The organism is Paenarthrobacter sp. NPDC092416, assembly GCF_044755025.1.
In the GTDB taxonomy this organism is placed as follows: domain Bacteria; phylum Actinomycetota; class Actinomycetes; order Actinomycetales; family Micrococcaceae; genus Arthrobacter.
Window position 1 is genome coordinate 1 of record NZ_JBIVQG010000018.1, and the last position, 57,671, is coordinate 57,671.

45 protein-coding genes and 4 pseudogenes (1 of these 49 running past the window's edge) are annotated in these 57,671 nt (G+C 60.7%); 17 read left to right on the forward strand and 32 right to left on the reverse strand.

Translation table 11 applies throughout. The features are described from left to right. The 4 genes and pseudogenes from ACIQC5_RS21945 to ACIQC5_RS21960 all read left to right on the forward strand — a co-directional run. Nucleotides 1-96, forward strand: a pseudogene (locus tag ACIQC5_RS21945) (carbohydrate ABC transporter permease); the annotation flags it as partial. 127 nt (nucleotides 97-223) lie between these two features. Beyond that, nucleotides 224-1,531, forward strand: a complete 1,308-nt coding sequence (locus tag ACIQC5_RS21950) for an MFS transporter (protein WP_400287214.1) — start codon at nucleotides 224-226, stop codon at nucleotides 1,529-1,531. Continuing rightward, on the forward strand, nucleotides 1,528-3,816 hold the full coding sequence (locus tag ACIQC5_RS21955) for a beta-glucosidase (protein ID WP_400287215.1): 2,289 nt from the start codon (nucleotides 1,528-1,530) through the stop codon (nucleotides 3,814-3,816). Before ACIQC5_RS21950 ends, ACIQC5_RS21955 begins: the two co-directional genes overlap by 4 nt. Before the next feature lie 42 nt (nucleotides 3,817-3,858). Next, entirely contained in the window at nucleotides 3,859-4,461 is a 603-nt protein-coding gene (locus tag ACIQC5_RS21960; RefSeq protein ID WP_400287216.1) for a TetR/AcrR family transcriptional regulator, read from the forward strand. A gap of 200 nt (nucleotides 4,462-4,661) precedes the next feature. Here ACIQC5_RS21960 and ACIQC5_RS21965 read toward each other — a convergent pair whose 3' ends face one another. From ACIQC5_RS21965 to ACIQC5_RS21980, 4 genes are all read right to left on the reverse strand, one after another. Then, nucleotides 4,662-5,942: an MFS transporter gene (locus ACIQC5_RS21965; RefSeq protein WP_400287217.1), complete on the reverse strand. Its 1,281-nt coding sequence runs from the start codon at nucleotides 5,940-5,942 to the stop codon at nucleotides 4,662-4,664. A gap of 50 nt (nucleotides 5,943-5,992) precedes the next feature. Continuing rightward, a complete protein-coding gene (locus ACIQC5_RS21970; RefSeq protein WP_400287218.1) occupies nucleotides 5,993-6,409 on the reverse strand; it encodes a nuclear transport factor 2 family protein in 417 nt (138 codons plus the stop codon). Beyond that, nucleotides 6,406-8,034, reverse strand: coding sequence for a bifunctional 3-(3-hydroxy-phenyl)propionate/3-hydroxycinnamic acid hydroxylase (locus ACIQC5_RS21975; RefSeq protein ID WP_400287219.1), 1,629 nt, complete (start codon nucleotides 8,032-8,034; stop codon nucleotides 6,406-6,408). The genes ACIQC5_RS21970 and ACIQC5_RS21975 overlap by 4 nt, the downstream gene beginning before the upstream one ends. 155 nt (nucleotides 8,035-8,189) lie before the next feature. After that, nucleotides 8,190-8,993 carry an IclR family transcriptional regulator C-terminal domain-containing protein gene (locus ACIQC5_RS21980; protein ID WP_400287220.1) on the reverse strand — a complete coding sequence of 268 codons (804 nt, stop codon included), beginning with the start codon at nucleotides 8,991-8,993 and terminating at the stop codon, nucleotides 8,190-8,192. Between the two features lie 127 nt (nucleotides 8,994-9,120). On the opposite strand from ACIQC5_RS21980, the gene ACIQC5_RS21985 reads away from it, so the two are divergent. The 5 genes from ACIQC5_RS21985 to ACIQC5_RS22005 all read left to right on the forward strand — a co-directional run bounded on the left by ACIQC5_RS21985 (nucleotide 9,121) and on the right by ACIQC5_RS22005 (nucleotide 12,881). Next, complete coding sequence (locus ACIQC5_RS21985) at nucleotides 9,121-10,335, forward strand: CaiB/BaiF CoA transferase family protein (RefSeq protein WP_400287221.1); 1,215 nt, start codon at nucleotides 9,121-9,123, stop codon at nucleotides 10,333-10,335. After that, nucleotides 10,332-11,162 (forward strand): citryl-CoA lyase, encoded by an 831-nt coding sequence (locus tag ACIQC5_RS21990; protein WP_400287222.1) that lies wholly within the window; start codon nucleotides 10,332-10,334, stop codon nucleotides 11,160-11,162. The genes ACIQC5_RS21985 and ACIQC5_RS21990 overlap by 4 nt, the downstream gene beginning before the upstream one ends. 77 nt (nucleotides 11,163-11,239) lie before the next feature. Then, nucleotides 11,240-12,181 carry a hypothetical protein gene (locus ACIQC5_RS21995; protein WP_400287223.1) on the forward strand — a complete coding sequence of 314 codons (942 nt, stop codon included), beginning with the start codon at nucleotides 11,240-11,242 and terminating at the stop codon, nucleotides 12,179-12,181. Continuing rightward, the gene (locus ACIQC5_RS22000; protein WP_326336226.1) at nucleotides 12,178-12,543 is read left to right on the forward strand and encodes a hypothetical protein; all 366 of its coding nucleotides are present in this window, start codon (nucleotides 12,178-12,180) and stop codon (nucleotides 12,541-12,543) included. The genes ACIQC5_RS21995 and ACIQC5_RS22000 overlap by 4 nt, the downstream gene beginning before the upstream one ends. 173 nt (nucleotides 12,544-12,716) lie before the next feature. After that, nucleotides 12,717-12,881 (forward strand): hypothetical protein, encoded by a 165-nt coding sequence (locus tag ACIQC5_RS22005; protein ID WP_400287224.1) that lies wholly within the window; start codon nucleotides 12,717-12,719, stop codon nucleotides 12,879-12,881. 204 nt (nucleotides 12,882-13,085) lie between these two features. Here the strand turns inward: ACIQC5_RS22005 and ACIQC5_RS22010 are convergent. From ACIQC5_RS22010 to ACIQC5_RS22075, 14 genes and pseudogenes are all read right to left on the reverse strand, one after another. Then, nucleotides 13,086-13,337 (reverse strand): annotated as a pseudogene (locus tag ACIQC5_RS22010) (3-oxoadipyl-CoA thiolase); the annotation flags it as partial. Nucleotides 13,338-14,333: 996 nt separating this feature from the next. After that, nucleotides 14,334-15,836, reverse strand: a complete 1,503-nt coding sequence (locus ACIQC5_RS22015; protein ID WP_400287225.1) for a carboxylesterase/lipase family protein — start codon at nucleotides 15,834-15,836, stop codon at nucleotides 14,334-14,336. A 136-nt stretch (nucleotides 15,837-15,972) separates the two neighbouring features. Then, nucleotides 15,973-16,995: an ABC transporter permease gene (locus ACIQC5_RS22020; RefSeq protein WP_400287226.1), complete on the reverse strand. Its 1,023-nt coding sequence runs from the start codon at nucleotides 16,993-16,995 to the stop codon at nucleotides 15,973-15,975. Then, the gene (locus ACIQC5_RS22025) at nucleotides 16,992-17,969 is read right to left on the reverse strand and encodes an ABC transporter permease (RefSeq protein ID WP_400287227.1); all 978 of its coding nucleotides are present in this window, start codon (nucleotides 17,967-17,969) and stop codon (nucleotides 16,992-16,994) included. The genes ACIQC5_RS22020 and ACIQC5_RS22025 overlap by 4 nt, the downstream gene beginning before the upstream one ends. After that, entirely contained in the window at nucleotides 17,966-19,525 is a 1,560-nt protein-coding gene (locus ACIQC5_RS22030) for a sugar ABC transporter ATP-binding protein (protein WP_400287228.1), read from the reverse strand. The genes ACIQC5_RS22025 and ACIQC5_RS22030 overlap by 4 nt, the downstream gene beginning before the upstream one ends. Before the next feature lie 38 nt (nucleotides 19,526-19,563). After that, nucleotides 19,564-20,799 carry a substrate-binding domain-containing protein gene (locus ACIQC5_RS22035; protein ID WP_400287229.1) on the reverse strand — a complete coding sequence of 412 codons (1,236 nt, stop codon included), beginning with the start codon at nucleotides 20,797-20,799 and terminating at the stop codon, nucleotides 19,564-19,566. A gap of 415 nt (nucleotides 20,800-21,214) precedes the next feature. Beyond that, on the reverse strand, nucleotides 21,215-22,930 hold the full coding sequence (locus tag ACIQC5_RS22040) for a CocE/NonD family hydrolase (protein ID WP_400287230.1): 1,716 nt from the start codon (nucleotides 22,928-22,930) through the stop codon (nucleotides 21,215-21,217). Continuing rightward, the gene (locus ACIQC5_RS22045) at nucleotides 22,927-23,802 is read right to left on the reverse strand and encodes an EthD domain-containing protein (RefSeq protein ID WP_400287231.1); all 876 of its coding nucleotides are present in this window, start codon (nucleotides 23,800-23,802) and stop codon (nucleotides 22,927-22,929) included. Before ACIQC5_RS22045 ends, ACIQC5_RS22040 begins: the two co-directional genes overlap by 4 nt. Before the next feature lie 187 nt (nucleotides 23,803-23,989). Next, nucleotides 23,990-24,937: a LysR family transcriptional regulator gene (locus tag ACIQC5_RS22050; RefSeq protein WP_400287232.1), complete on the reverse strand. Its 948-nt coding sequence runs from the start codon at nucleotides 24,935-24,937 to the stop codon at nucleotides 23,990-23,992. A 1,635-nt stretch (nucleotides 24,938-26,572) separates the two neighbouring features. Beyond that, entirely contained in the window at nucleotides 26,573-28,186 is a 1,614-nt protein-coding gene (locus tag ACIQC5_RS22055; protein WP_400287233.1) for a bifunctional 3-(3-hydroxy-phenyl)propionate/3-hydroxycinnamic acid hydroxylase, read from the reverse strand. A gap of 385 nt (nucleotides 28,187-28,571) precedes the next feature. Next, on the reverse strand, nucleotides 28,572-29,336 hold the full coding sequence (locus ACIQC5_RS22060) for an IclR family transcriptional regulator (protein WP_400287234.1): 765 nt from the start codon (nucleotides 29,334-29,336) through the stop codon (nucleotides 28,572-28,574). Between the two features lie 28 nt (nucleotides 29,337-29,364). Further along, on the reverse strand, nucleotides 29,365-29,766 hold the full coding sequence (locus ACIQC5_RS22065; RefSeq protein WP_400287235.1) for a nuclear transport factor 2 family protein: 402 nt from the start codon (nucleotides 29,764-29,766) through the stop codon (nucleotides 29,365-29,367). Next, entirely contained in the window at nucleotides 29,763-31,022 is a 1,260-nt protein-coding gene (locus tag ACIQC5_RS22070; RefSeq protein ID WP_400287236.1) for a DUF3500 domain-containing protein, read from the reverse strand. Before ACIQC5_RS22070 ends, ACIQC5_RS22065 begins: the two co-directional genes overlap by 4 nt. Nucleotides 31,023-31,053: 31 nt before the next feature. Continuing rightward, nucleotides 31,054-31,803 carry a FadR/GntR family transcriptional regulator gene (locus tag ACIQC5_RS22075; RefSeq protein WP_400287237.1) on the reverse strand — a complete coding sequence of 250 codons (750 nt, stop codon included), beginning with the start codon at nucleotides 31,801-31,803 and terminating at the stop codon, nucleotides 31,054-31,056. A gap of 78 nt (nucleotides 31,804-31,881) precedes the next feature. On the opposite strand from ACIQC5_RS22075, the gene ACIQC5_RS22080 reads away from it, so the two are divergent. From ACIQC5_RS22080 to ACIQC5_RS22090, 3 genes and pseudogenes are all read left to right on the forward strand, one after another. After that, entirely contained in the window at nucleotides 31,882-32,760 is an 879-nt protein-coding gene (locus tag ACIQC5_RS22080) for a fumarylacetoacetate hydrolase family protein (RefSeq protein ID WP_400287238.1), read from the forward strand. A 72-nt stretch (nucleotides 32,761-32,832) separates the two neighbouring features. Next, nucleotides 32,833-33,944, forward strand: a pseudogene (locus ACIQC5_RS22085) (CaiB/BaiF CoA transferase family protein); the annotation flags it as partial. 1 nt (nucleotide 33,945) lies between these two features. Continuing rightward, a complete protein-coding gene (locus tag ACIQC5_RS22090; RefSeq protein WP_400287239.1) occupies nucleotides 33,946-35,460 on the forward strand; it encodes a carboxyl transferase domain-containing protein in 1,515 nt (504 codons plus the stop codon). A gap of 272 nt (nucleotides 35,461-35,732) precedes the next feature. On the opposite strand, the gene ACIQC5_RS22095 is transcribed toward ACIQC5_RS22090, so the two are convergent. Continuing rightward, nucleotides 35,733-36,764: a DUF4192 domain-containing protein gene (locus ACIQC5_RS22095; protein ID WP_400287240.1), complete on the reverse strand. Its 1,032-nt coding sequence runs from the start codon at nucleotides 36,762-36,764 to the stop codon at nucleotides 35,733-35,735. 987 nt (nucleotides 36,765-37,751) lie between these two features. Here ACIQC5_RS22095 and ACIQC5_RS22100 point away from each other — a divergent pair. Continuing rightward, entirely contained in the window at nucleotides 37,752-38,528 is a 777-nt protein-coding gene (locus ACIQC5_RS22100) for an ANTAR domain-containing protein (RefSeq protein ID WP_400287241.1), read from the forward strand. Between the two features lie 283 nt (nucleotides 38,529-38,811). Here ACIQC5_RS22100 and ACIQC5_RS22105 read toward each other — a convergent pair whose 3' ends face one another. After that, a complete protein-coding gene (locus ACIQC5_RS22105; RefSeq protein WP_400287242.1) occupies nucleotides 38,812-39,531 on the reverse strand; it encodes a transposase family protein in 720 nt (239 codons plus the stop codon). A gap of 685 nt (nucleotides 39,532-40,216) precedes the next feature. Here ACIQC5_RS22105 and ACIQC5_RS22110 point away from each other — a divergent pair. Both ACIQC5_RS22110 and ACIQC5_RS22115 read left to right on the forward strand, forming a co-directional pair. Then, a complete protein-coding gene (locus tag ACIQC5_RS22110) occupies nucleotides 40,217-40,594 on the forward strand; it encodes an STAS/SEC14 domain-containing protein (RefSeq protein WP_400287243.1) in 378 nt (125 codons plus the stop codon). A 252-nt stretch (nucleotides 40,595-40,846) separates the two neighbouring features. Next, nucleotides 40,847-42,010, forward strand: a complete 1,164-nt coding sequence (locus tag ACIQC5_RS22115) for a hypothetical protein (RefSeq protein ID WP_400287244.1) — start codon at nucleotides 40,847-40,849, stop codon at nucleotides 42,008-42,010. 1,680 nt (nucleotides 42,011-43,690) lie between these two features. Here ACIQC5_RS22115 and ACIQC5_RS22120 read toward each other — a convergent pair. The 7 genes from ACIQC5_RS22120 to ACIQC5_RS22150 all read right to left on the reverse strand — a co-directional run bounded on the left by ACIQC5_RS22120 (nucleotide 43,691) and on the right by ACIQC5_RS22150 (nucleotide 51,379). Continuing rightward, on the reverse strand, nucleotides 43,691-44,350 hold the full coding sequence (locus tag ACIQC5_RS22120; RefSeq protein WP_400287245.1) for a hypothetical protein: 660 nt from the start codon (nucleotides 44,348-44,350) through the stop codon (nucleotides 43,691-43,693). Nucleotides 44,351-45,506: 1,156 nt separating this feature from the next. Further along, a complete protein-coding gene (locus tag ACIQC5_RS22125) occupies nucleotides 45,507-45,674 on the reverse strand; it encodes a hypothetical protein (RefSeq protein WP_400287246.1) in 168 nt (55 codons plus the stop codon). 8 nt (nucleotides 45,675-45,682) lie between these two features. Then, complete coding sequence (aspA, locus tag ACIQC5_RS22130; RefSeq protein ID WP_400287247.1) at nucleotides 45,683-47,137, reverse strand: aspartate ammonia-lyase; 1,455 nt, start codon at nucleotides 47,135-47,137, stop codon at nucleotides 45,683-45,685. Nucleotides 47,138-47,276: 139 nt separating this feature from the next. After that, nucleotides 47,277-48,527, reverse strand: coding sequence for a lyase family protein (locus ACIQC5_RS22135; RefSeq protein ID WP_400287248.1), 1,251 nt, complete (start codon nucleotides 48,525-48,527; stop codon nucleotides 47,277-47,279). Between the two features lie 178 nt (nucleotides 48,528-48,705). Then, complete coding sequence (locus ACIQC5_RS22140) at nucleotides 48,706-49,470, reverse strand: amino acid ABC transporter ATP-binding protein (protein WP_400287249.1); 765 nt, start codon at nucleotides 49,468-49,470, stop codon at nucleotides 48,706-48,708. Further along, complete coding sequence (locus ACIQC5_RS22145; protein WP_400287250.1) at nucleotides 49,467-50,423, reverse strand: amino acid ABC transporter permease; 957 nt, start codon at nucleotides 50,421-50,423, stop codon at nucleotides 49,467-49,469. Before ACIQC5_RS22145 ends, ACIQC5_RS22140 begins: the two co-directional genes overlap by 4 nt. 14 nt (nucleotides 50,424-50,437) lie before the next feature. Continuing rightward, nucleotides 50,438-51,379 carry an ABC transporter substrate-binding protein gene (locus ACIQC5_RS22150; protein WP_400287251.1) on the reverse strand — a complete coding sequence of 314 codons (942 nt, stop codon included), beginning with the start codon at nucleotides 51,377-51,379 and terminating at the stop codon, nucleotides 50,438-50,440. A 71-nt stretch (nucleotides 51,380-51,450) separates the two neighbouring features. Here ACIQC5_RS22150 and ACIQC5_RS22155 point away from each other — a divergent pair, with 71 nt between their 5' ends. Continuing rightward, a complete protein-coding gene (locus ACIQC5_RS22155) occupies nucleotides 51,451-52,353 on the forward strand; it encodes a MurR/RpiR family transcriptional regulator (RefSeq protein WP_400287252.1) in 903 nt (300 codons plus the stop codon). A 282-nt stretch (nucleotides 52,354-52,635) separates the two neighbouring features. Here the strand turns inward: ACIQC5_RS22155 and ACIQC5_RS22160 are convergent, their stop codons facing one another. The 4 genes from ACIQC5_RS22160 to ACIQC5_RS22175 form a co-directional block, all read right to left on the reverse strand. After that, entirely contained in the window at nucleotides 52,636-52,989 is a 354-nt protein-coding gene (locus ACIQC5_RS22160; RefSeq protein ID WP_400287253.1) for a DUF6036 family nucleotidyltransferase, read from the reverse strand. A 96-nt stretch (nucleotides 52,990-53,085) separates the two neighbouring features. Further along, complete coding sequence (locus ACIQC5_RS22165; protein WP_400287254.1) at nucleotides 53,086-53,706, reverse strand: helix-turn-helix transcriptional regulator; 621 nt, start codon at nucleotides 53,704-53,706, stop codon at nucleotides 53,086-53,088. Between the two features lie 785 nt (nucleotides 53,707-54,491). Continuing rightward, entirely contained in the window at nucleotides 54,492-54,944 is a 453-nt protein-coding gene (locus ACIQC5_RS22170) for a hypothetical protein (protein WP_400287255.1), read from the reverse strand. A 240-nt stretch (nucleotides 54,945-55,184) separates the two neighbouring features. Next, the gene (locus tag ACIQC5_RS22175; RefSeq protein ID WP_400287256.1) at nucleotides 55,185-55,577 is read right to left on the reverse strand and encodes an ABC transporter substrate-binding protein; all 393 of its coding nucleotides are present in this window, start codon (nucleotides 55,575-55,577) and stop codon (nucleotides 55,185-55,187) included. A 192-nt stretch (nucleotides 55,578-55,769) separates the two neighbouring features. On the opposite strand from ACIQC5_RS22175, the pseudogene ACIQC5_RS22180 reads away from it, so the two are divergent. Next, nucleotides 55,770-56,772: pseudogene (locus ACIQC5_RS22180) on the forward strand (IS481 family transposase). Between the two features lie 113 nt (nucleotides 56,773-56,885). Here ACIQC5_RS22180 and ACIQC5_RS22185 read toward each other — a convergent pair. Continuing rightward, on the reverse strand, nucleotides 56,886-57,671 hold the final stretch of the coding sequence (locus ACIQC5_RS22185; RefSeq protein ID WP_400287257.1) for a glycoside hydrolase family 3 C-terminal domain-containing protein. 1,464 nt of this gene lie beyond the right edge of the window; 786 of the gene's 2,250 nt are visible here — the last part of the coding sequence; the start codon falls outside the window, past its right edge; the stop codon is at nucleotides 56,886-56,888.

Here is a 57,671-nt window from a genome sequence, read left to right on the forward strand (position 1 = left end):
GCCGTCATCATGATGCTCCCACCCATCATCGTCTTCGCCGCCCTCAACAAATACTTCAGCGTCGGCGGCATCGGCGGATCCCTCGCAGGCCGCTAGTACACAACGGAAAGTCCACCGGTACGAGCGCCGTTTTCTCTTTTGAGGGGGCGGTGCACGTCCGCGCAAACACTCAGGGGAAGCTTCCATGCACGTGCCTCCCGGGCATATTTACAACGGAGTAGTAATGATCCACACGCAAACAAGGACAGATCTTCAATCATCCGAAGAGGGTGCACCTGAAAGAAACATCAGGCTTACCGGCCAACAGGTTGGAAAGTGGTTCATCGCCAAATACATCGCGGCGCTGATTGGTATCTACCTGGCTTTGGTCACTCCAGCCTCCGTGACCATCGCCCTGCGGGTCGGGCAAATCGATCCCGAGGGCAAAGCGGGGTCCTTTGCCCTGGTTTCCGCAGTCGGTGCGGGTGCCGCGTTGATATCCAACCCCATCTTCGGAGCCTTGAGTGATCGTTCGACATCACGCTGGGGACAGCGCCGCCCGTTCCTCATCGTGGGGTTCGCCTGCGGTGCGCTGGCGCTCCTGGCGATCGGCTTCGCCCCCTCCATTCTGTGGGTTGCTGTCGGTTGGGCCGCTGCGCAGTGCGCGTTCAATGCAGCACTGGCGGCCATCATGTCTGTTCTCCCGGAGCGGGTTCCGGTAGCCCTGCGCGGCCGGGTTTCCGGGTTCATGGGCATGACCGGACAGATGGGAGTTGTGGGCGGAACCTTCCTCATCCAATTGGTCGGTACGTCCGGCGCCTCCATGTTCATCTGGCCCACTGTTGTGGGTGCCCTCATGGTCCTTCCCTTCGCACTTACCCTTCGCGAGGTCCCGAAAGCCCGGGTAGAGCGCGTCAAGGAAACAGCGCGCACGGTGCTTAGTTCCTTCTGGATCAACCCTCTGAAACACCCCGACTTTGGTTTTGCTTGGTTCGGCCGGTTTTTTGCCTGGATTGCCCTCTACCTGCTGACTACCTATAAGACGTATTTCCTCATCGACCACTTGGGGTACACCACAGCCACAGTTGCCCCAGTACTGACGCTTGCCATGTTCGTGCTTGCCCTGGCCATCGCGGTCTCGAGTATCGGCGGCGGCTGGCTGTCTGACCGTATTGGTCGCAGGAAACCTTTTGTCATTGCAGCGTCCCTGTTGTTCGTGATCGCTATGGTGATCGTCGCGATGTCTACCACCGTGGAGATGTTCCTGATCGGAATGGTCATTGCCGGGTTGGGCAATGGCCTCTATCTCGGTGTCGATTTGGCGCTTATTGCGGAGGTCCTCCCGGACAGCGGAACCGCAGCGGGCAAGGGGATGGGAGTATTCAATCTCTCCAGCACCATCCCCCAAACTGTTGCCCCGGTACTGGCGCCTGCGCTGCTGCTCATCAACGCTGACGGTACAAGTGGCAACTACACATCCCTCTACCTCATAGCCGCGGGACTCGCATTTGCAGGGGCAGTTCTCATCCAATTTATTCGAGGAACCCGATGACCGACGTAATCCCTCAAACAGCCATGGCCCGCAGCGACCCGTCATCAGCGGGCGTCTCCCACGCTCTAGCCGCAGCCCTGACCACGGGCGCGAACTACTGGACCACCCAGGAAGTCCCGGACATCGGACTGCGCTCTCTGCGGTTTGCGGACGGTCCGCACGGCCTGCGCGTCCAGGACGACGAGAACCCCGATCATCTCGGGCTGGAACGAAGTGCCCCCGCCACATGTTTTCCACCGGCCGTTACCCTAGCCTCATCTTGGGACCCCGCACTGGTTGAGACCATCGGCGCGGCCCTGGGACACGAGGCGAGAGTCGCCGGCGTTGATGTGGTCCTCGGTCCCGGACTGAATATCAAGCGCAGCCCATTGTGCGGCAGGAACTTTGAGTACTACTCCGAAGACCCGCTCCTGGCCGGCGGCCTTGCAGCTGCCGCAGTGCGGGGCCTCCAAAGCCAGAACGTGGCTGCCTGCTTGAAGCACTTCGCCGTAAACAACCAGGAAACCGACCGTCTTCGGATCAGTGCTGAGGTGGATGAACGTACACTTCGCGAGATTTACCTCAGGGCATTCCAAGTCGCCCTGCGTGAGTCCCAACCCTGGTCAATGATGAGCTCGTACAACCGCATCAACGGGGTTTATGCCTCGGAGAATCGCTGGCTGCTCACGGACCTGCTGCGCGGAGAGTGGGGCTATGACGGGGTTGTGGTGTCCGACTGGGGCGCCGTGCACGATCCTGTTGCCGCCGTCAACGCCGGGTTGGAGCTCCGCATGCCGGGCAGACCGGAAGACACACGTGTCAGCGGCGCTCTGAAGAACGGCCGGATCCCGCCGGTCGTGCTTGAGCGAAGTGCGGAACGGCTCCTTCGCCTCGCCGCCCGGACCACGCAAGACAGCCCAGCCCTGGCACTTGACCACGATGCGCATCACGAGCTTGTACGGCATGCTGCTGCTGAGTCCGCTGTCTTGCTGACCAACGACGGAGCACTGCCGTTGGACGTGTCAATGCCGCGGCGGGTGGCGATCATCGGCGAACTCGCCCGTACGCCTAGATATCAGGGTGCCGGCAGTTCGCGGGTGAACGCTTCGCGCGTGGTGTCGGCACTCGACGCGCTGACGGGCCGATTGGAGTCCGGCGGCTGGGTGGTCGATTTCGTGCCTGGATATCACGTGGATGCCGGCGCTGAATCAGCCGAATTGGTCGAGGAGGCTGTTAACGCGGCCCGCGGCGCCGATGTGGTTCTATTGTTCCTTGGGTTGCCCGGCGCCTACGAATCCGAGGGCGTTGATCGTTCGTCGATCGATCTCCCGGAAGATCAGCTGGAACTTCTCCGCAACCTTGGCCCGGTGGACGTTCCCAAGATTGCCAGCCTCAGCAACGGCGCAGTGATCACCACGGCGGCCTGGCGCTCGTCAGTCAATGCGATCGTGGAATTTTGGCTGACCGGTCAAGCTCACGGGGACAGCATTGCGGATGTCCTCTTGGGAGATGCCGAGCCCGGTGGACGTCTGGCCGAGACCATTCCGGTGCGCCTTGAAGACACTGCGTCCTTCCTTTCCTTCCCGGGGGAGGCGGGGAGAGTTGTCTATGGCGAGGGGATTCACGTGGGCTATCGCTATCACGATGCGAGGGACACCGTCGTGGATTATCCGTTTGGGCATGGACTTTCCTACACCACGTTCAGTTATTCAGACCTTGCTGTCAGTGTCCGCCCGCTCGAAGATGCCATCGCCTTTGAGGTGGAGGTGCTGGTCACCAACACTGGTATCCGTTCCGGCTCCGAGGTAGTACAGGTTTATGTGACGGATCATTCCTGTGGTGTGCAGACTCCGCCTCGCGAGCTGAGGGGCTGGAGGAAAATCAAGCTCGACGGCGGCGCTTCCGACGTCGTTCGGATCCCCGTCCGCAGGGCCGATTTGGAGCACTGGCACAGTGGCGTAGGAGGCTGGGCCTACGAGGGCGGACTGGCTACGGTTCACATCGGTTCATCGTCAAGGGACCTCAAATTGGCCGCGGACGTTGCCGTGCCGGGCAAAGCGATTGTGGTTCCGCTCAATCAGTGGTCCACGTTTGGGGACTTCATGGATCACGCCGTCATCGGGCCGCAGCTCAGGGCATTGGCCGAGAGCCGCGGCGGCTTCCGAGGCAGGATCGGTGACCTTCTTGGCGAGGAAGCAGGCCGTGCCAACGTTCTGGCTATGCCCCTTGCGACCATCGTTGAGTTCCCGGGCATCCCTCTGGAACCAGGGGATCTCCAGGATTTCATCAGCCGGCAGAACCAGTAGTTCCGCCTGCGGTATCGAATCAAGGAAAGGGATCCATCATAAGTGGCGTGGGATACAGAACGAACAAAAACCCAATTGCTGGACGCCGCCGTTTCGGAGTTCAGCGCCAAGGGACTGGCCGGGGCCCGCATGGATCACATCGCAAAGGCAGCCGGCGTCAGCAAGGAGCGCATCTACCAATACTTTGGCAACAAGGATGCGCTCTACGGTGCGGTGATAACGGCTGAATTGAACCGATTCTTCATGGGCCTCAGTATCGAGGGCAGCGGCGTAGCGGCAGTGGGCGAGTTCGCGGGTCGCCTGTTTGACTTCCATGCAGCGGAGCCCAGCACAGCCAGGCTTTTGTTCTGGGTAGGCCTGGAAGAGGGGGTGCCGGCAGTTCGCGAAGCCATTTGCAGGGAACAAACACCCCGACTCATCAGGGAGATGCGCCGGGCGCTCCCGGGTATTCGTGATCATGACGCCACTGACTTGCTTGTCACCATCCTGACTCTGTGCTGTGCGGGGGTTGTCTTGTCGCAGGTGGATCTATTGATGGCCGGGGCAGGGTCTGGACGTACTGACCGTCGCAGGAAAGCCATCGTGCTGGTCGCCACGCTTGCAGCGGAAGATCTGGCCACGAAAATGGCTGGGCAGCATGAATAAGGCGGGCTCGACGGTCGCCCGTGACGGGTGGGCACTGGTTGTTGGGTTGTCCGGAGTGGCCGGGCGCCAGGTCGAGGACCTCACGTACATCCGGTTCCGAGTGGGAGCCGGGCAATATGGACAGATATGTCAATTAAGCCTTGAGGCTCCATATGTCATGTCATGTTGTGACTGACTGCAGGTTCCCGCCGCCAGGGTAACTAGAGTATGGCTGCTTCAGCTTCCGTAGTCAGCAGATCGCCACGTTGCTTGTATTTGCGACTGGTGATGTACAGGCCGATGCATAGGACGAGGCACAGGGCTGCGGAGACTGCGTAGAGTCCAAAGACTGCGGTCGGCCCGCTGGCGGCGAAGATGGTGCCGCCGAGAGCTGGGCCGAGGAAGGACCCGATGAAGGCCATGGCGTTGGTCAGGCCGAGGATGGTTCCGCGGGAGTGTGCTGCCACGGATCCTGATGCGGTGGCGTTGATGAGGTTCTGGGTGGAGTGGCCGCCGATGCCCATGAGGGCGACGAAAAGCAGAGCCATGGGAAGTGATCTCGGTCCGGCCAGAACGCCGATGAGCCCGGTCAGGGTCAGTGTCGCGCAGATGATGGTGACCCTGGCGGATCCGAACCGGTCTGCTGCGCCGGCGGCGATGAATGAGCCGAAAACTGCTGCACCGGTGAGGGAGAAGACGAAGAGCAGGGCCGTAGTGAGGTCGAAACCGAGTCCCTTCATTGCTTCGGCGAGCCAGACGTTCAAGCCTAGCCAGGTAACCATGTTGGTTACGGCGCTCAGTGCGACGAAAAGAACCAGGATTGAGCCGCCGCTTTCGAACAGCGCGGTGAATTTCTGGGACGGGGTCAGGTGGGCTGCGTGGACTTCTTCGGGTTCGCTGATCCGGCAGGAGAGGATGACGACGAGAACGATCAGGGTCATTGCGGCACCGGCGAGGAACATTGGGCGCCATCCCCAGACGGGCATGGCAAACATGCCAAGGAGTGCGGCGAGTGTTCCGCCGAGGGGCACTCCGGCCATCGTGACCGTGATGACCAGGCTGGCCCTGCCGTGAGGGGCGTGGTTGCGGGCCAGCGTCATGGCGGTAGTGATGGCTCCGCCGACGCCGATGCCGGTGATGAACCGGGCGAGTCCGAGGAGTTCGGGGTTGGGGGCCATGGATGCCATTACGGCGCCGATGGCGAAAACGGCGGCGGCGGCGGCCATGACTTTGTGGCGGCCGAAGCGGTCAGCGAGGCTGGTTCCGAGCAGCACTCCGGTCAGTGCGCCGAGATAGACGATGCCGCCGACTGTGCCGGTGGTCTGTTCGTCGATGCCAAGGCCTGGATCCTGGAGCAAGAGGGGGACGACGGCCCCGAAGACGATGAGGTTGTAGCCTTCCATGACCGTGACGAGCATGCAGAGGACGACGACGGCGGTGTTGGAAAGGTATGGCCGGGCGGAGCGGCCGGTTTGGGGCTGCCCGGTTGCTGGAGTTGTCATGGTGGGGTCCTTGAATAGGAAGGGGCGGCACGTCGTTGTGCCTTGGAGGGTTAGCGTGTGATCACCCGGTGCTCCGACCAAATAAGTGCGGCTGCAACGGGGGTGAAGCTGCCGGCGTAGTGACCGAGCGCTTCACAGACGGGAGCCGTGGGATCTGCCACGGACCATCGTTGGTAGATGGCGTTGTATTCGATGCCGTTCGTACCCGGCTCGATCGTCAGGTTGCTGACCAGGTGGCGGGTGCGCGACGGGTTTGGAAACACAGTGGCGAAGAACGCGGCGATCTCGCGGCGTCCCTGCAGTGGGGGGTTGTTTTTGAAGTGCAGTTCGGCGTTGGCGAGCAGCGTTGCGGCTGTTTCCGGGTCCTGGTTGTCTATGGCCCGGGTGTAGCGGGCCAGGCATTCTTCGATGGTGTAGCGGATCTCCGGCAGCGCCGGGGCGCTGCCGGAAGCAAGGGGTGTGGTCACAGTGCGGCAGCGCTGAGATGGGAAGTCTTCATGGCCTCGATGGGTGCGCCCAGATCCGAGAGGAAGTCGCGGACCAGCGTCTGAAGACCATCAACCCCGGCGACGCCGTAGATGTAGAAGTCGGGGCGGACGAGCACGGCATCGGCGCCGAGGGCATCGAACCACTGGCCGTAGGCTCCGGTAGCGTCCACTGCTGTCGTATCCGAGGGCTCCTGGCCAAACTCGATGATCTGGAATCCGAGGCCGGTCAGTCCGCTGGCGGCATCTGAAGGCAGGTGGGCGCGGACGTCGGCGTTTTTGAGCAGCAGTGTTCCGGAGGGAACGAAGACGTCATCGAAGAGCGCCTGTCCGGCCCCGGCCTGGACGGGGGCCTGGATAGAGAGCGTGCCACCGCCGGCGTCGGCACGGTGCAGGCCTTCACCGAGTTTGGGCAGCGGGCGGGGAGGAATCGAGGCGCCGTCGGCGATGTCCTTTGCCATCGCTGCGTCCCGCGTGGCAACGGCGCCGGGATCGGTCAGGCAGATGACTTCTCCGAGCTGCATGGAACGGTCGATGAAGTGGCGGACATGTTCGGAGCGTTCGGGGCCGTAGCTGTCCAGCAGCGAATCGGGTGCGAGGTCCCGCAGGATCAGGTCGAGCTTCCAGTCGAGGTTGGCTACATCGCGCAGGCCCGAGCACATACCTTGCCCGGCGAAGGGTGGCATCAGGTGGGCGGAGTCTCCGGCCAGGAGAAGGCGGCCGCGGCGCCACTGGTCGCACCAGCGTGCCTGGAAGGTGTAGACGGTGTGGCGTTCCATTTTGGCGGTCTCGGGGGTGACGCCCCAAGGCTTCAGGAGTTCCCAGGCCCGGCTTTCGGTGTTCAGTTCGTCCTTGGTCTCGTGTTCGAGGCGCATGAATTCAAAGCGTCGGCGCCCGGGGCCGCCCGGGACGACGGTGGTGGGCCGGTCGGGGTCGCAGAATTGGGACGCGGGAGGGCTGATCTGCAGCGGAGTCACGGGGATGAGGTCCACGACGAGCCAGTCGTGGAAGTATCCAAGGTCGGTCATCGGTGTGCCGATCCAGTCCCTGACCTTGCTGTTGGCGCCGTCGGCGCCGATGACGTACCGCGCGTTGAGTTCGCGGCGTTCGTCGGCGGCGTTGCGGATCTGCAGCAGGACCCCGTCTTCAGTTTCGGTGTGGGTGATGGCTTCCCATCCGCGCAGGATGGTCGCCGAGGGGAGAGAGATGACCTTGGCGTCGAGGAAGTTTTCCATTCCTGGCTGGTAGAAAAAGTTGCTGACATTCCAGCCGGAGGGACCGGCTCCGCGCCAGTCCAGGTGCAGGAGTGTCTCGTGGTTGGCGTTGCGCCATTCGTAGAAGTCGTCGTAGGGCTCTACAATCTCGGCCATGATGTTCGGCCCGGCTCCCACAGACTGGAAGATGCGGCCGATTTCATCGTCGAAGTGTACGGCCCGGGGGAGCGGGTAGACCTTTTCCTGTCGTTCGATCACGGCCACGCGGTGACCGCGGCGGCCCAGTTGCAGGGCGAGCAGTCGCCCGACCGGTCCGTAGCCGACGATGACTACGTCGAAGTCCCCGTCGTGGGCTGCTGTAGTTTGGGCGTCCCTGCCCGGTGAATGGCTCATGATTGTTTGCTCTCTGTTTCCTTTGCTGTTCCCTGGAGGAAAAGCTAGCTGTCCGCCCAGCGGACACTTGTACGTTGTTCTGAGTCGATGGTGACAGAAGGCGAAGAGGCGTGTCAAGAGTCACGCGGTGAGGGCTGAGTATATTGGGTCGGGCCTTAGGGCTTCAGGGACTTTACCGGCCGGGACTGCCAGCGCGCCCAGTCCTTCCCGACGGCCGCGGCCGCATCCTGCAGCAAGGGCAGGTACTCGGAGGTCAGCTTTTGCAGGCTCGTTTCCTGGGCCTGGACGGTAATGTTCATCGACGCGCGAACCGCATTTTCTCCGTCGCGAACTCCCACGGAGATGGAGCGGACACCCGGGGCCAGTTCCTCGTCCGCCAGCGCCCACCCCTGACGGCGGACGTCTGCAAGAATCTGTACGATGCGTTTCTCATCCAGCTGGCTTGGTGCCGGCACGCTTGACCGGGAAGGCTGAGACAGGACCCGCAGGGCGTCCTGAGGGGCGAGGGCGGCCAGGAGGATTTTCCCCTGGGAGGTCAGCATCGCCGGGAACCTTGTCCCGACGTCAACCCTGAGTGCGATCAGTTTGGGCACGGCGACCCGGGCGACATAAATGATGTCGGAGCCATCGAGCTGAGCCATGGAGGAGGACTCGCCGGTCTTCCCCACGAGATCTTCCAGATGGGGCCGGGCCATGTCCCAGAGCCCGAGCGCCCCGATGTAGGCCATTCCGAGCTCCAAGACCTTGGGCGTCAGAGTGAAGACGCCATTGGTTGCTCTGACATAGCCGAGCTCTTCCAAGGTGAGAAGGATTCTTCTGGCCGTGGGGCGTGCCAGGTCCGCGGCCTGTGCCACCTGGCTCAGGCTCATGTGCGGCTGTTCCGGTGAAAAGCAGCGCAGGACATCCAGGCCGCGCGCCAATGCCTCTATGAAGTCTGGACCCGTTCCCCGTTGCGCCATCGCGCGCCTCCTTTTGCTTTTGGTGAGCCTTGACACATCCTTGCCAAAAGCTCATTCTATAAATATCTCACATCTTCGGACGGTTGTCCGCTAGGCGGACAATGAGTTGAAGCCGAAAGGAACCACTATGATCAGCCACTCCCATCCGGAGGCCGCCAAGGCCCGGACGGCCCGCCCCCTTGACGGGATCGTCATCGCCGACTTTTCCCGTGTGCTGGCCGGGCCGTATGCCACCATGCTCCTGGCTGACATGGGCGCCGAAGTCATCAAAGTCGAAAGCCCAGGCGGGGATGACACGCGCTCGTGGGTGCCCCCGGTCCGCCCCGACGGAGTGTCGACCTACTACTCGGCCATCAACCGCAACAAAAAGTCCGTCGTGCTGAACCTGAAGGACAAGGACGACCTCGCCGCGGCCAAGGAGCTCGCCGCCCGCGCCGACGTCGTCATCGAAAATTTCAAGCCCGGCGGACTGAAGCGGTTCGGACTGGACTACCGCTCGGTCAGGGAACGCAACGAGGCCGTCATTTACTGCTCCATCAGCGGATTCGGCACGGCCGAAGGCGCCGACCTTCCCGGTTATGACCTGATCGTCCAGGCTATGTCCGGGCTCATGAGCCTCACCGGTGACCCCAATGGTGAACCCTACCGCGCCGGCATCAGCGTCTTCGACGTCATGGCAGGGCTGCATTCGACCATCGGCATCCTCGCCGCCCTGCACCACCGCGACCGCACCGGCGAGGGGCAAAATATAGAGACGAGCCTCATGGCCTCGGCCATGAGCGGGCTCGTCAATCAAACCGCCGCCTATGTTGCCGGCGGCGTCACGCCCTTCAGGATGGGCAACGCCCACCCGAGCCTGTTCCCCTACGAAGCATTGCCGACCAAGGACGATGACCTGATCATCACCGCCGGGAACAACGCCCAATTCCGTAAGCTCTGCGCCGTACTGGACGTGCCCGAACTCGCCGACGATGAACGGTTCGCTGACAACGGCGACCGTACCCGGCTCCGCGAAGAACTCCGCCCCCTGCTGGTGGAACGGCTGAAGACCCGGACCGCCGAAGAATGGTTCGGGAAGCTGAACAAAGCCGGCGTTCCCAACGGACCCATCAACACCATCAAACAAGGCGTTGAATACGCCCAGAAACTCGGGCTGCAGCCCGTCGTCCAGGTCGGCACCGGCGCCAAAACCGTCCCGGGCGTGCGCAACCCCATTACGTTCTCTGCCACCCCGGCACGGTACGATCTGGCACCGCCGGAGCTGGGTGAACACACCGACGAAATCCGTGCCTGGCTTGCCGCCGCCTCCGTCCCGACCGCCTCAACCCCTGGAGAATCATGATTCCCACCCTCGAGCAGGAAAAGCTGCAATTCCCGACTTCACTGGGAACATCCACCGCCACAGAAATCCGCCTTTTGGGCCAGGACCTCGCCGCGGACCTGATGGGCAAAGTCAGCTTCGGCGAACTCTCCTTCTGGCTCGTCGCCATGCGCCGCCCTACCACCGGCGAGTTGCGTGTCTTTGAATCCGTGCTGGTCGCACTGGCCGACCACGGTTTCACGCCCACAGCCATCGCCGCCCGGCTCACCTACCTCAGCGCCCCCGATTCCCTCCAGGGAGCCATGGCCGCCGGCCTGCTCGGCGGCGGCTCCAGGTTCCTAGGCGTCACCGAAGACTGCGGCCAGTTCCTCGCCACGACCCTCGCAGCCCACAAGGGGAACCTCCCGGACACCGATGCGGGATGGGATGACCTCGCACTGGGTGCCATCACCGCCCAGCGGGCTGTCGGCAAATTCGTCCCCGGACTGGGCCACCCGAACCACAAGGACGGCGACCCCCGGACGCCGGTGCTGATCAGCATCGCCGAGGAGGAAGGCCTGCGCGGGCCACACCTGCGCCTGTTCGAAGCCATCGGCCGGATGAGCGAAAAGGCCCTTGGACGCAAATTGCCGCTCAACGGCGCTGGCGTTTGCGGTGCCGCCCTGGCCGACCTCGGCCTGCCACCCGAACTGCTCCGAGGTTTCGCCCTCCTCGCCCGCGCCGCCGGGTTGCTCGGGCAGATAGCCGAGGAACGGCGCAACCCCACAGCTAACGAGATCTACATGGCAGTGGACCGGAACGCCGTCTACGTCGACCCGCAGTCACCCGCAGTCATGGAAGACAACTAAAACCAACAAGGCCCGCACGGCCCGCAGCCGAACCCGGCGGCTCCCGGAGCACGCCGGCCGAAATCAAAGGAGATGCAATGGCTGAACTGACAGCCGTACTGGCCAGCACCCACCACCCTTTCTACCTCAAGGCCACCACCGCGCCCCCGGAAGAACGGATGCCGCAGGCTGACGAGTGGAAACGCAAAGTCGAGGCCTACCGGGAAACGCTCACCGCAGCGGAACCGGACATCCTGGTCATGGTCGGCGCCGACCATTTCCACCAGTTCTTCCTGGACAACTACCCGACGTTCATGATCGGCAAACAGGAAAAATACGACGCCACCTTCTACAACGAGGAGCGCGAATTCGGCATCCCGAAGTACGTCCTGGACGGGGATGTCGACTTCTCCAATTTCATGCACCAGGGCCTGATGGACCACGGCTTCGACTTCTCGTTCAGCCACGAACTGAAAATCGACCACTCCATCATCTGCCCGATCATCACCGTCCGCCCGGACGCTGACCTGCCGGTGATACCCATCTACACCAATATCTTCGCCCCGCCGCTGCCCTCCCCCAAACGGTTCTGGGACCTCGGGCGCGCCATCCGCCAGGTGATCGATGAATACCCGACGGAGAAGAAGGTCGCAGCCATCGGAACAGGGCACCTGTCTCTGGAACTCGGTGGACCCCGACAGTTCGGCGAGCACGGGCCAGACCCAGAATTTGACCGTCAGGCCATCGAATGGCTCTCCACCGGCAATATTGAGGCCATCTTGGAGAACGTGACCCATGAATCCATGTCCGGCTCCGGCAACGCCACACACGGATTCATGGACCTGATCCTGATGATGGGCATCGCCGGACCCGAAAACGCCGACTACGTGGACCAGCTGGATCTGTACCACACTAGGGAAATGTTCATGACCTGGTACCCGAACAAGAACGAAAAGCAGGCCGCCGCAGCCGAGCAGTCCGCCGCCGTGTCCGGTGGCACCGCCGGTCCTGTCACTGCCAAAGAAGGTGTCACAGCGTGAGCAAGTACTACGTCAACAAGTTCCTGTACACCGTGGACCGGGACCCCAGCTGGGTCGCCCGATACAAGGAAGACGCCGCCACCGCCCTTGCCGACTGGGAGAAAGAGGTCGGCATTTGGCTCAATGACGTCGAGAAAACGTCATGGGTGTCCTTCACCGACCAGGAACGCCAGGCACTGATTAACTACGACTACGTCTGGCTGTTCGAAAACGGTGCGCACTTCTTCCTTTCGCTGACACTCTTTATCGCTGTCTTTGAAGAGGACTACACCAAAGAGCACGGTCCCCTGTCTTTCCAGAAGGAATTCGCCAGGAAACTGGACCACTGGCTGGGCAAGGACTACCCGTCCGTGGCCCTCTAAGGAACGGGCGGATGCCGCCCCGGACCGTCTCTGTCATCAAGGGAATGGGTGTGCCGCTCCGGCGGACCAAAGTCGACACCGACCAGCATTCCGGCGGTCTATTTGATATGGATCACTCGGACAGGCTTTGAAGATGGGCCCTTCGCCGCCTGGCGAAGGGCCCGAAGTAAGACGTGACGATGCGAGCCTGGCGCGTCATTGACCGTTACTGCAGCCTTATCCTGCGCTTCAACCCGCCCTCCGGCCGTACGCGCCAGTTCGACGGAGGTCCGCGTTCCAACTACTACTTCGATGAGGCGGTAACCGGGTTGAAGAAGTCCGGTCCAGGAAGTTTGTGAACGGCCCGGAAGCGAAGGGCCAGCAAAATCTGCTCACCCCGGGGCTGTGCGAAAGAAATGGCATTCCCACTGAACGAATTGCAGAAGGGCGCCTGCCAGCGGGATGTTAGCGCCCAAAGGGACCGTTTGATCCCCGCATTTCAGGAATCCATCTCCGCCTGCAAGGGCTCAGCAGCGCTCGCTAACCTGACGTAGGGTGAATCGCTAGACACGCTCCAGGAGCATCGCTGTGCCCTGGCCTACACCGACGCACAAAGTGGCAAGGCCGATGCGCGCGTCTTCGCGCTCCATTCTGCCCAGCAATGTAATGTCAATCCTGGAACCGCGGGAACCCGGCGGGTCGCCCAACGCGATAGCTACGTCGTCGTTGTTATCAGTCTCGGGATCGATGCCTAGTCGCGGTATGCAAGCAAAAGATTATGGGGCAAACTCCTCATTAAGTTCCACCGCTCCGATTGGCCGACTCTCAAGACGACGAGATGCCAAGTCACTGGATTACATGGACGGATTGACAGTCGCGCACATATCGTTTAGCTCGTCTTCATCCAGTTGATGAGGCCGTCGCTCGTCTTGGACTCAATGATTCCCTCGTAAGTCCGAGCGTTGTCTCCATGGTGTAACAGGACGTCGCCTCAAGCGTTTCTCTCCCTCGCGAAGAGGCGCTTCGTCTGCGGGGTCGCGCTGCTGCGGCTCTAACACCGAACCTTCTTTTCGCTGCTGGTATGCGCAGTGCATCGGCATACGGAATGGGACGGCATTTCTTAGGTATTTCGTGCTGCTTACGACAAGGTTATGTCACGATGAGGCAACATCGACGATGAACTGAGGGGCGACGATGTTAGCAATGAGTTGATCCCGGGCAATCAGTAGGCGGCCCCTGGAGCTCCCGGGCGGGGAGGTGTCCAGGTCCATGCAGGTTTGCCGGTGCCTCGATTCAGGGTCTTGGAGTTCCAAGGCTGCTGAGCTAAGTCCTGGCTGTAGGCCGCTTGATACCGTGTGCGACCAGAGAGTCTACGATGACGTGTCCTGCAGACTTCAGCGCGGCTCTTTGGGTGCAGTGGCCGCTGGTGATGACACTGCCACGCCTGTCATGACTGGATAGTCCGTGAGTTGAGGTTGCCGGCTGCAGCCTGCGCAGGGTAACCGGCCAGCTCAATCTCGCTAGCGAGCGCATATTCTGTCTTGCAGGAGAGCTTCATTGTTTCTTTTCCTTGTCTTTTTTGGCGTTGAGTAACCTTGCAGGGCTGCCCGACGCGGAAGGCCGGCTCCCGGATTTCGGTCAGGATGGATTCAGTCCCCTAGCGGGCTGGCCACGCATCAGGAGACGTCGGCACAGTCAGGCCGGTTCGGCCTGGACACTCACCCGGTGACGCTCGCCGCGACGGCAGTAGTGCAGGCTGGGGCGTCCAATCAACGAATCTCAGGTGACGTTTAGCGGAGGGAGGGCCGGATTCACCGGCCCAGATCTTGGTATTGCAATGGCTGGAGGGCGCCGCAATTGTCCGTCAGGGTCAGTTCAAGTCGTTCGGCTTCGGGGTAGCGCGACACAGGATTCTCGCCGCCCCATATCTGTACCGTCTGCTCTGGGCCCCATTGTGGCCATCCCGGGTTTCCGGTTGCGGCGAAGCGGGTCCACGCAGTGCGCATCCTGACGCCGGATTCGATAACGGAGGCAGTTGGTTCCGGGATCAGCGCTCCTAATCCGGTGTCAAGGGTATCGAAGGTCAAGGGCAGGTCGATGGCGTGCGGTGAGCCAATGCCCCCAACCGGGTCGATGCACAGTTCGTAGACGAAAACGTGTCCCCCGGCATCAGTGGCGGCGATTGCAGCCTCCATTGTTGGGGCAAGGAACAGGTAGTCGGTGATGACTTTTTCGTATACCTCCCCGGGTTCTGCCTGCGGCATGATGGCGCGGTAGCTGTCGGCGTCTCCGTTGGGTGCGAAGATGTGCAGAGCGGTATCCGCTTCATCGCTTGAGATGTTAAACCGCTTCTGTTGGGCGGTGAAGATACGGTATTCATCGCGGGTGTGACCTGTGATCAGCGGGATATCACGGGCGGCGCCACCACGAAGCGCCGTCCAGGGGTCCTCGGGCAAGGTGTCCCCATCCACGATCGGCCCAAAGGGCGAGGGAGAGTGGGCAAGAGGTCCCCAATGGTCTGCGCGTTCTCCCATAGTGCTCATAACAAGCCGCGTTGCGTCTGCCAGCGCTTGAGGACTCAACTTCTTTAGGAAGCTCGAATCTGCTGTTCCTTCTATGCCAGCTGCGGTGGCAATGGCCTGGGTGACCGAGTGCGCGAGCGGTTGGGTGAGGAACATGCGCGGAATACTTTGGGCGATGGCACGGTGGAACAGGCCGCGGGCGCATGGCATGGCGAGCATGGCCAGGACACAGCCGGCTCCTGAGGATTCTCCGAAGATCGTGACTTTTTGCGGATCACCGCCGAAGCCGGCAATGTTGTCCCGCACCCATTCCAAGGCCGCGATCTGGTCGAGAATCCCGCGGTTTGAGACGGTGTCCTCGATCTGTCCGAAGCCGTCCACGCCCATCCGGTAGTTCACGGTGACCAGGACGACGCCTTCACGGACCAGTGACGTTCCGTTGTAGGCCTTTTCTGATCCTGCACCTGCGAGGTAAGCTCCGCCGTGGAGCCACACCATGACCGGCAACGGTTCTGGCGTTGGAGTTGGGGCCCACACGTTTAGGGTCAGACAGTCTGGTGCGGGATCAGTCGACGGCGCGATATCCGAGCCTGGCAGCTGCAAACCTTGGGGTGCCGGGGGCCCGTAGGAGCAGGCATCACGAACAGTGTTCCATGGGGTACGTGGCTGGGGCGGTGCAAAGCGGTGCTGGCCCCAAGGTGGCGCGGCGTAGGGGATGCCAAGCCAACTGCGGACGCCGTTATTTTCACGGCCTTGGACTGGACCTAGTTGAGTTGGAACTGGGTTGAGCATGGCATCTCTTTCATGATTTCGTTGACTTGGATAAGGGCCTGCGAAGCGGCGACAAGGTCTGACTACTGGGGTTCGTGCCTACCTCGTGGTGTCGGCACTGGGAGAAAGAGTTGTGGTTGGCATCAAGGCTTGCCGACTAAACCCTGTCACGGAGGGCCCGGTCCCTGCTGTACCCAGCGGCTACGACGAGAATCAGGATCCCGTAGATAATCGTCTGATCTGAACTGGAAAACCCCACCCCAATGAGAATGGTCGATAGTACCGTTAGAAGCAACGCGCCGATGAAGGTATGCCAATAGTCTCCCCGGGCGCCAAAGGCAGTGCCTCCGACTATTACTGCCGTCAGGCTCTGGAACAGGTAGGGGTCACCCATTGTGAGATCCGCGCTTCCGCTGAAGCCTGCAAGGAGGGCGCCTACGACGGCGGCAGAAAGGGCGCTGAGGGAGAATGCTGACACCCAGATTCTGCGGGTGGGGACAAGGGCTAATTCTGCTGCTCGGATACTCGATCCTGTCGCGTAAAGAGATTTCCCGAACTTTGTGTGCCGCAGAATAAACCCGACGCCTACTGCAAGTAGGCACCAGAGCACCACAGCAGGGGGTATTTTGAGACCAAAGGTTGTGCCGACGGGGGATACGAAATTTGAAAGAAAGGCGGGTGCGGAGCCTGGCTGCTTTCCGCCGATCCAAATAAGGGTCGCCCCGGTCACTACTGTTCCAACTCCCAGAGTGACAATTAGTGGTTGGACGCGATATTTGTGGGAAATATAGCCACTGATTCCGCCGACCACAAGCGATACGATAACTATGAATGCCGCAATGGCGAGGAAGGGCCAGTCATAGGTACCGTATAGTTCGGATGTTAACATTGCGCTCAGCACAATGAACGCTGGCACTGAAAGGTCAAGGCCCCCCAAAAGAACGACAAGAGTTTGTCCCAGTGCTGCAAGTCCAAGAAAACTTGCGATTATCAACATGGAGTAGACGCTGTTCAAGCGGGTAAACCCGGGTATGAGCGAAGCACCCAGGATTATCAGCGTCGCGAGCATAACGAGTTGCAGCATCGGCACGCGGCCGTTGCCCCGGGTAAGAATGTCACGGATCCTTCCGGATTTCGCCCGTGAAGTGTCCGTTGATACGGCGTTGGTGGGGGAGCTCATGCCACTTTTCCTTTGGTCTTGTTGGCCGTTGAGGTCCGGACTGTCACGATGATGGCTCCAATGAGCAGTGCTCCGTATGTTAGGTTCAGCCAGGGCGTTGGCACGCGCATGGCGGAGAGCAGTATCTGAAACAGGAAAATGGCCGCTGCCGCCGCGAGGGAACCTCCCATGCCGCCCCGGCCGCCGGTCATGGAAGTCCCGCCCAGCACGACGGCGGTGATTGCGATCAGCGTGTACTGCATGCCCACGGTACTGTCGCCCGAGCGTAGGATTCCCGTCAGCGCTATGCCTCCGATTCCCGCGAAGAGCCCACCTGTCGCGTATGCAACGACCCGCACGGCCGTGACATTTACGCCAGAGGTGAAGGCTGCGGTGTCGCTTCCTCCCACCGAGTAGAGGTTTGTCATCCAGGCCGTTTTGCCCAAGAGCGCCCAAAGCGCAAGAGGAGCAAGAATGAGGACCGCCGCGACGGGGACAGGGCCCCAGGAGCTGCTGACGGCGTCTGTCCAGTTGTCACCGGCCTGCATGGGAGAAGGGGCGAGCCGAATATTGATACCGATGAGGATCAACATGGCACAAAGGGTAGCGATGATGGGCTGATACCTGAGCACTGCGACCAGGACACCGTTAAGCGCCCCTATGCCAAGGCCGAGAACCAGCGCGGCAGTAACTCCCATAACTGGTCCGTCCAGCAATTGGCTTGGCAGGAGTAGAGTAACGATGACTATGTTGACTAGCGACATGACTGGGCCCACGGATATGTCTATGCCGCCGCCGCCTCCGAGTATCGCAGGTGTTGACGCCATGGCAGCCAATGCAAAGGGTGCGAATGCGGCAATGGTCTGCGGCATGTACTGGGGCGAGAAGGCAGCGGGATTGACGATGAGATTAGCTGCAAGCAGAGCTATTGTCAGCATCGCGGCAATGGCGTAGGGGCGTTGCCATAACCTCGATATTTTATTGGTCCTTGTCACTGGGAATCCTCATGTCCGAAGAAACTCGAAACCAGTTTCTCTCTGGTGGTCATCGTCCGATCAAGCTCTACGAAGACGTTATTTTCTCTGAAAACCAAAGTGCGATCTGCAATTTCCAGGATTTCATCCACTTCTGTGGAAAGAACAATGAATGACACTCCTTGCTGAGTCATTCGCCTCATGAGCGCGTAAATATCTCGTTTTGCACCGAGGTCAACTCCTCTGGTCGGGTCGTTGAGGAGAACTACGTCCGGCTGCGCAGCCAGCCATCGGGCAAGGACAACCTTTTGCTGGTTGCCTCCGCTGAGTGTTGTTATGGGGTCTCGGTCGCTGCTCATTTTGATCTTCAGCGTCTCTTTGAAGGCTTTCAATCGTGTTAAGGACCGAGACGGCTTCACTACACCAAACTGCACGTCCTGCGACAGTGTTGCTATAGAGAAGTTGTCTCCAATGGATTGATTGGGAAAGATACCCTCCGTCCGGCGGTCGCGAGGAACGTAAACAATGGAAGCCCTCACGGCATCTGCGGGCGAAGTGATCTTTTGGGCCTGATTCTTGGTGTAAGCGACGACGGCGCCGGCCACAGGTTCCAAGGCCCATAGGGCCCTGAGGAAGTGGTCCTGGCCGTGGCCTTCGAGCCCCGCCAGGGCGACGACCTCGCCCTTCCTCAAATGGAAATTGATGCCTTTTGACTCTGCCGACAGTTTGAGTTCCTGCGTCTCCAGCTGGACTTTGTCATCCAGTCTTGACGTTCGTACGTCAACCGATTCTTCGGTCTGGGAAAATGTTTTTCCGGTCATCGAACTGACAAGGACTTCAGGGGTTGCTTCGCCGCGGGTGAAGTGGCCGACTGTTCTGCCCGACCTCAGCACTGTGACCCGGTCAGCAATCGCCATTACTTCGTCCATACGATGAGAAATGAAGATGATGCTGGTGCCTTCGCCGGTTAGCTGGCTGCAGGTCTTGAAAAGTCGATCCCGAGTGGCGATATCAAGTGCCGATGTCGACTCGTCGAGAATGAGTATCCTCGGTTTCTTGACGAGGGCGCGGGCAATGCAACACGCCTGCTGATCGGACAACGACAGGGATTCGGTGTGCTGGTCAAGGTCCAACTGTCGGCCCAAGAGTGCCTTGAGCACCTTGTCTGCAATTTGACGCTTCTCAGCCTTTCGAAGCCTGTTTCTGAACATTCCGTCGTAACCGACCCATATGTTGTCCAATATGGTTTGGTTTTCAATGATGGGTACTTCCTGAAACACTGCGACGATACCTGCGCTTATCCCGTCCACCGGGTTGGAGAATGGGCGCAGCCGTCGGCCGTCCATTGAGAGTGTTCCCTCGTCGAGATTTTGAACTCCGGTCAAAATCTTCACGAGCGTGCTTTTCCCCGAGCCGTTTTCGCCCATGACGGCGAGGATTTCGCCGGGAAATAGTTCCATGTCGCAAGCCGTGAGGGCGCGGGTATGGCCGTACGACTTGGCTACCTTCTCAACGCGCAGTACCGGGGTCACCGACGTCGCTGGCGTGTTGTCCTCTCTCGCCGGCTGCAAACCCATGCTGCTGTCCCTGTCGGGGCCTGCGAGCATCATTGCGTTCACTTCGCAAAAAACTGGTCAATATAGCCCGCTGGCGGAAAGGTGCCAGCTGGCGGTTCGGCGGACTTGCCAGAGGACACTTCCGCGCCGCTGACGGCCCAGTCATCCAGGTTTTTGTCCGTGACAAGAGCCGGCTCAAGCAGGACGGTGTTCACCTTTACGCCGTCTCCATTCAAGACCCGGAGAGCAACATCAGCGATTACACCACCCATGGCCTGGGGGCCCTGCCCGGTTGCGGCACCCCGATAACCTTCGGGTGCGTTTTTCTGCCAGTAGGCGAGGCTTCCTTCGCTCGCCGCGGCATCGGCCATGGGCGGCATCGGCCGGCCTGCCTGTTCGAACGCGCTGATGACTCCGTTGCCCATGATGGCTGCGTGGACCACGCCGCCAACGTCAGTCTGATGAGTGCTTAGCCACTTCAGCACTTCCGTCTTTGCGGTTGTGGGGTTGTAGGCGCCGACCACGGAGTCGTCCAGGGTGATTTCGGGGCACAGCCCGATGACCTGCTTGATTCCTTCGAAGGTCTCCGTTTCGATTGAGACGCCTTTGACCCCGCGTACTCCCAGCATGGTTCCCTTGCCCCCCATCAATTTTGCTACTTCGGCTGCTGGCCGGGCTCCGAGAAGGAAGGAATTGGGGGAGATGTTTATGACTTTGTCGGAGGGAACAACTGACTGCATGGTGAGCGAAGGAATGCCTGCCGCGGCTGCCTGCTCACTCAGTGGCACGAAAGGATCAGGTGCCAGCGGCTGATAGAGGATGAGATCCGGGGCGGCCTGGATGGCCGCCTGGAACTGCTGCAACTGTGTCGGAAGGTTGTTCTCGGCGAATGACACAGTGACTTTCCCAATGAGTGGGTCTTTCTCCAGCGCCTCCTTCACAGTCTTCAGAAGGGTCGCCTGGTACGGCACGGCTTCTGTTGAGTAGACGATGGCGACGTCATATGGCGGAGGCGTGGCCGGCTTCCAGTTGCTCCAGAAACTGGGCTTGAGGGCTCCCGAGAATCCTGTGTAGGCTGCCTTGGCGGCAGCGTCCATCTTTGAAATGAGCCCTTCGGGATCATTCAGCGGCGTTGTCGGGATGCTTCCGCATTGCCCGTCTCCGGCCGTTTCAATCGCTGACGGCGCTTGCCCTGCGGGATCTGCGGCTGCGCAGCCGGACAGAATAGCCCCGAGGGCGAGTATGCCTACCAGTGCAGGAGTGCCTGCCCTGCGCGTGATGATCGTGGTATTCATCAAATCTCCTTTGATTCGCAAAATGATTTTGGGTGGGTGTGACGTCTTCGGTTGGTTCTCTGATATTGGGGTCGCTCCTGAGACGGCTGAAAAGAAGCTGTGGGGGCGTCGTTGCGTTCCGTGGCTCTGGTCGGACAGGGTGGTTCGTCGACCTACCCATGCTGGTGATGACCAGATCCGCGAGGGGTCCGGTTCACTCGGGTTGCTGCCCGGGAATGAGGCGGGTTATTCGCCTTGTTTCCGTTCGAAAGGCACGTCAAAGGTCTGCGAGTCGACGGGTTGTCGTCGTGGAACAGAATTTGGGATTTCTGGGGTGATGTCCCGCTGCCTGTTGGCGAGGAACACCGTCAAATGTTTCTGTATGTTTTTCTGGAGGGCGGCGGTCTCCGCCCTCCAGAAGGTGACACAAGGCCGATCAGCGTTTGACGACGGGGAGGTAGAGGTGGCTGTCGAACTCTCCGCCTGTGTGGATTGTGTGGTTGCCGGCGTTGTGCAGGGGCGCGAAGACGATTTCGAACCTTCCGCTGTAGCGTTGTACGGGCGTTCCCTTGACAATAACGCGGAGGCTCTCTCCGGGTTCGAAAAGGACGCTGTTAGGCCAGATCTCGATGTCCACAGGCACCGGTTTGCCGTGGACAAGCCAGTCCCGCCGGGCGTGCGAGTGCCAGGGTCGCTCCGGCGTAGACCGCTCCTCATCCAGTGCGCGATGGGAGGCCCGCAGCCAGCCGAAGCCCATCGGCCCGTCGTCATACATTTGGGAGAACGTGAAGGGTACCCGTTTCCCGTGCTGATCGAGTTTTTCAACTCCAACGAAAAGATCGGCGTCATTGCTGAGGTCAGTTGAAATCCACAGCCTGAGCTTGGCGTTGCCGGTCATCTCAACGCGCTCGTCGAAACGGATATCGAATGTAGCGGCTCCGCTGTCGTCAGTTGACGCATACGATACGGCGGCGGCCATTTCCGGTCGTTGGGTGTTCAATGTCCCTGCGTCCGCGTCCAGCCACAATGTCTCGTACGTGACGTCGGGCAGGGGCCAATCGGTTTCGTCCCGGAAGGTCCACTGGTCCTCGCGGGTGCGCACGCCGATGCGGACCCGCGGCCACTCGCTGACGCCGTTGTCGACGGTTTTGAGGTAGCGGTCGAAGAACTCCTTTTGGCGCTGGACGGACTCGGGCTGGTAAAAGCCCTCCCATTCCTTATCCCCGCGTATCTCGAGGAACTTGTCCGGCGAACTAATACCTCTCCAAGCCTCGACTGTTCCCCGAAGATGAAGGTTGTTGGGGAACTCGGTCACGGCGTAAGTGGGTACGTCCACGGCTTTCCAGTCCGCGACCCTGCACTGCCAGTATTCATCGAAGGTTGGGTGGTCGCGCATCCCAGCTTCCATGTCCTCGACGCGTTGCTGGCCGGTGCCGGTGAGCTGCATCCAGCCGTGGATGAAAGGGAAAGACGGGATGCCAGCGTGCAGGAAGGCCTCACGGTAACAGTCGCTGGCAGCATCCCAGGGCAAAATAGCAGCTAGGTGGGGCGGCTTTGTTGCCGCGACAGACCAGGCGGTCATGGCGAAGTACGACACTCCACCCCAGCCCACCTTGCCCGTTGACCAGTCGCACTGGGCGAGCCACTCGACAATGTCATGACCCGCCCAAGCTTCTTCTGGCGTGAAGTAGGTCGCGTCCCCCTCGGAGTACCAGTTGCCCACGCCATCGACGATGGCGATGGCATAGCCCCATTCCGTCCAGGGAACGGGGTCGAACTGTTCCCAGGGCACAAAATCCGAAAGCGTCTCGAACGGGATGCCGGACCCGGCCCACAGCGTTTCGATGTCGAGGTGGGGGTGCTTACCGAAAGGTGCGTAGCCCACGATCACCGGAACCTGGGTTGCGTTGCGCGGCCGGAAGACATCAGCGTAAACGGTTCCTCTTCGGGTTGGAATGGCCACGTCACGTTCGATGAGCATGTTGCCGTGTTCCTCCCGTCGGTAGCCGAAACCCGGGTGAGGCTCTGCGCCGGGCAGAGGCTGGGAGGGCTCCCTGCCGGGGCGGTAGGTGCGCCCGAGACGTGCGTCTGTTTGGGTTTGTTCCTCCGTTGAGCAAGCCGGGCCTGTGCGTGCAGTAGTTGCTTCTGTCATGTCAGTACTCCATCCTTGGCAGAGATCTCTGTATTCCACTGCCCCCAATTGCGCTCCGTGGCGAGCGTTCCCGCCTCGACACTGCCGGGCGTCTCCACCGCAGGGCGCGGGAGAGGATCTGGGCCGGTGTAATCCCACACCACTCGCTCCACCACCGTCATCGAGAAACTGCGCCCCGCATCAATAATGCTGCTTTCAAGTTCCCTGCACTTCTGGTCCGATTCCCGGCGCTCCCTGAAGCGGCGTGCTGCCTCCCGGTCGGGAAACCAAAGCTCTTCGATTCCGGAGTAGGTCTGCACGCCACCCGCTTCAAACAGGGTGCCTTTGAACATCGCTGCGTCCAGGGGCAGCTGAGTGTTTTGCACGTAACGGCGGAGGTCTTCGCCCTCGCCGGCAAGTTCAGCGATACGCGCCGAATACTCACCGCGTCCCACACGCTCGAACGTGTCACGATCGATGCCCTCTGCCGGAGCGACGAAATTGACGACTTTCACCCCATGGCCCGGCTTCATTCCGGGACCAAATGAGTGGTCGGTAACCACGGAGGTAAGTTCGATAACGAACTCCTTGTCACCAAATGAGTGCGGCTGCATCCGGCGAGGGTAGTCCTCTCCTCCGAAAATCGCCTCCAAAGCATGAACATCCGGCATGACATGGTTCGCAATGGAATACCAGCCCTTTTCATGACGCCCATAAGGGAAACAGCTATCCGGTACATCGTCGACCGCACGGTGTTGGGAGTATTTCGTGAAACCCGCCATCACGCTCGGGGTGGTCAGCATGAGGGCGACATGAATTACGCCCCACTCAAAGTCGAACATGTCGCGGTCCGCACCCGGCTTTGGGCGGGAAGCAAGCCAAAAGTTGATCATCTTTGATCCTTACCTAGGTGGTCCCAGAGCCCTTCAGGAATTCTGGTCTACCTAAAGCATGTGACACCAGTTACATTTCGTCCATGTCGAAATCGGCCGCGATCATTAACTACGTGTTAATAGTTCCTGTGCGCTTACCCGGAGCATGCCGATGTTGCCCTGGAGTAGGAGCTTAGGCGGCCGCTGGCTAGGGTGCAGCTGGACGCGGTAAGCCCGCACCTAGGGCATCGCGTTCGGTACTGTCTTGGGCGAATTCCGCGCTCACCAGCCTGGCAAAGCGATCCCCCAGCGAGGAGGCGGGGCGCTGCCAGGTGCATACGTTGAATGTCACCGCAGGAATGTCATTCACCGTTGCCCAAAACACCCCAGGGTGTTGAATGGCCTGAGCCACAGGTTCCGGGACGAGGCAGACACCCAATCCGGTGACCACCATCGCCAATGCCTCGTCCAGATTGTGCACACGAGGACCGCGCTTAGGTCGGCTGCCGTCGGGACGAGGATCCGCCAAGGCCCAGCTGGTGTACCGCTCGTCCGCGGACGCCGGAACGAGGAACGGCATACTGCTCAGCTGAGTTATGGAAATTTGGTCGTGGCTTGACCGGATGAGATCGCGAGATGTGTTTGCGCTGAAGAGGACTGCGCGGGGAGCCGTTGAGAGGGTCCTTGTAGTTACCCCGTCGAACCAGTTGGGGCCCCAGCTGAAGGCGACGTCGATGCTGCCGTCACGCAACGCGCCAAGGATGGTGTCCCGGTCGATATGACGGAACTCCAAGCGGGCGCCATCCAAACGCTCGGGCACTTCCGTGAAGATGCCGGCCAGCCTGTCCGGTGCTCCCACGTGCACAAAGCCTACGCTGAGTACTTTTTCCAGGCGCTTGTTGGACCAGTACTGAATTCGGTCGACTGCGTCAATAGCCTCTTTGGCCAGGGGCAACAGTTCAGTTCCCTGCACGCTGAGTTCAACGCGCCGGGAAGACCTGACGAAGAGCGGCGCCCCGAGTAGAGACTCCAATCGATGGACCTGCTGGCTCAACGCAGGAGTCGTCATGTGAAGTGACTGCGCCGCACGCGTGAAATGCAGGTGCTCCGCCACTGCGACAAAAGCACGCAGGGCGATCGTGCTTGGTTCAGCCACGGCCACTCCTGAAACGTTAAACTTCTCTTAAGAATAGGAACCTTTGAGCTGGCCCGCCAGACCTATAGGCCTGCAGGCTGGCTGCTTTTTCATTTTGGTCTCCGGCCTTTCGTGATGCGCGGCCAATCCGGTCTCGATCGGATCCAGTTTCCGGTGCTGATGGCCTCTGTCAGAAGGGCCCGTAAAGTGTGGGTTTGGGGGCTGGAACCTCCCTTTCAAAGCAAGGCGTGGGGTGCCTGCCACACTTGGCGGACAGGTAGTGCCACATTGGAAATTCGGAGCTTTCAGCTATGTTCGACCGTACAAGCGTTGGCTTGGGTGTCCGTGCCCGAACTGATGTCTTATGCGCGTTGGACACGCAGACCGGCGAAATCATTCTGCACCGGATGACTCCGGACCAGGGAGAGATTCGTGTCTGGATTTTCTCCCTGCCATCGCCGGTCAGAGTCGTTTACGAGGCAGGCCCGACGGGCTTCGGGATGGCCCGGTTACTTCTGGTCTCCGGGATCGGCATAGTGGTCGCGGCACCGTCGAAGCTTCAGTGTTCGTCCGGTGACCGGATCAAGACCGACGCGAAGGATGCGTTGTATCCGGTCCGGCTGCCGAGGTTGGCTGAGGTCACGGGGGTAAGAATTCCCTCAGCGGACCAGGAAGCAGCGCGGGATCTGCTCCGTTCCCGCGAAGACGTCCGCGGAGTCTCATGCGTTCCTGGCACCCGATCTCTAAACTCTTGCTGCGCCAAGGTATCGTCTATTTCGGCGGGTGGGCCTGGTCGCGGCAGAGCATGCCTCCGGCACGTCCCGGCCATTTGGCTCCATCCCCAAAAACCGGCAATGGACACACCCGGCGGCTGCTTGTCGAGGCCGTCTGGCACCACCGCCGACCCGTCCCGGCTGATACGGTCCCGCGAGGAAGAAGCCACCTCAGAGGCGCGAACCTGGGGTCACGCCAAGAACGGGCGCCTGCACGAGCGCTGGATCAGCTCCTCGATCGCCGCAAGCGTCCAGTCATCGCCAACGTCGCCATCGCCCGCGAACTCGCCGGATATGTGCTGGTCACCGCCACCGGCACACATCCGATCGCGGCCAGCTCCCTAACATCGTTGCCCTCGGGTACGACCCGCGGCAGAGGGTGGCGTCTCGGGAAGGACCAGGTGAATGCCTAACCCGAACTTCATAGCCGTGACGTTCGCCGGCGACAGGCAGTTCGTCCAGTGAGGCACGCCCCATCCGGGGGCAGCCTGAGTGCAGGTAAGGCCTGCTGACGGATGCCGTCACACTATTCCTGGTGGCGGCGGGGCAGTTGCCGTGGCGATTTCCGACGGCCCGGACGGCCTTCATTCTGCCCCGCCGCAGTCAAGGGCGAAGCGGGTAAGTTCCGAGGGAAATTGCTGTACCGCTCGTAGAGGTCCCATATACCAAGCTTGGCCGGTCTTCTACGGTCCACGCTTCGTAGCGTGAGGCCTTGTCTGTCGTGGAGCCGTCTACCGCCCCTGTGTTGCTGGGCCCAAAGGATGTCTCCGTTTGGAGTGACAGCATCAACAAGGTCCCGGCAGACGCTGAACCCGTCTTGTCGAATTTTCACCCCCATATCGGGCAGAGCGCTCCAGTCCAGTACGCGGCGCATCCATTACTCCTAAAAGGCGGCGGCGAGATGCCGGGAGCGAAGTCCTGCCAGGAAGCCCGAGGTGAGCTCCTTGGTTCTAGCGCCGGTGGCTGTCCCGTACAGATGGAAGTCCGGCCTGATCAGTACGACGTCGACGGGGGACTCGGGTGTGCTGAGGGTGTCCAGCCATTGGTGGTATGTTCCATCGATGTCATTGATGATCTCCACGCCGTCAGAGACGACACTGTCCTCTTCGAAGCTGGCCAGGCGGATCCCGATGAGCCCGAGGCGCCTCTGGTCTTCCAAGGAGATGCCCGTGAGCATGGAGCTGCGCTTCGTGAGAAGTACGCCTGGGCCGCCCAGTAGGTCATCCAACAGCATGGTCGTCTTGCCGGGCCCGGTCACGCGCCCCTGAATGGCGAGTTCTCCACCGTGCGGGCCGGTGTGCAGGCCAAGACCTAGCCCGGGGCGGGGTGGGGCCGGTGCTTTCCGGGTGGTTTCCCATTCAGCGATCATGCGCCCGTCGCGTGTCGCTGCTTCCCCCGGCTCGGTAAGGCAGATGACCTGACCAAGACTTATCGAGAACTTCACGAAGGCGGTGGCATGCTGGGAACGCTCCGGACCGTATGTGTCCAGCAAAGAGTCATCAGCGAGGCCGTCGACTACTGCAGCCAGCTTCCACGCCAGATTCATGGCATCGCGGACGCCAGCTCCCAGCCCCTGACCGGCGAACGGGGGCATGAGGTGGGCCGCGTCGCCGGCAAGGAGAATTCGCCCTCGGCGCCACTCGGTTGCCCAGCATGCCTGGAAGGTGTACACCGAGTGCCGTTCGAGCTTCGCGTTCTCCGCCGTGACGCCGTGAGGGGCCAGCAGTTCCCATGCCTTCTGCGTGCGGTTGAGTTCTTCCCGGGTTTCCCCCGGCAGGCGCATGAACTCCCAGCGGCGCCGCCCGGGCCCGCCGGGGACCATCGTCGCCGGGCGGGAGGTATCGCACAACTGAGAGGCGACGTGGGGAAATTTGAGGCCAGGTCCGGGCTTGACGTCAACTACTAGCCAGTCGTAAAAGAAACCCTCGTCATGCCATTCAATCCCGGCGTGCTGGCGCACTGCACTGTTGGCTCCGTCGGCACCGATAAGCCAGTCGGACACGGCGGTAACATGTTCTCCGTCGCTGGTCCGGGTCAGTTTGACGCGGATGCTGTCCTTGTCTTGGGATATGTCCCCGGCTTCCCAACCACGGAGGACGGTGACCGTGGGCAGTTCCTTGACCATGGCGTCAAGACGGTCCTCCAGTGCAGGCTGGTTGAAGAAGTAAGTGTTGTACCAACCGGATTCTCCGCGCCCGCTCCAGTCAACCTCGACAAGAGTTTCGCCTTGACCGTTCCGCCAGATGTACATGTCGTCATAGGGCTGGGTCACGTCAGGGATGCTGTCGGGGGCGAGCCCCACGGATTGCAGGATCCGCGCAAAATCGGAGCAATGCGTCACGGCGCGAGGAAGCGGATATCCGGTTTCCTTGCGGTCGACGACGAGCACCCGGTGCCCCCGGCGTCCAAGCTGGAGCGCGAGCAGTTTCCCCACGGGACCGAAACCGACGATGGTTACGTCTGCACTCTGAAGGCCTGAGCCGCCGATGGTCTTCATTGATATACCTTTCGATCTCACGCCTCCACTTCGAGGCATCACTGCATCAAACGTAAGGAATTCAACGTGATTCGACTCACAGAGTGTCCCGATTTGCGGGACGGTAATTGCCTGAGGCGGCACTCTTCCTGATTTCAGGGCAGCTATTGTTCAGCTCACACTCTGGTCCTCCACTAATGCCATGGAACGCCGTCGAAGGAGGTGCGGCCAGTTGGAGACCCTGTTCACCTCAGCGGCCGCTCCCAACCCCTCCAGCACGCCTACGACCAGCTCACGTTCTTCTCACGGATCCTACCGCCGCTCTGCGTCGCAGAAACGGGGCATGAGTGTCCCGCGGCCCTCGTAAATAAGTCCAGAGGAAACACCACAAATAGGCGGGCCGGACTCAACCGAGTCCGGCCCGCTTCTTGCGCTCCAAATGCTCCTTGGCACCCGGTAGGTCAATGACCGGATTGAGCTCCTTCAGGGCCTCTAGGGCTGCGGGGCTTTTGGCGGCGAAGCGGCTTGTCGGCATAACGACAGCTATGGCCTGCAGTGCACCGGTTGGACCGGTCATTGCTGTCGCGAGGGCACAGATGCCCAGATCATGTTCTTCAATGTCCACGGCCACGCCGACACGTCGAACGAGCTGCACTTCGTTCTGAAGCTCCAGCCTGTTAATGACGGTGGTGTCCGTGAATTGTTCGAGTTCCTGGGGGAGGAGGTCCTCGGCCCGGGCCGGTGGAAGCGCCGCCAGCAGGGCCTTGCCGACGCAGCTGGCGTGTAGTGAGAAGCTCCTGCCGACCTTGGTGACACCCTTGAGGCGCTCAGGGGAGGCTACCTGGTCGACGATGACAACTTCGCGGCCACTGAAGATGGCCAACTCGGCGTTCTCGTTTGTTGCCCGCGCCAGGGCGACAAGCTGTCCGCGGTTGGCGCTTAGCAGGTGAAGATGGCCGGCCATGCCGAATTTCAGCACGCCCGGGCCCAGGGCGTATCCGGGGCGGCCTGGTGTGCGGACAACGTAAAGCTCTTCCTCCAGGTCCTGGATGGTCCGGTGCACGGACGATCGGGGAAGGCCTGTGCGGGCAGCGAGTTCAGACAGGCTAAGACGCCCCCGGCTTTCGGCGAGGGCGTCCAGGACCAGACTGACACGGGAAAGGGTCGTCACGGCTTCATCACCGGAACATCATTGCCTCTTAGGATCCGGCTGTCCAAATGCGGCTGACGGTCAAGTGCCGAACGGACCAATCCCCGCTGTTCACCAGGAGCTCGTACTGGCCAAGGGTGTGCACAAATGGAGTGCCGCCCGTAAGTAGCCATCGCGTGTAATGGGCTGAGGCGCGCCACTGGCCCTCCTCAGGTCCGGGGTTGACGATCAGATTGCTCACGTCGTGGCGGTGCCCGTCGGGGCTGCTCCACAACCGTGTGAACAGTTCACGTGCTCCTTCCGGATTCGTGGACGTGGCAGTGGGAAACTGGACGTGGCTGTTTCCCAGCATGTCCACCACGGCGTCTACGTCCTTGCGGTCTGCGACGGCGACGTACGTGTGCAGGAGATTTGCGATTTGGTGTCTGGCTTCGGCGGCTTGAATGCTCATCGGGCTACCTCCGAATGTGCTGCCTGCCATTGACGGACCCAGGACCGGCCATAGTCGTTGCCGTGTGGGGTCCGCAGAACCGTGTGGACATGGAATTGCTTGGGCGTGCGGTAGTCGAGAAACACTCCGCAGTGATGGTCAAGTTCGGCAATGACAACTGGGGACTGGATCCGGTAGTAGAAGACATCGCCGGGCTTGTGCCCGCCGATCCAGGAGAACCAGGTTTCCTCCAGGTGTTCTTTGACCTCGCGCATCCGTGCCGCACGGGGGCCTTCCGGCAAGGGGAGGACGAATTTTTCGACGATTGAAAGGGCGATCTGTTGTGCTTCGGCGGGCATGTCCGCCACCCGGATCCCTTCAAAGGGGATGACCCGGTTGTCCTGGAACGCGCCCGCTAGGTGCCTTTCGTCTCCGGGATGAACCCGTCCCTCCGGCATGGCCGGGTCGACCATCTGCTGGTAGACCGTCGCGGCGGCCAGTTGGTCGGCCGGCAGCGCTGCCATGAGGTTGGTCCCAAGCTGGATCCGGTCTTCGAAGGCGGCAGTGCCGGCGTGGGGTCCTTCGTCGATCTCGTTGGGCTCTGCTCCGAAGAAGACCGGGCTGAGGGACATACGTCCATCAATGACAAGGCAATTCACTGCGCAGTGGTGCCCGTATAGCTGCCAGCCCCACGGTGCGCTGTGGTGGGGTGTCCCGTACAAGGCGAAGTTGTAGCTGAACTCGTTCAGGACACTTTGGAGCCCCACGACTTCTCCCAGGAAACCGTTGATCAGCATCATGCCGTGTGCGAGCTCATAGCCTTCCGGGCTTAGGGACGCCTTTACAAGCGCCAGAGCTTTTTCACGGACGTCCTGGGGCTGGAACTCGAGCCTGAGGCCCGAATCGAACTGCATGAATTCGGGGTTGGCCCAGGTTTGCCACTCCACCGCATCCACCGGGTAGGTGAGCTTGTCCCGGTCCTCAGCCGAAACCGCAGCCAGCAGGGCCTCCGCTGCCTCGACCATGGCGGTAACGGGAGCCTCCTCACCGGGCAGCGCCGGCGCAAACGGGTAGAGGCCCTCCCGCAAAGTGCCGTCCTCGGTGACTCCACGGAATTCATTCAAATAGAGAGGTGTCCAGCCCTCAACCAGTTCACCGGTGAAGGTTCCGGCCTTGCGGGCCTCCTGGCGGTAGGCGTAGGCATCAAGGCCCTTCACGTCTTCAATGCGGGGATGTCCTTGCGGGAAAAGGAACTGGCGGAATTCTGCTGTGCTCATGGGCGCACTCCTTCGTGCTCGTATAACCGGGTCAGTGGTTGTGGTCGGTGACCGCTTGCCGGACAGCCGCGAGTTCGCCGCTGGCGATCGCTTCCACAAGTTCGGCATGAACCCTCAGGCGGTCAGCCCTGTAGGCTGCGGCTGCGGCTTCGTCCTCATCGAAGCGTGATGAAGCCGACGACGATAAATGCCCGAGCGTGCCGATGTATACTGCCCGGGCCATTGCGTTCGGGCAGATAGCGGCGATCCTTTCGTGCAGCGCCCAGTTCGCCCGCATGAACCCGTCCCAGTCCGTCGAGGATTCCATATTGCCCACGAGAAGGCGCAGCTCGGCGAGGTCCGCGTCGGTACGGCATCGGGCAGCCCCGACGTCGATGAGCTCTTCGAGGTGGTCCCGCAGTTCAATGGCATCCATCACGGCAGATGGCTGTTCCCCGACCGTCAGGAGCGTGTGGCGCAATCGGACAACGGGGCTCGTTTCGGCCACGAACAGGCCCCCGGTGCGGCCCGGGCGGATTTCCAGCACTCCGCGCTCCCGCAGAAGCCGGACCGCTTCGCTGACCGTCGCCCGGGCATAGCCGGTTTCTTCACGCAACGACGGCAGGGTCCCCACGAGGGCACCTGGCTCAAGACCCTGGGCGCGGACCCTCTCCTCCAGCGCGGCAGCAAGGTGTTCAGCCCGTGAACGCGGTGCGCGCAGATTCAATCCTGAAGCTGCGGCGTTCTGAGGTGTCTCGGAATCCTGAACGGCGGGCTGTACGGCGCCGGAGTTCTGTGTCATGCTCCTATTAAAGCACAAAAAGGTGCGAATGTTTTAGCTCTTTTCGCCATTGGCTGTCGGAGCACGAAGGGAATACTCATGAGAATCGTAGGTATCCGCCGCAATGCTGGTCCGGTGGAAGTCGCTGCGCTTTCCCGGGACGGGCAGACCGTCTCCGTCTTGGCCGGGCTGGAGCAGTTCTGGGCCGCACCTGCCCATCACCTCGCATCAGAAGCATCGGGGGAGGTCCTGCCGGCAAGTTCAGTGGAGTTCGTCCCGCCGGTTCTGCCAGGAGCCCGGGTGATCTGCATAGGTCTGAACTACCTCAAGCACGTCGCTGAGGGCTCCTTTAAGGACCAGGAACTTCCCGAACACCCGACCTTGTTCGCACGGTGGACGCAGTCCCTCACCGTGGACGGTGCCGCAGTTCCGGTTCCGTTCGGGGAGGATGGTCTGGACTGGGAAGGCGAGATCGTTGCCTGGGTCGGTGAGACGCTCGTGGACGCTTCCCCGGAAGAAGCGTTGAACGCTGTTATCGGCTATTCGGTCTTCAACGACCTCACGGCCCGCCGGGCCCAGAAACTCACTTCACAGTGGATCCTGGGGAAAAACGCTGACCTTTCCGGTCCGGTTGGACCCATGGTCCTAGCCGGCGAGGTCGGTGACCTCCGCGATGGTCTGCGGGTCCAAACCCGTGTCAACGGCGAGACGGTGCAGGACGGGAATACGACTGAGATGGTCTACACCGTCGGTGAAACTCTGGCGCACATTTCCAAGACCTTCACCCTTCGCCCTGGGGACCTGCTCGCCACCGGAACGCCCTCCGGTGTTGGCTACGCACGCACCCCCCAATGGCTCCTCCAGCCCGGGGACACCGTCGAAGTCGAGGTCGAGAAAATCGGCACGCTGCGCAACTCCATAGTTGGCAACGAAGCCCGCCACGCCGCCACCCGCGAGGTCCAGGGAGCACTGCGGTGAGGGTCCAGCTCATCCTGCCGTCTGTCACAGTCCCTGCGTCAGGCCGGCCCTCTAGCCTGCTCATCGGCAAAGGTGCCGGTGGAGAACCCGGGTACCGGAGACGACACCCGGGGCTGGGGCCCGCCCTTTGTGGGCCCCGAGGATGACTTGCAGTCCACCTACTTCATGTCCTGCAACCGCAACAAGGAGTCCATCAGTCTGGACCTCAAGAGCGGGGAGGGCAAGGCTGTGCTCCGCGGGCTGCTGGAACGCGCCGACGTTGTAATCGAAAACTTCCGCCCAGGCGTCATGGCCGGCTGGGGTTCTCCCCGGCAGCCATGCATGCGCCTAATCCCCGCCTGGTGATCCTTTCCATCACCGGCTTCGGCCACGACGGGCCGGAATCGCAACGCAGCGGCTACGACCAGATTCTCCAGGGCGAGGCCGGCCTGATGTCCCTCACCGGTCCCGGGCCGGACGACCCGCAGCGCGTCGGCGTCCCCATCGCCGACCTGCTGGCCGGGATGAACGGGGCCTTCGGGGTGCTGGCAGCGCTGGTGGAACGGGACCGGACCGGCCAGGGCAAGGTGGTGCGCACCTCGCTACTGGCGTCACTGATCGGTGTTCATGCGTTCCAAGGTACCCGCACCACCGTGGCGGGCGAAGTGTCGCAGGCCCAGGGCAACCACCACCCGTCCATCGCGCCCTACGGCCTCTTCGCCTGCAAGGACGGCAGCGTCCAGATCAGTGTGGGCAGCGAAAAGTTGTGGGCTTCCTTCGCGGACGCTTTCGGCTTGGAGCTCGCCGCGCCCGGCTTTGCCAGCAACGCCGAAAGGGTGCGGAATCGGGCCGGGGTGATCGCCGCCGTCGAACGCGTCTTTTCCGGCTACGGCGCCACGGAACTCCTCCAAAAGCTTAACGACGCCGGGATCCCGGCCGGGAAGGTCCGCTCGCTGAACGAGGTGTACGCCTGGGAGCAAGTTGCCTCCCAAGGCCTCGTGGTGGACGTTGTTCACCCGTTGCTGGCCAAGGTCATCCTGCCCGGCCCGCCGCTGAGGTTCTTCGCAGCCGGCGACGCTGCCGAAACCACCCTGACCGCACACGACGCGCCACCGCTGCTCAATGAAGACGGGCCGGCGATCCGGCAATGGCTGGGCCTCGTTCCCGTAGATACGGCTGCCGCCGCGGCGTCGGAGGCGAATTAGCATGGCAACAACAGAAAAAATGTGCCACCTGACTGCCGCCGAACTGCTGGACGCAGTCGTGGACGAGGGCTCCTTCTTCTCTTGGGACACTGAGCCGGAGCAACCCGTGGTATCCGCAGAGTATGCCCGCGACCTGGCCCGGGCGCGTGAGCGCAGCGGCGTCGACGAGTCTGTGATCACCGGCGCGGGGCTCATCCGTGGCCGACAAGTGGCGTTGGTTGTCAGTGAATTCTCCTTCCTGGCCGGTTCAATCGGCCATGCGGCGGCGCAGAGGATTGTTGCCGCCGTGGAGCGCGCCACCGCGGAGGGGTTGCCTCTGCTGGCCGGCCCCGCCTCAGGGGGAACGCGGATGCAGGAAGGGACGCTCGCGTTCCTCTCCATGGTGAAGATCACTGGCGCAGTCCGCGCGCACCGGAAGGCAGGGCTTCCGTACCTTGTCTATCTCCGTCACCCCACCACAGGGGGCGTCATGGCATCTTGGGGATCCCTGGGGCACATCAACGTTGCCGAACCAGGCGCTCTATTGGGATTTCTTGGCCCCCGCGTGTACGAAGCGCTCCACTCCGTACCGTTCCCGCAGAACGTGCAGGTTACAGAGAACCTGTTCAACAAGGGGCTGATCGATGGCGTGGTGAACACCGCCTCCCTGGCTGACCTGGTGGACCGGGCACTGCGCATCCTCATGCCCCACCGGTACCCCGTCCCATCGCTGGCCGCTCCCTCCACCCTGTCCGTCAGCCCCGCCGAGGTAGACGCTTGGACCTCCATCGGAATCACCCGCCAGCCGCGGCGGCCCGATCTCCGACAGCTCCTCAAGTACGGCGCCACCGACGCGCTGCCCCTAAGTGGAACCGGGCAAGGGGAGAAGGACCCCGGTCTGCTGCTGGCCTTGGCCCGGTTCGGCACCCAGTCCTGCATAGTCCTGGGCCACTCGCGCCCTCTGAGGAAGGACGCACCCGGCATGGGCCCAGGCTCCCTCCGGGAGGCGCGGCGCGGCATGAAGCTCGCCGAGGAACTGCGCCTGCCACTTCTCACGGTCATCGACACCGCCGGCGCCGCACTGTCCCAGGAGGCCGAGGAGGGCGGATTGGCCGGCGAGATCGCGCGGTCGCTGTATGACCTGATCGGACTGGAATCACCGTCCGTCTCGGTCCTGCTGGGACAGGGCACTGGGGGAGGGGCGTTAGCGCTGCTGCCTGCGGACCGCACAATAGCGGCGCAGCACAGCTGGCTCTCGCCGCTCCCGCCCGAAGGAGCCAGCGCAATCGTACATCGCACCACAGCTTTCGCTCCTGACATGGCGGAGGTACAGGGCGTGAACGTGGCATCCCTCTACGCCAGCGGCCTGGTGGACCACATCGTGGACGAACGCGACGACGCTGCACTGGAACCCCGTGAATTCTGCACACGGATGGCGCATGCGATCGAATACGAGCTCGCGTCCGTGGCTGGCGTCCCCATCTCGAAACTGGTGGCAGCCCGCGGACGGAAATACAGTAACCTGGGTGTTTTCTGACTGGCATTGGGGCCGCCTTGGCTGCGTCATGAGCCGCCGACGGACGCTGGCGCGCAGCTGAGGATGGGGCATAATCGGTGTTCGCCGACCCCCGCCGCACCAGCACGGCCTCCGGGTTCTCACACGTTAACGAGAAAGACACCCGTTGCTTCTTCTGTGTGGGGAGTACCCGGGCGCGGGTGTAGCAGGGCCTGGCAACGGGCGCCCGTCACACCGAGCAACTCGCTAACAAAACAGATTCGATAAAGCTGATCGGGCATGCACCCGAGCGGTTAGGGCATGTCGAGTCTGGTTTTGTAGGCGGTGTTTTTGTTGGTGTTCCAGCCGGCGATGATGCCAGCTCCGAGCATTTGGTCGGTGAGGCGTGCGAAGCGGTAGCCGGGGTCGGTGTCGAGGGCGAGTTGCATGTATTGGTGTGCTTTGGATCCTCGTCCTTCCCACCAGTTGATGTAGCCGATGGTGGTGAGGATGGGTGCTGCGTGTTGGGGGCTGGTTCTGGTGTAGGCGTGGAGGAGGAGTTGTTGGGCCCATTCGATCCGTGACCATTGAGGTGCGGTGTCAGTTTGGGCGAAGAGGATGTGTTGGGGTGGTTCGTTGATGCCGGGGATGTCCGCCATGAGCCGATCGCGAATGTGGGGAAATTGGAAGTTCGCGACGAGCGTGGTGCAGTCTTCGTCGGTTGGGAAGTCGTTTGACTCCAGCATGCCCGTCCAGAGCTGGCTGGCTTGTAGCGCCGCTTGATGGGGCGCCTGGGCGCGGATGGTGTTCATGCGGTTTTCGACGGCGGTGGCGTGGTCGGCTTCGTGGGTCGGCGCTGGAAGGACGATGCGGTTGGTAGGTTCGATAGTGCTGCCGCGGTAGATGAATTCGGCGTTGATGCGGCTGTACTCGGTAGTGCTGATGGGCAGGCTGATGTCTTGTCCGGGTTCACTGTCGTAGGGGGAGTAGGTGTCGTCGCTAACGAAGATGCCGTCGCGGATGGTGATGCCGTTTTCGGAGAGGACTCCGGTGAGTGCGGCGATGGTCGCTGCATGCGGTTTCGGTTGCCCTGTTTGGCAGTGCTGGGAGGTGTAGAGGGCGAAGACGATGCTCGTCGCGGTGGTGTCACTGGTGAGATAACTGCTGACAGTCCTGGCGTAGGGGAGTTCTGTTCCCGGTTGGCGGGGTAGGTCGATGCGCAGGGTGGCGCCGACCTTGCCTTTATCCAGGGTGATGCAGACCAGGCTCTCCTCGGGCCAGAACCCTAGGGTGTGCCCGATGAAGCTGAGCAGGTCTGCCGGGTCTTTGATGGTGAGCGCATTCATTGTCCCTTTCCTTTGCCCTTGTCTGTTGTGTCTTTGGTCGTTGGTGTTGTGCGTCGTTCCGATAGGGGGCCATTGCGCTGGTAAGGGGCTGGAGTGCAGCCAGGCGACCGTGGTAGGGCCGGAAAGTTCGGGAGGAGATAAGCGACGTAGGAGCGCGGAGTGAAGTTTCCGGATGGGCTCCGGCGCGGTAGCGGTTTGGTTGTGCCAAGTGCCTGCCCAGCGGTGATCGGGATATAAGAATGACAAACGGCGGTGTTGCTTCTGACCGTTCATGGATAGGTGGGAGACTCACGGCATGACATCGCGTCGCTGTTCTTCAGCTCTGAAAGGTTCTGCTTCCCGGTGTCAGGGCTGTGTGGTCAGGGTTCGGTGTTGTGTTCTGTTCAGTGGGCTAGGCGCAGATGTCTTGGATCAGGGCCGTCCGATGGTCGCCGCAGTAAGAGCTCCACGTCGTCGCTGCCAGCATCATCAGGTACAGGGGCAGGAAGAAACCGTCGCGCGCCTCGAGGACTAACGAAGCCCCGCACCGTTGAGGGCGACCCGGGGACACTTCTTGATCAATTCTTGAGGCATTCCATCCGGGAACCTGATGAAGGGCTGCCAGATTGGTAGTGTCTCGCGAAAGCACAGGCATGCTGGACGGCCCGTTTTGCAGTAGGCGGGCTGTTCAGATTCTCTACGAGCCTCCTGCGTCCCCATCCGATCAGGGTCAGTATGGCCAGCAGGGAGGCATCCCGTTTTAACCCGCTGAGACCTCTGCGCCGCCAGGACTGGCCAGGAGCGTCTGGTGCTTGAAATCGAACACCGCCACCCCTGCTGAAATTTCCGTGTATCTCTACCGTCTGGTTCAGGGCCGGTGGCATGTCAAATGCCGGAGTTCTTGCTAGATTGCTGTCGAGTGATTGACAGGCAGCTTCTCTCAGTAGTTCTGTTGGCTAGTGCACGAGGTACTTGCTTGATGGGCTTGTGAGGCTTAGGTGTATTGACTTGGAGAACACGACAGCCTGGAACTGGGCGGCGGACTTGGATTGCCTTAGTGACCTCATTGTCACCAGCGAGGACATGCAGGCCTTTCTTGATGGTTTGGCGTGCCTGGCTGCGAACGCTGTTTCCCGCGCTGCCGGGATGCGGGTTGAATGCGCCGTGACGCTGGACCGCCGGAAACGGCCCAGGACCATCGGCGGCAGCACCGACACAGCGATTGACCTGAAGCGACTCGAACAAGCACCAGGGGAGTGGCCCTGCATCGATGCGGTGGCCGGTGGCGGACCGTTTTCGTCTCATGATGTCCTGACATCACCGCACTGGGGTCAGTGTTGCGGCGCGTTGAGCGCGGCGGGCGATCGTAGCCTGCTTGGGCTTCCGCTGGCGTTGGCCGAGGATGGCGCAGCTGCGATGACCTTCCTCGCGGGACCCCCAGGCTGGTTCAGCAGCGCAGTAGTCGCTGAGGCAGTGTCCTTCTCCGTGCTGGCCAGCAAAGCCGTTCGCGTAGCACTCCGGATCAGGAGACTGAACGAACTGACGGAAGACTTGGACGCGGCCATGACAACCCGGTCCGTGATCAACATCGCCTGCGGGGTGATCATCGCTCAAAACGGGTGCACCCAGGACGAAGCCATCGCCATCCTGCGCAAGGCCTCCAGCGACAGGAACCAGAAACTCCGCGACCTCGCGCGTGATCTCGTAAACGGCGTAAGCCGCCACCAAACATCCGCCGTGAGTGGCGGGGCCTTTCGTTCAGGGCCTCAAGGGCCCACCCGATGACGGTCAGTTCGAACGTCGGCGGGCTCAACGCTTCATAATATAGGCGTCAAATTCCAGTGGTTCGGCCTCTCCGCCTTCGCCCCAGCACATGAACCACAAGCCTTTAAGGGTGATGGTATGCCGCTGGAGGAGGGCTCGTACGCTATGGATAAGCTTCCTGCACGGAAACCAAATCTCTAACTTGCCTACTTCGGTCCTACATCGCCTTGTGGATGACAACGCTGGTGTGGTGCCAGCAACGCAGAGCCTTCAAACCCGCAGGAGCTTCCCCTGTTGCCTCACGTCAATAGGTCCGGGAAGCGTGATTCGTTGACTCATGCGAAAAGGTCCGTTTCGGGGCCTTGTTGAACCAGGTGTTGGTTTTGTAGTCCCTGGCTGGTGCTTTGGCTTTGGCCAGGGCTTCCAGTTCACCGGTCAGGGCGAGGATTTGTCGGGACAAGGCTGCGGGTTTGAGCCGTTTGAGTTGGGCGTTCATCCCGATGACTGCCCGTTTTCGGACCTCGGGGTGGTGGACGGCACGCTGGTGTGGGGTGAGTGCCTGGTCGTGTTTCTTGATAACTTTCGCGCCGTGGCGCGTCTTCGAAACCAGCTTTTGTTGCGGTAGAAGATAGTTCGTGAAGAGCGCGTCCAAGTCCCAGATCTCGTTGAGTTTGGCTAGTTCGGTCGGGGTGTCGTAACGGTAGTAGCCCACGAGCTCCCGCACCCTGGCCCAGTTCTTCTGCTCCACATGAGCACCGTCGTTCTTGTTCCCCGGCCGGGACCGGGTGAACGTGATCTGGTGGGCGTGACAGTACTCGAGCAGGTAGTCGTTGATGAACTCGGTGCCGTTGTCCGAGTCGATGCCCACGATCGGAAACGGAAAGCGTCCCATCGCGTACTGCAGGGCCTCGAACACCCATTTCTGGGCCTTGTTCGGCACAGACCTGTTCACGGTCCAGCCGGTGGCGATATCGGTGACCGTCAACGTGAAACAGAAACTGTCCGGACGCCACGCCGCCTTCATGGCCGACCAGATCGATCTCCACGAAACCCGGGACCGCGTCGTCCCACTCGGCCCAGGTCCGGATCGGGATTTGTGACTTCAGCAACGACCCCGGCTTGGTATGGGACCTGCCCCGCAGCACCAACTTCGCCCGTTCCGGTGCAAGTTTCCGGTCGATCGCCGCCGCGCTCATCCGCATCAACAACGCAGCCTCCTCATCATCCAAGGACAGCTCACCGTCACGCTAAGCATCGGCACCAGTACAGGCAGCATCGGCCCCAGGCGCTTACCGGCCGGGGCCCTCATCACCGCCCAACACACGACCAGTGCCTCCACAATGCGCGGACCATACACCGGCACCGGAGCCGGCCTGGCCCGCACGGGTCGCAGCTCCAACGCCCGCCTTAACGCCCGCCGGGCATAATCCCGATTCCACCCCGTCAGCTCGACGAGTTCATCAAGGATCCGGACCTTCTCCGCACGGCTGCCCCTGGCGTAAGCACGTGCCTTGATCAGTGTGACTGCCCTGCGTTGGCTCATCGTCAAACCCATCCCTCAAGGATTTCCGCGACCAATCCCATCCGGACCTTTTCAGATGAGGCAACGTATCCGGCCCCGCGGACCTTTTCCATGAGTCAACGCGCTTCCTTGTAATCCCGACGCGGGCGGCTAGTCTTACTTCACACGACGCTGGGGGAGCAAAAAGATGAAACCAATCACAGTCGACGGCGGCAAAGGGACCGTGGAACTCGACACCGAGGGAGTTCTGCAACTGATATGGAAACCGGGCACGGTCCTGGAGGCTGAGGATGTTCACGCCGCGATGGCTACGGTCAATGAGATTGCCGACGGTTGCGAGTATCCGATGTTGATTGACATTTCGAACACTCAGGCTGTGACCCGTCAGGCCAAGTCGGTCTTCAGCCTCAAATGCGCCGCCTCCAGGATTGCCTTGCTCGGATCAAACCCGGTCAATCGAGTCATTGCCAACTTCGCTATGGCGCGGCGAACTTTGCCGTGCCCGACGCGGTTCTGCGCCTCCCGTGACGAGGCCATGGCCTGGCTTGTCCGATCCCTTCCCTGACATAGGCGCCAACATAGGTGTGCTGTGCGGGGACACGGAGCTCAAGTGATTACTCCGCCTGCCGACATATGCGCCGTTATCGGCGACTCAGGCAGTCGTGAGTATAGCCGCCTGGACCAGCGGAAACCTCGAGGCAGACGAACTTCCTAGTGCTGAGCACGAGCTGATCCGTCGATACTATGAGTGAAGCGAGGTGAGTGGTTTGATCTATCGGTCCCGAGCGTAAAGGGGTGAAGACATAGGAGTTAGATTTTGACAGAGATGATGGGGTCGACCGATAGCCTTCCTTTGCGTTCGGCTGCCGATCTGGCGGTCTTGTATAAGTTGGGGCGCCACCGTTTTTGCTTCGCTTGCGGAAAGCAGGTCGAGCCAGGGGTAGATCTATCGGCCGAACACATCGTTCCGCAATGGCTGATACGACAACTCGATCTCACGAAAGGGGGCATGCAGCTTCCAAACTTTGAGAAAGGCGCGTCTTTAAGAAGTTTTCTGAGATCTAAAGTCGACTGCTGTCTCACGTGTAACAATGCTCTCTCTAAGAGCTTGGAGCCGCTGGTTAAGGACATCTTGAGTGTGGCTCGCCAAGGCGACCTACGAACGGAGCATCGCCATCTAATGCTCTTGTGGTTGGCTAAGATTTACTACGCAAATTCTTTTGCCGGGATGTCCTTCGCAGATGACCCGAGGCGTATCAACGATCCCACTCATGGCAAGCTGACCCACATGCCGGACCACATTGCCATTCTGGACAACATACAGGCACATCTAGCTAACTTTATTGCGGATCCTGAAGAAGCCACGATGGAACAACTGGGATCCGTATTTACGTTCAGATGTCAGTCTACCGTGGAGCCAGACTTCTACTATGGTGACGGCCACCAGCAAATGCCAATCGTAGTATTTCGTTATGGGTCCTTGGGAATTATTGCGTACTTGGCTGGCGGCAACAGGGCGGAGGGAATGTTTGATCGCCGCAGCTTGGCTTGGAACGAAGGCTCAAACCCCTTCGACCTGGATGTTGAGCACATTCAGTCCGCAAAAAGGATGCGGCTTATCAATGAACAGTTACTCGACGTTGCTTCAATTATTGCCCAAATTGGGACAGCGTACTTAGATGCTCCTCCTGTCCGCATAGCCGGTATCAAAGCCCGGTCCTACCAAAAAAACTCAGTGTTCGGTGGGCGGGTTGTAATTCCATTGCGTCAGTACTACTTCAGATCGCTCCTGGGCGGCAACACCGATTTCTACGATCGCTGGCTGTACAACGGGGGATCTTTATTAGTTGATAGAAGGACGGGTCGTCCAATTAGTTTTTCATATGTGAGGGGTCCTGCGGAGGGTGGACTGGCCATGTCGCATGTCCGCCACATTGATGAGAAGAGTCCGGCAAGGAAACGTAGGAATCCTCGAGCATAGGTCCGCGGGTTGAGAAGACATGCCCCGGCCCCTGGCGTAACCTAACTCGCCCGTGTTGTCCTCGGTCAAGCGCCGGGGCCTCTTCTGGGCGGGCGGGCGACTCTACCCCCTGAACTTAAGGCGAACATTAGCGCCGAGAGCGCCGTGGGCAGATTTAGCACGCCTACGAAGGGTAAAGCAATTACAATGATGTATTTCCCCTCACGGGTACTCAAGGGAGTCGCACGACAGCAATTGCCGGTGTATCTGTTGAATCCGATGAATCGGGCTCGGGGGGCAATTGGCTTTCTTTCTGCAGTCCAGCGCGTCATCCAGTCGTCCCCCCTCAAACGAGGTGGATCTGCTTTGCGCAGCGGCCTGCCAGTTCTTGCATGGTCGGCAGCGCGCAGAAGCTCAGGAGGTTCGTCAAACGGTTTCGGAGATGTAGCCGTGAAGTCGGAGGCAGAATTACGCTCGGAATGGTAGATCCGAGTGGCGCGCCTTTGGAACGTGTAGTTGCACTCGAAAAAGTTCTATGCGGCCGATCTGTAGTCTGCTCTACGAAGTCAAAAAGTTGGGAGATGAGAATATACAAAGCTGACATTCTCGCAATATCGGGCGTCATCGTTGTATCTGCGGATCAAATTGAGCAGTCGTTCCGGCACCTGCTCTGAGTCCGTCTGCTCGGGATCGCGAGTAAGGAGCCCATGTGCCTCGATTATCGACTCAACGTCGGAAAGCGGTCTTTGCGAACGGACTTGGGCAATTCCGACCGTTAGCTCCATGCCTGTAAGTCGCACGGCCCAGCGTTCGATAGCACGAACCCAAAATGGGCGATTCATGTCTTCAAATACTAAAATCGCACGAAGCAGTCGACTAAGTAACCGATCCGGCCCGCAGAGTTCATCTATCTGCTGCCCGAAACGTTGTTCGATCTTGTTCAAGGAGCTTTCAACGAAATGCTCAGCTACGCGTTCTCTCTCTCGCTGTACGTCCATAGGGCCCCTCTGAGAGGACTCGATGAAAGCCACCACTATGAGGCTTACGAATAGCGATGACCAGATGTTGTCCACAATGCCTTCTAGCGAAGGCGTGACGGCTGCTAGCCAGGTCGAGTGACTGGCTAGCTGTGTCGCGAGTGCAGTGAGATTTACGACCGCTACATTGTAGAGGTGGATTATCCTCTCGGAAAAGAAGAGACCTTTTTTGAACGATGCTCGCAAGCTACCCAACGCCACGGATGAAGAAGTTGCGAGAAGTAGGAACGGGAGGGTCCATAGTTCTGGGTAAAGCTTGTTCAGGAGGCCGCACAACAGCATCGTTACGATCAAGGGTGGCAAATGCCGAAAAAATAGGTAGTACAGTCTCCTGCGTCTCTTCGTGGTCACATAGTCTGACACCGATAGATACCCAGGATGAGCAGGCAGTTGTCCATGGGAGCCCGCGAGAGCTGCGCGTCGAATTACCCTGAAGAAGAGATGTATGGCCCACCCGGCGAGGAGACTCATTAGGGTTGCACTTAGGTAAGTGCTCACTCCGCCAGTTTTCCTTCCACTCTTCGGGCTTGTGTATTAGGTTCCTCTTCCCGGATAACGGCTGTATTCGGCGACGGAGGAGCGGATAGTAGAAGATATTCTAAGCGTCTTCCAGTGTTCATATGGAGGCTACGTCTTGTCCGGGCTATCAAATCGTCCAAAGTGTCTACCCTGGCCCCATCATGGCGTTACCCGAGAACTGACGCGCAGTGAACGACCTTCCTTTGATCTGCTTCACAGTTGGAAACGAAAGCCAGTTTTCTCTGTGTCTGACAGTCATTGAATTCGTGGCAACACCCAGCCACTTTAATATCTTTAGGGCGTGCTGGTCTGTGAGTTCCAACCCGTTGCCAACTTGTACGTCGACCCGATCGATTTTAAGGCCCTTGGCTCTCACATAGATTGATATGTTGAATGACGGGTACGCTGTCTGCAATCCGCCCAGAAGGTCGGGGAGGAGGCCGACGATTAAAGATGCGGTGTCATGATGTGTGTCTGCTGTTTGGCGTCGTAAAGGTACATGATCCGCAAGGATCGTCACGATAACTGGCGGACGCATCCGTCTACGTGTAATCGTTGCCGCCCTGGTGCGCCACGCCAGCACCTGTTTGACGACCGTTCCCAGAAGCCCAGCAAGCTTGGCAAGAGGTCCGAAGCTGTCCATCAGCCCCGGCCCGCCCGTGGTTGAACCGATTGGCACTACAATGGCCTCGGCATTATTCAGGCCAAGTTGGTCAAAAAATTTCTCAACATACTCGGACACAGGCGCGATTTCGGGCTGGATCAGCAGTGAAACCGGTCTGCAACGCACGTGGAATCCGATCACGTCCCTAGGAAGATCCTCATAGTCAGGCCAAAACCGTTGGCTCCAATTCGCGGCCGCACACATATACGTACTCTCCATCGTAGAAGAACTGCCTAATGTAGCTTACGTATTCACGAGCCGCTACGCCGTCCCATTGGCGTGAAGCTGGTTCTAGTTGACAGATGTTTAGCACGACCAGTCGCGGCCGACGGAGCTTCCGTATAGCCTAGCCTTCGGGCGAGGACTTAGTCTGACGAGAATCGGATGCATCGCAGAGCTGTTCCCTTGTGACCTGCCGCAGAAATCGTCCCAATTGGACTGGGAGTGGATTAGGACGCTAACCGTCCACGAGCGCGGCTGCCGATGAGTCGCCTAGTTGCAGATTTGCCGCCCGAAATTCCAGCCCGTTGTTGCGAGTCAGACCGAATCTCACTGGAGTCGCTCGGTACGCGGCGGCCCAGACGAATGTCGCCAAGGGTTACATTTCAGTTGGCAAAGGGCTCGGTTTGCCTCAAGCGGCATTGTTCATTGCCATCATGATGTCGCTACAGGAGTCCGGCCTGCGGATGTTGGCCAACATCAACGTCCCGGAGTCCTTTACTTCCCGCACGACGGAGTTGGTAGCGACCACGATTCTGTTGGTTTGGCTCAGCAGCGTCCTGCCGCGGGCTGGGGGAGCGTCTCGGAGTTGATGGATGTTTCTTACAACGCTCGAGCCTTTTACGGCGGACCGACAGGGGTTCCGGCACCACGGGACAGGGGCAAAGAGGGAGTGTGGACAATGTCCACACTTTCCACCTCGGACTGCCTCGAACAGCCACCGGACTGGCCCGGATTCCGCATGTTTCCACAACTTCCCAGTGCTACCAAGGCTTGGAATCGCGTTCGAGTCCCACCTCGGGCACAGCATACCCCCTCGTCAGAGGGGGTTTTTGCTTTAACGTGTTGACAAATTAGATGGTCAGGTCCCTCTGACACTGGCCGCGGGGCGTGCCTGGCGCCGCGGGTCGCCTGTTTGGTTGTGGGGGAGCGGGTTCAGGGCCGTGGCTGGCGGGCCCTCCGCTGGCTGTGATCTGGGGTTTGAGTTCCTTTCCTGGTTCGTCCGGTAGGTCGTGGTTGGCCTACACCCCTTCATGGGTAGGAGGACTGAGCGCAACATGACTTGGAGATCCTTCGTCTAATGTCTTGGTTTCGGCTCCAGTGCGGCCTGCAGGTCGGCTTCCGCCGCGGCCGACGCGAGGAGCCATGACCGGGAGAGGGTGGGAGGCAGCTTTTCGGCTCGGCTGTTCCGGGTGAACCGGCGCGAGGCGTTGGTGGTGGTTCCGTGCTTTGACGTTGGGAGCATGTTCGGTCCTATGCGGGGGCTTCAGTGGGGAGCTGGGGGCGGGCCAAGTGTTCGGGGCGGAGCAGTTGGTCGAGTTGTTCTTTGGTGAGCAGTTGGCGTTCCAGGACGATGTCGGTCACGCTACGGCCGCTGGCCAGTGCAGCGCGGGCAATGGAGGTAGCAGCGTCGTAGCCGATGATGGGGTTCAGGATGGTGACGATCCCGATGCTTCCTTCGACCTGGGAACGAAGAAACTCGCTATTTGCCGTAATGCCGTCCACGCAATGGCTGGCCAGTGTTGTGCAGGCCGCGGTGAGGTGGGTAAGACTCGCGAACAGCGACCGGCCGATGATGGGTTCGAAGGCGTTGAGTTGGAGTTGGCCCGATTCAGCTGCCAGGGTGACGGTCAGGTCGTTGCCGATCACTTCGAAGGCGACCTGGTTCACGACTTCGGGGATCACGGGGTTCACTTTGCCGGGCATGATGCTTGACCCGGCCTGTCGTGGTGGGAGTTTGATTTCGTTAAATCCTGCACGAGGACCGGAAGAGAGCAGTCTGAGGTCATTGCAGATTTTGGACAGCTTTACCGCTACCCGCTTGAGGGTTCCGGAGAACTGCACGAAGGAGCCGCAGTCTTGGGTGGCTTCGACGAGGTTCGCGGCGGTCACAAGTGGCAGACCCGTTATCGAGCGAAGGTAGGTGCAGGCAAGGGCGGCGTAGTCGGGGTGGGTGTTGATTCCCGTGCCGATGGCTGTCGCTCCCAGGTTGATTTCGTGCAGGAGCGTCGCAGCTTCCTGGACGCGCAGTTGGTCTTCGCCGATCATGACGGCGTAGGTACTGAACTCCTGACCCAGGGTCATCGGAACGGCGTCTTGAAGCTGCGTTCTCCCGACTTTGACGACGTCGGCGAATTCTTCGGCTTTGCGCTCGAAGGACTGGCGAAGGTGGTCCATTGCGGCCAGGAGTTCGCTGGCGCCGTGGATGGCAGCGATCCGCAGGGCGGAGGGGTAGACGTCGTTCGTTGACTGGCCCATGTTGACATCGCCGTTCGGGTGGATGGCGTTGTACTGGCCTTTTGGCAGGCCGAGATGTTCAAGGGCGCGGTTGGCAATGACCTCATTGGCGTTCATGTTCGTTGAGGTTCCGGCTCCGCCTTGGATGACGTCGACGACAAACTGGTCGATGAACATGCCGTTTTCGATTTCGGCGCAGGCTTTGGTGATGGCGCTGGTCTTTCCGGGGCTGACGAGCCCGAGGTCGAAGTTGGTCAGTACAGCTGCATGCTTGACCTGGGCCAAAGCCTTGACGAGGACGGGGTAGGAAGAGATCGGGATACCGGTAATGGGGAAGTTCTCTACGGCCCGCAATGTCTGGATTCCCCAGTATGCGGTGTCGGGGACCTCGCGCGTGCCGAGGAAGTCTGTCTCCTGGCGGCTGCTTGGCACCGTTGGTGGCGTTATTGCGGCGTCTGTTTGGCTCGTCATTTTCTTGCTCAGTTCGTTATCCCAGCTGAGCTGGTCTTTGGGGGTGGTATGCCGGAGACCATCAGGGAGGGCATATGGTCTCCGGCCGTTTCGCGTCACCGTGAAGTTGCTCGCCCTCGGGAGCCCTCTCGCTGGATGGCTAGGCGGGGAGGCCTGCTATTGCGTCGTAGCCGGCTTCTTCCGCTTGAGTGATCCGGGCATCGAACGGAAGTGCTGCGAGAGCTGCGAGGCGTTCCTTGTTCCATTCCAGGCCGTCAACACACTTTTCCTGGAGGACCGGAAGCACGGAGATCAGTTCGTTAAGAGCGGGAGACAGCGACGCCACGATGGAGGGGGTGTTCGAGTTGAAGTCGGGTTCGCCGCCTGCGACGGCCAGGCTGACTGCCGTTGCTGCTGCTCGTATGGCGAAGCTGACTTGGCCGACCATGCTGGGGACAACAGGGTTTACCTTGCCCGGCATGATGGACGAGCCGGGCTGCAGCTTCGGCAGGATGAGCTCTGACAGTCCACCGTTCGGCCCCGAGCTCAGGACCCGGAGGTCGTGGGAGAGCTTGTACAGGATCGAGCCGTAGCGGGCAGTGGTGTCAGCAAGGACTGAGTACCTGTCGGCGTGTGCGAACGCGTCGATGAGGCTGGGGCTGGAATACAGGGGAAGCCCGGTGACGGTCGCCAGTTCAGCCGCAACCTCCGACGCAAAGCCTGCCGGTGCCCCCACGCCTGTACCCAGAACAGTGCCACCGAGGGGAACGGCGAAGAGGGTTTGGGCTGCAACGTCGAATTGATCGGCGAAGCGCTCCGCTACAAGGGCTTGTGCCCTGTGTATTTCGGGCACAGACACCAGGACAGCGTCCTGCCAGCCGGTTCGTCCCATCCGCTCCAGGCCTGCGTGCCGTTCGGCCAACCGGTAGAAGCTGCCTGCCAGGCTTCGCAGTGCCGCGGCAACATCGAGTGCCTGCCGGGCAAGAAGGATCCTCGCCGCTGTCGGGTAGGCATCGTTGGAGGATTGTGACCGGTTCACGTGATCGTTGGGATGAATGGTGAGCGAGGTTCCGGCCGGTAGGAGTTGCATCGCTCTGGCGGCCAGGACTTCGTTGACGTTCATGTTCGTTGACGTTCCGCCGCCGGTGGCGACCACGCGCAGCTGGAACTGTTCCAGAAGCCCGCCCTCGGCGACCTCGATGGCGGCCTTGGAGATCGCGGTGGTACGGGTCGTGTCAAGGAGCCCTAATCGGCAGTTGGTGCGTGCTGCCGCCAATTTCACCTCGGCGAAAGCCTTGATGAAATCGGGGAGCTGATACAGCCGAAGCCCGAGTGCCGGCGAATTCTGGAGTGCGAGCGATGTCACTTTGCCCCAGAGCGGGGCCTCCACGGTGCTGGACGGGTCTGACACTTTCTTGCCTTTCGATTGGATGACGGCGCGCTCGGCTAAGGGCCTGGGCGTCGCCAAAGCGGATGGCTATCCTGCTCGGTGATGAATGTTGAGCGGGGCAGCTTCCGTGTAGTGGGTATTTGTTTGAAGATGACGACGTCACCAGAGGCGCTGAACCTAGCGAGGTTGCTGGCTCATCTCATAGGACTCGGGCGAGGAAGGCTTTGGTCCGTTCGTTTTGGGGGTTGTTGAGCAGTTCATCAGGGGTGCCGTGTTCAACGATCCACCCATCGGCCATGAAGACAACGACGTCTGCTGCTGCGCGGGCGAATTCCATTTCGTGGGTCACGACGATCATGGTCATCCCGGAACGGGCGAGGTCATTCATCACCTGGATCACTTCGCCGACCAGTTCGGGGTCCAGCGCTGACGTGGGCTCGTCGAAGAGCATCAGCTTCGGTTCCATGGCCAGGGCCCGGGCGATAGCGACGCGTTGCTGCTGGCCCCCGGAGAGCTGCCGGGGGTAAGCCTCGGCCTTGTTCTCCAGCCCGACCCGTCGGAGCAGGTCCATGGCGCGGGCCTTGGCAACGGATCGCTTTTCCTTCTTGACCCGGGTTGGTGCTTCGATCAGATTTTCCATGACCGTCATGTGGGGGAAGAGGTTGAACTGCTGGAAGACCATGCCGATCTCGGTCCGTCGCCTGCAGGCTTCGGCTTCTTTGATCTCGTGAAGGACGTTGCCTCGGAGTTCGTAACCTACATGGGCGCCGTCGACGGTGAGTTCACCGCCGTCGATGGTTTCGAGGTGGTTGATGCATCGAAGCATGGTGCTCTTGCCGGATCCGGATGGGCCGATAAGGCACACGACCTGTCCTGACTCGACGGTGAAATCGATGCCTTTGAGTACTTCGTTGTGGCCGAATGCTTTGCGGACGCCCGCTACGCGGACCAGGGGGGTGCTCATCGCTTATGCTCCGTTCGTACGGCCGTAGGGGTGGAGTTTCTTCCGGCGCGTGTCTGAATCCATTTAATGAGGGGAGACGAGGAACTTGGAGTGCGGGTATTTCCGCGTCCGAAGCGTCGTTCCAGCATGCCCTGCAGGATGGTGAGTGCTGCTGTCAGCACCAGGTACCAGAAGGTGGCCACGATGAGCAGGGGGATCGTTTGGTAGGTCCGTGCGTAGATGGTCTGTGCGGAGTTAAGCAGGTCTGGGACGGCGATAATGCTTACCAAGGACGTTGTCTTCATCATGCTGATGACTTCGTTGCCCATGGGAGGGATGATTGCGCGCATGGCCTGGGGGAGGATGACTCGGCGAAGGGTCATGAGGGGAGGCATCCCCAGCGCTGTCGCGGCTTCGCGTTGGCCCGAGTCCACTGAAACGATTCCTGCCCGGACGATCTCGGCCGTGTAGGCCGCCTGATGCAGGGACAAACCCAGCAGGGCTGCTGTCCACGGGCTGATGACGTCGTTGGCGGACATGCTGAAGAACATCTCGCCGCCTGGGATGCCTATCCCGAGTTCGGGGTACAAGGCGCCCAGATTGTACCAGAACAGCAACTGTACAAGGGTAGGCGTTGCCCTGAAGATCCACACGTACGCTCCGACGGCCCCTGACATGATGGGGTTGGGGGAGAGCCGACAGATTGCCAGGAGCACTCCGAACACGGTGCCGATGACCATTGAGGTGATCGTCAAATTGATGGTGTTCAGGATTCCGTTGAGGATCGAAGTGCTGAAGAGGTACTTGGCAACCACGTCCCATTCGAAACGGGGGTTGGTGACCATGGAGTTCACGGCGATGAGTGTGAGCAGAAGGACAACGATTGCGCCCACCCAACGTGAAGGGTGGCGGAGCGGTTGAATCCTGTAGCCGGAGGTCGCAGCTTTCAGGTCAGTGCTCTGTTGAGAAGCCATGAGAGAGTTCACTTTCAATTACTAGCCGGGTTAATCTCGGCGGTTGGGATGGCATTGTCCTCAAGCCCCCACTTCTTGAGGATCTTTGTATAGGTGCCGTCGTCCATGAGGTGCTGCACTGCTGCGTGCACGACTGGAGTGAGTGCTGAGTTCTTGGGCAGTGCGGCCGCGACGGTCGTGCGCTTGTATACGCCGGCCACCCTGACATCGGGATTTTGCTTTGCGCTGTATCCCACGATTGAAATGCTGGCGTACATGACGTCGGCACGTTCACTGCTGATGGCAAGTACTGACTGGTTGTTATTCGGGTAGGGCTGAACGGTGTAGTCTTCCAGCCCCGCGGCCTTGCAAATGCCTGCACTGTCGGCCAATGCGGTCTGCTGGACGGACCCGACGCTGACTGCCACGCGGCGTCCGCAGAGATCTTCGAGCTTGCTGATTTCGAAGTCTGTCTTTTTGGTGGCCAGGAATCCCTGGCCACCCTTGTAATAGGAGACGAAATCGATGCTCTTCTGACGTTCGGGGGTGACCCCGATGGTCGCCAGAGCCATGGTGTAGCGGTTGGCGGCCAGGCCGGGGATGATGGTGTCGAGGCCGGCTTCAGTTGTTTCGAGTTTGACGTCGAGTACCTTCCCGATCGCACGGGCCATGTCCAGATCGAAGCCGACGAGGGTTTTGCCGTCTTCAGCGACGTAGGTCATGGGTGGGCTGTGCGGGTTGGTGACCACGGTGAAACCGGAGTCGCGCAGTTCCTGGGGGACGCGCGCCGCCAGCTCAGCAACGGGCTTGACCTCTGGAAGGGCAGTAAGCTCCGAAGAGGCTGCACCGGATTCACTGGAATTCGAGGCGGCATTGTCGACGACAGGGCCACAAGCACTCAGGCCCAGTGCGACGATGGAAGCCAATGTAACAGCGACAGATTTCTTGTGTAAGGACACGGCGGTGTGACCTTTCATGAGTGGGGATGTCTACCTCTTCAATGTAATCGGGGTTACACTGAAGTGTCAATAGATGTAATGGAGATTTCATGAACGCAATATCAATTGAAGAGCGTCTGGAAGCTAACCGGGAGAGTATGTCGCCCGCTGCTCTCCGTGTTTCGCGGTTCCTGGTGGAGCATCCGGAGCGCGCGCTGATGGCTACGGCCTCTGAGATTGCAGAGGCCGCTGAAACCAGTACCGCAACGGTCGTCCGCGCGGTCCAAACGCTGGGATACGCTGGCCTGCCCGGGCTCCGGAAGGACATTGGCGAACGTTTGGCTGGCCACTACGACCGCCGAACGCGGTGGGAAGACCGCTTTACGCGTGTCAGTGCCGACCCGAAGTCTGTTCTCGACTCGCTTCTTCACGACGCCACCGACCTGATGGGGGAGATGCGAAGTGCTGACCATGATGAGTTCCTGGCCGCCGTGAAGCTCCTCGCTGACGCCGATGTCATTACGTTCTTTGGCTGGGGTGCCGGAGGGACGATGGCCGAGTACGCGGCCCTTGGAATGGTTCGGCTGGGTTCCTCAGCGACCAGCGTTGTCCAGTCGGGGTACCTCTTGGCAGATTCTCTCTCGCGGCTTAAGCCCGGGAGCGCAGTTGTTGTGCTGGCACCGCTGCTTCATTTACACGAAATCGATGTGGTGCTCAGCAGGGCATCGGCTGTTGGCGCGCATTGCATTCTCATTACTGAGGTGCTGGGCGAGAAACTGCGCGCAATGGTCGATCACGTGCTGACCCTGCCTTCATCCCAGCGATTCACCGTGAGCGAGAACTTGGCTCTGCTTCTCGTGTTGGACGCACTGCTTCTTGGGGTCGCTGTATCCAACCCGGATCGTGCCCGCTCCACCTGGGAGGTCATCAACGAAGTACGCGGAGCCTTCTCCACCGGTTCAGTCGGGCCGCACCGACTGGGCGTCGTCACGTCACCACAGGAGCAGGACTAACCATCGTCAACAGGACCCACCCACGTAACGCGCCACGGCTGGTAGACCCAGCCCTACAATGCAGCCAGTTTCCGCAACGGCCGGCGAAGTGTACTGTGCCGAGGGCCTACGGGCCCGTCCCCGCAGACACGGGGTCTGTCCGATAAACGGTGTGTGGATTCCGGCGGTTTTCATTAGTTGATGGTTCTTTCGAACCGTCCGGCGAACGCGTTGAGCGCGGGCTTCCACCTCATGGTCCAGCGTGCGCGTCCGGCGGCGAGTGGGATGGCGTGTTCGCCGTATTTATCGTATGCGAGGTCGACGGCCTCGGCGGCGTTGGTGATGTTGAGTCGGGCGCAGGAGCCGGGCGATGTCGAGGGTGTCTTTGTCTCGTTCGGCCGCGATTTTCATGGCCAGGAGTGTTTCGGTGTCTGCGGCCTGGATGGTGAGTCCGTCGAGCTGTTCGATGTCGACCCAGGTGGCGTTCTCGGGGACGAAGGCTGAGGCGTTGGTGTTGAGCCAGTCGGGGGCGAGGTCGTAGTCTGCTGCCATTTCCGTGACGACGGTGTGGATGGTGTGTGGGTCGGCGTAGCTGGCGTCGATGTCTGCGGTGGGCCGGTTGCCGATGCCCTGGAGGATGAGGGCGGCACCGCCCACTAACTTGACGTCGCCGTGAGCACCGGCGGCCTGCAGGCGCCTGCCGAGTTCATGGAGGAGAGCCCGGATTTGTGCGGCGGTGAGTTCTCCGGCCGGTCATGCCGTGACCAGGCTACGTTCGCGGATGAAGACGTTCAAAGCGGCGAGTTCCGGCGGGGTTTCCGTGCGGATGAGTTCCTTCATGGGTGTGCGGATGGTGCGGTAGGACTCTGCCGGCATCCATGCCGTGTCGAGGGGTTTGATCCGTCGTGTCCAGGATGGCGTGGGTTGGCCGAGGCGGTGTGCGGTGTAGTTGGTGATTCCGGCGAGGGCCGCTGACCAGTGCGGGTCTTTGAGGCGGGGGCTGCGCTGGAGCAGCGGTCTGCCGGCGGAGAGGGAAGCGGTGGCGTAGTCGGCGAGCATTTTGATGGCGAACTCAAAGTCCCGTTCGGAGATGAGTCGGGTGAAGGTTGCCGCGTAGTCTCGCCGCGAAGGGTCGAAGTCGCTGCCGCGGGGGATGGGATCTGTGGCGGCCAAGGTCAGGCCGACGGCGGCCATGACGGCTAGGGTTTTGCCGAGTTCGGCGCGGTCATGGCCGGCTTCCAGATCGATGAGGAACTTCCGTGACACACCGGCCATGTCGGCAAGGGTTTGCTGGGACAGTCCGCGGGCTGTGCGGCGGGCGCGGATGATGGCGCCCGCTGATGCGGGGGTATCGATGGTGCTTTCCAGTGTCATGGCATCCCTTCTACCGTCCATTATGTCACCGAATGGTGACATATGCATTTGAGGGCGGGCGTCCGGCGGTCAGCTGGCTCGTATGGGGATGCCAAGCATAGTGGACGCTATTGATCGGTCAGGTGAGTTTCGGCCGAGCGGATCATGAGATTGCCGAAGGGAGGTGCAGCCGCCGTGGAGAGATTGGATGCGGGTAAGGTTTTGGACGCAGGGAGCTACTGCCTGCGGGCGTGCCCTCGGCCGTGGGTTCAGGCCGGGTGGAGCCTCGGATTGTTTGCCAGCACAATGAAGAAACCGCGCCCCTTCCATATGGGGTGCGGTCGGCGGTTGGAGAGCTTGAATCGGCGAAATTGGCGTGTGGACAATGTCCACACTTTGGGCCTCGGACTGGGCCGGATTCGGCATGCTTCCGCGAGTTCCCAGCAATACCAAGGCCCAGATTCCCGTTCGAGTCCCACCTCGGGCACGGCAAACCCCCTCGTCAGAGGGGGTTTTTGCTTTAACGTGTGTACAAATGTGGACACGAGTCTCTGATGTGTGGTGACGGCTGGTGCCTGGCCGCCGGTTGGCCTGTTCAGTTGTGGGGGACCGGTCGACCGGCTGCTGTGAGGGAGGGAACGTCTGCCCTGTTCTGTCCTTCTTACTGCCAGCGTCGGCGACGCCGAGAGCGCCTGCGCCTGGATGTGAACGTCGAGACGTTCCGCGGCGAGTTGTTTTGGCCGCGTGAATGGAGTCCCGAGGCTTTCGGCTAGATGCTTAGTGCGTGTAGCCGGTCGCGATCGCGGTCAGTGTCTTTCTTTCGTTGCCGGGGCCAGCCATTGGGATAGGCCTGCCCCGGCCAGGGCTACCGCGGCGGCGATCAGCATGGTGGGGCCGGGCCCTGGGGATTCCATGGACATGGGCATGAGGAAGATGCCGATGTCTGCTCCGACCCCGCTAAGGGCGGCGGCGAACCCGGGTCCGATGCCGCGGATTTCGTTCGCCAGCGTGTTGTATCCGGCGTTGAAGGAGGAGAGACCAAAAACAGGATGAGCACCGCGATAGCCGGAGCGCCAGCCCACAGCCCGATGATTGGAGAACAGCCTTCCAATGCTCCCTTTTCGAGCGTCCTCATGTCGGACATCGTCAATGACGTCATCCGGCAGGTACTTCTTTGCAAGTGCTTTGTCCCACCCCTGGCGGCTGACGCTCCATAACCAGCACGGCGACTTCGGCATCCCCATCCGGTCAAGGAACATGACAATAGCTTTGGACGTGGTGGTGCCAATGATGAAGTGTCAACTCAGGTTGGTGTACTTGTTCAAGAGGTGGCTGACCAGGAACGCGATCATGAAACCGTAACTGTCACGGTATATGTGGTCTTGAATCAGTCCGCTTCTCAGATTTGGCGTGGCCCGGGGTGTGGTACTCACCGGCCGTCCGGTTGGGTATGGGCGAGACTGGCATGGCCACAACTGCCCCCGGGTCCATTTGTATGCCTACTGCGTGGGTGTGTAGGAGGAGAGCAGTGGAAATGCGTTCGAACCGGCGAACTTGGCAATGGCCGAGTAGGCGCTCAGTGCGGTGTCGCTGCGACGATCAAGGTTTGCTTTGACCAGCGCCGCATCCAGAGTGGAACCGTCAGTGAAGGTCACGCCCTCCTTGAGGGTCAGCGTTAACACGGTGTTGTCTGCGTTGTAGTTGAATTCCTTCGCGAGGCCCGGACCCACGCTGCCATCGGGCTGCGGAGTCATCAGGTTTTCATACAGGCCTTCGAAGAACTGCCGCTGGGCGTCCGAAACCCGCAACGGATCGTATCCGAACGAGGCACTGTCGCTGTCGGTGGCGAAGACCACCGTGCTCCGACGTGTAGGGGAGACCAGATATCTCATGTACTGCGCCTTTGCTGTCAGTGTAACTACGGATGAGAGACGGGCGAAAATTGACGAGGTCCGATGGGGCCGTGCGGCCTAGGTGTAGTGTCCCGGCAGGTTGGTGACACGGGATTGATGTGACGCAATAAGAGGACCTCCGGGTGTTGTGTGGTGCTTGTCGAGAGCAAACACGCAATCCAGGAGGTCCTCGTGTCCCACTCTAACGCGATCCTTGCCCCTGCCGGTCGCCTGAAACTCGCCCGGTGCGTGGTCGATGGTCATTTGCCTTTGCGCCGCGCCGCCGAACGATTCAATGTCTCCGTGCCGACCGCGGCCCGCTGGGCGAGACGGTACATCGAACTCGGGGAAGCTGGCATGCTGGATCGTCCCAGCCGACCACTGAGCTGCTCGCACCGCAGTTCAGTGCGAACAGAACATCGAGTCGTGGGCCTTCGGACGTCCAGGCGTTGGGGGCCGGCGAGGATCGCCTACCACCTCCATCTGAACATCTCCACGGTTCATCGGATCCTGCGCCGCTACCACTGCCCGCCGCTGCGCTATACGGACCGTTCCACCGGGATCAGGATCCGTCAGGAACGCGCCCGCCGCTACGAGTACGCGCGGCCAGGGGAGATGATCCACGTCGATGTGAAGAAGCTCGGCAGGATCCCCGACGGCGGGGGCCACCGGAGCCTGGGCCGCGTCGCGGGAAAAGTCCAACGCACGTGCCCGTAATCTGGCTGAAGGCGCCCGGAAGAACAGAGGTCTGCTCCGCGGTTTCACCTTCATCCACCATGCCGTCGATGACCACTCCCGCTACGTCTACTCAGAAATCCTCGCCGAAGAGACCAAGGAAACCGCCGCAGCCTTCATGCGTAACGCAATCGCTGCGTTCGCCGCGCACGGTGTGAAGATACAACGGGTACTGACCGATAACGGCTCCTGCTACCGGTCTCGCCTCTTTACCCAGACCCTGACGGAGGCAGGTATCCGGCACAAACGCACCAGACCCTACCGGCCCCAGACCAACGGCAAAGTAGAACGCTTCAACCGCATCCTTCTGGAGGAATGGGCCTACGCCCAGACCTACACTTCAGAAGCCGCACGCCAAGCCTGTTACCCGACCTTCATCGAGCACTACAATCGCAGCAGGCCACACACGGCACTCAAAGGTGCCTCCCCTGCCAGTCGTGTCACCAACCAACCGGGTTAGTACACCTGGGTTGCGCGGCCGTTACCCGACGGTCCGGGATTCTGATAGGCCGGCGGATGTCTGGGTCCCTGGCAATGAAACCCGGCTCGGCCCCGGACCCGTGATGACGTTTGTCAGCGCGTGGTGCGCGTGTGCAGGATTTCATCGATGGAGGCCTGATCCAAACCCATTCCGAAGTAAGCGAATTTGCCCATGGTGGTTCCGCCGACAAGTTTCAGGACTTCGGGATCGTCGAGGGGCACGGGCAGAAGGTCAGTGTCGTGCTTGAGGCCGAATGCGGCTCGAACGAGAGGGCCGGTTTCAGGATCATCCAGCCATTCATGAAGTGTGTGTCCCAGGGTCATCGGTTCACGTACCCCGTTGCCGGGCAGAGTTACTGTGTGGGTCTCGCGGATGTCGTGCGACGAGGCGCCAATTTCAAGGGTGAGGGGTCCTTCGGTCACAGCCCAGTCCGCAGCGGCAACGGACCAGTAGGCCAGATCCTCATTGGCGATTTTGATCTTGACGGTGCCGGTTTCGCCGGGCGGAAGAGCGATGGAACCGAAACCGACCAGTTCACGCCGGGGGCGGTGAATTCCAGGGGTTCGATGGTTTGCGTAAACCTGGACCACCTCGCGTCCGGAACGGGCTCCGGCGTTTTTGACGGTCGTGCTGACCCAGATGCCGTCGCTGACCACATCAGCCGTGGAGGTGTACTCGAAGTTGGTGTAGGAAAGACCGTGGCCGAAGGGAAATGCCACAGGGATGTTGTATGTGTCGTAGTAGCGGTAGCCCACATGGATGCCCTCACCGTAACGGACGTGCCCCTCTTCGCCGGGCCACCCGATGTTGGCCGGACAGTCCGTAAGCCTGATCGGAATGCTCTCCGCGAGCCGGCCGGAAGGGTTGATCGCTCCCAG

Excerpts from the sequence above, each read along its gene's own strand:
- ACIQC5_RS21950 (WP_400287214.1), top strand. The coding sequence starts at position 224 with ATGATCCACACGCAAACAAGGACAGATCTTCAATCATCCGAAGAGGGT.
- ACIQC5_RS21955 (WP_400287215.1), top strand. The coding sequence starts at position 1,528 with ATGACCGACGTAATCCCTCAAACAGCCATGGCCCGCAGCGACCCGTCA.
- ACIQC5_RS21965 (WP_400287217.1), bottom strand. The coding sequence starts at position 5,942 with ATGACAACTCCAGCAACCGGGCAGCCCCAAACCGGCCGCTCCGCCCGG.
- ACIQC5_RS21975 (WP_400287219.1), bottom strand. The coding sequence starts at position 8,034 with ATGAGCCATTCACCGGGCAGGGACGCCCAAACTACAGCAGCCCACGAC.
- ACIQC5_RS21980 (WP_400287220.1), bottom strand. The coding sequence starts at position 8,993 with ATGGCGCAACGGGGAACGGGTCCAGACTTCATAGAGGCATTGGCGCGC.
- ACIQC5_RS21985 (WP_400287221.1), top strand. The coding sequence starts at position 9,121 with ATGATCAGCCACTCCCATCCGGAGGCCGCCAAGGCCCGGACGGCCCGC.
- ACIQC5_RS21990 (WP_400287222.1), top strand. The coding sequence starts at position 10,332 with ATGATTCCCACCCTCGAGCAGGAAAAGCTGCAATTCCCGACTTCACTG.
- ACIQC5_RS21995 (WP_400287223.1), top strand. The coding sequence starts at position 11,240 with ATGGCTGAACTGACAGCCGTACTGGCCAGCACCCACCACCCTTTCTAC.
- ACIQC5_RS22015 (WP_400287225.1), bottom strand. The coding sequence starts at position 15,836 with ATGCTCAACCCAGTTCCAACTCAACTAGGTCCAGTCCAAGGCCGTGAA.
- ACIQC5_RS22020 (WP_400287226.1), bottom strand. The coding sequence starts at position 16,995 with ATGAGCTCCCCCACCAACGCCGTATCAACGGACACTTCACGGGCGAAA.
- ACIQC5_RS22030 (WP_400287228.1), bottom strand. The coding sequence starts at position 19,525 with ATGGGTTTGCAGCCGGCGAGAGAGGACAACACGCCAGCGACGTCGGTG.
- ACIQC5_RS22035 (WP_400287229.1), bottom strand. The coding sequence starts at position 20,799 with ATGAATACCACGATCATCACGCGCAGGGCAGGCACTCCTGCACTGGTA.
- ACIQC5_RS22040 (WP_400287230.1), bottom strand. The coding sequence starts at position 22,930 with ATGACAGAAGCAACTACTGCACGCACAGGCCCGGCTTGCTCAACGGAG.
- ACIQC5_RS22045 (WP_400287231.1), bottom strand. The coding sequence starts at position 23,802 with ATGATCAACTTTTGGCTTGCTTCCCGCCCAAAGCCGGGTGCGGACCGC.
- ACIQC5_RS22055 (WP_400287233.1), bottom strand. The coding sequence starts at position 28,186 with ATGAAGACCATCGGCGGCTCAGGCCTTCAGAGTGCAGACGTAACCATC.
- ACIQC5_RS22065 (WP_400287235.1), bottom strand. The coding sequence starts at position 29,766 with ATGAGCATTCAAGCCGCCGAAGCCAGACACCAAATCGCAAATCTCCTG.
- ACIQC5_RS22070 (WP_400287236.1), bottom strand. The coding sequence starts at position 31,022 with ATGAGCACAGCAGAATTCCGCCAGTTCCTTTTCCCGCAAGGACATCCC.
- ACIQC5_RS22075 (WP_400287237.1), bottom strand. The coding sequence starts at position 31,803 with ATGACACAGAACTCCGGCGCCGTACAGCCCGCCGTTCAGGATTCCGAG.
- ACIQC5_RS22080 (WP_400287238.1), top strand. The coding sequence starts at position 31,882 with ATGAGAATCGTAGGTATCCGCCGCAATGCTGGTCCGGTGGAAGTCGCT.
- ACIQC5_RS22090 (WP_400287239.1), top strand. The coding sequence starts at position 33,946 with ATGGCAACAACAGAAAAAATGTGCCACCTGACTGCCGCCGAACTGCTG.
- ACIQC5_RS22095 (WP_400287240.1), bottom strand. The coding sequence starts at position 36,764 with ATGAATGCGCTCACCATCAAAGACCCGGCAGACCTGCTCAGCTTCATC.
- ACIQC5_RS22105 (WP_400287242.1), bottom strand. The coding sequence starts at position 39,531 with ATGAAGGCGGCGTGGCGTCCGGACAGTTTCTGTTTCACGTTGACGGTC.
- ACIQC5_RS22110 (WP_400287243.1), top strand. The coding sequence starts at position 40,217 with ATGAAACCAATCACAGTCGACGGCGGCAAAGGGACCGTGGAACTCGAC.
- ACIQC5_RS22125 (WP_400287246.1), bottom strand. The coding sequence starts at position 45,674 with ATGCTCCCAACGTCAAAGCACGGAACCACCACCAACGCCTCGCGCCGG.
- aspA (WP_400287247.1), bottom strand. The coding sequence starts at position 47,137 with ATGACGAGCCAAACAGACGCCGCAATAACGCCACCAACGGTGCCAAGC.
- ACIQC5_RS22140 (WP_400287249.1), bottom strand. The coding sequence starts at position 49,470 with ATGAGCACCCCCCTGGTCCGCGTAGCGGGCGTCCGCAAAGCATTCGGC.
- ACIQC5_RS22145 (WP_400287250.1), bottom strand. The coding sequence starts at position 50,423 with ATGGCTTCTCAACAGAGCACTGACCTGAAAGCTGCGACCTCCGGCTAC.
- ACIQC5_RS22150 (WP_400287251.1), bottom strand. The coding sequence starts at position 51,379 with ATGAAAGGTCACACCGCCGTGTCCTTACACAAGAAATCTGTCGCTGTT.
- ACIQC5_RS22155 (WP_400287252.1), top strand. The coding sequence starts at position 51,451 with ATGAACGCAATATCAATTGAAGAGCGTCTGGAAGCTAACCGGGAGAGT.
- ACIQC5_RS22165 (WP_400287254.1), bottom strand. The coding sequence starts at position 53,706 with ATGACACTGGAAAGCACCATCGATACCCCCGCATCAGCGGGCGCCATC.
- ACIQC5_RS22170 (WP_400287255.1), bottom strand. The coding sequence starts at position 54,944 with ATGTTCCTTGACCGGATGGGGATGCCGAAGTCGCCGTGCTGGTTATGG.
- ACIQC5_RS22175 (WP_400287256.1), bottom strand. The coding sequence starts at position 55,577 with ATGAGATATCTGGTCTCCCCTACACGTCGGAGCACGGTGGTCTTCGCC.